Source organism: Kitasatospora sp. NPDC008050, from assembly GCF_042957465.1.
GTDB lineage: Bacteria > Actinomycetota > Actinomycetes > Streptomycetales > Streptomycetaceae > Kitasatospora.
The window spans coordinates 438,660-479,902 of sequence record NZ_JBIBIJ010000006.1 but is presented as its reverse complement, the minus strand read 5'-3'; the positions used below and the strand labels follow the sequence as shown (position 1 = coordinate 479,902).

Annotated in this window: 26 protein-coding genes (1 of these 26 only partly in view); 4 read left to right on the top strand and 22 right to left on the bottom strand. The window is 73.0% G+C overall.

Going from position 1 to position 41,243, the window contains the following annotated elements; translation table 11 throughout:
- Positions 1 to 615: 615 nt before the first annotated feature.
- Entirely contained in the window at positions 616 to 1,881 is a 1,266-nt protein-coding gene (gene tyrS / locus ACFZB9_RS15775) for a tyrosine--tRNA ligase (RefSeq protein WP_391447413.1), read from the bottom strand.
- Between the two features lie 98 nt (positions 1,882 to 1,979).
- Positions 1,980 to 2,645 (bottom strand): DNA-3-methyladenine glycosylase, encoded by a 666-nt coding sequence (locus tag ACFZB9_RS15770; protein WP_391447370.1) that lies wholly within the window; start codon positions 2,643 to 2,645, stop codon positions 1,980 to 1,982.
- 205 nt (positions 2,646 to 2,850) lie between these two features.
- Between ACFZB9_RS15770 and ACFZB9_RS15765 the strand changes: the two genes are divergently transcribed.
- Entirely contained in the window at positions 2,851 to 3,426 is a 576-nt protein-coding gene (locus tag ACFZB9_RS15765; protein WP_391447369.1) for an HNH endonuclease, read from the top strand.
- Positions 3,427 to 3,537: 111 nt separating this feature from the next.
- Here ACFZB9_RS15765 and ACFZB9_RS15760 read toward each other — a convergent pair whose 3' ends face one another.
- From ACFZB9_RS15760 to ACFZB9_RS15735, 6 genes are all read right to left on the bottom strand, one after another.
- The gene (locus ACFZB9_RS15760; RefSeq protein ID WP_391447367.1) at positions 3,538 to 5,511 is read right to left on the bottom strand and encodes a PQQ-binding-like beta-propeller repeat protein; all 1,974 of its coding nucleotides are present in this window, start codon (positions 5,509 to 5,511) and stop codon (positions 3,538 to 3,540) included.
- Positions 5,512 to 5,650: 139 nt separating this feature from the next.
- The gene (locus tag ACFZB9_RS15755; protein ID WP_391447365.1) at positions 5,651 to 5,950 is read right to left on the bottom strand and encodes a 4a-hydroxytetrahydrobiopterin dehydratase; all 300 of its coding nucleotides are present in this window, start codon (positions 5,948 to 5,950) and stop codon (positions 5,651 to 5,653) included.
- A 103-nt stretch (positions 5,951 to 6,053) separates the two neighbouring features.
- A complete protein-coding gene (locus ACFZB9_RS15750) occupies positions 6,054 to 6,812 on the bottom strand; it encodes a sulfite exporter TauE/SafE family protein (protein ID WP_391447364.1) in 759 nt (252 codons plus the stop codon).
- 141 nt (positions 6,813 to 6,953) lie between these two features.
- Complete coding sequence (locus tag ACFZB9_RS15745; protein ID WP_391447362.1) at positions 6,954 to 8,012, bottom strand: SPFH domain-containing protein; 1,059 nt, start codon at positions 8,010 to 8,012, stop codon at positions 6,954 to 6,956.
- A gap of 60 nt (positions 8,013 to 8,072) precedes the next feature.
- Positions 8,073 to 8,495 carry an NfeD family protein gene (locus ACFZB9_RS15740; RefSeq protein WP_391447361.1) on the bottom strand — a complete coding sequence of 141 codons (423 nt, stop codon included), beginning with the start codon at positions 8,493 to 8,495 and terminating at the stop codon, positions 8,073 to 8,075.
- A gap of 184 nt (positions 8,496 to 8,679) precedes the next feature.
- Positions 8,680 to 9,471 (bottom strand): ABC transporter ATP-binding protein, encoded by a 792-nt coding sequence (locus tag ACFZB9_RS15735; protein WP_391447359.1) that lies wholly within the window; start codon positions 9,469 to 9,471, stop codon positions 8,680 to 8,682.
- 288 nt (positions 9,472 to 9,759) lie between these two features.
- On the opposite strand from ACFZB9_RS15735, the gene ACFZB9_RS15730 reads away from it, so the two are divergent.
- A complete protein-coding gene (locus tag ACFZB9_RS15730) occupies positions 9,760 to 10,536 on the top strand; it encodes a hypothetical protein (protein WP_391447411.1) in 777 nt (258 codons plus the stop codon).
- A gap of 48 nt (positions 10,537 to 10,584) precedes the next feature.
- Here ACFZB9_RS15730 and ACFZB9_RS15725 read toward each other — a convergent pair whose 3' ends face one another.
- The 3 genes from ACFZB9_RS15725 to ACFZB9_RS15715 all read right to left on the bottom strand — a co-directional run bounded on the left by ACFZB9_RS15725 (position 10,585) and on the right by ACFZB9_RS15715 (position 15,600).
- Positions 10,585 to 11,232, bottom strand: a complete 648-nt coding sequence (locus ACFZB9_RS15725; protein WP_391447357.1) for a response regulator — start codon at positions 11,230 to 11,232, stop codon at positions 10,585 to 10,587.
- The gene (locus ACFZB9_RS15720) at positions 11,225 to 12,301 is read right to left on the bottom strand and encodes a GAF domain-containing sensor histidine kinase (protein ID WP_391447409.1); all 1,077 of its coding nucleotides are present in this window, start codon (positions 12,299 to 12,301) and stop codon (positions 11,225 to 11,227) included. The genes ACFZB9_RS15725 and ACFZB9_RS15720 overlap by 8 nt, the downstream gene beginning before the upstream one ends.
- A gap of 287 nt (positions 12,302 to 12,588) precedes the next feature.
- The gene (locus tag ACFZB9_RS15715; protein ID WP_391447355.1) at positions 12,589 to 15,600 is read right to left on the bottom strand and encodes a BTAD domain-containing putative transcriptional regulator; all 3,012 of its coding nucleotides are present in this window, start codon (positions 15,598 to 15,600) and stop codon (positions 12,589 to 12,591) included.
- Between the two features lie 278 nt (positions 15,601 to 15,878).
- Between ACFZB9_RS15715 and ACFZB9_RS15710 the strand changes: the two genes are divergently transcribed.
- Positions 15,879 to 19,241, top strand: a complete 3,363-nt coding sequence (locus ACFZB9_RS15710; RefSeq protein WP_391447353.1) for a BTAD domain-containing putative transcriptional regulator — start codon at positions 15,879 to 15,881, stop codon at positions 19,239 to 19,241.
- Positions 19,242 to 19,301: 60 nt separating this feature from the next.
- On the opposite strand, the gene ACFZB9_RS15705 is transcribed toward ACFZB9_RS15710, so the two are convergent.
- Both ACFZB9_RS15705 and ACFZB9_RS15700 read right to left on the bottom strand, forming a co-directional pair.
- Positions 19,302 to 20,012: a sigma-70 family RNA polymerase sigma factor gene (locus tag ACFZB9_RS15705; RefSeq protein WP_391447352.1), complete on the bottom strand. Its 711-nt coding sequence runs from the start codon at positions 20,010 to 20,012 to the stop codon at positions 19,302 to 19,304.
- A gap of 303 nt (positions 20,013 to 20,315) precedes the next feature.
- On the bottom strand, positions 20,316 to 20,624 hold the full coding sequence (locus tag ACFZB9_RS15700) for a hypothetical protein (RefSeq protein WP_391447350.1): 309 nt from the start codon (positions 20,622 to 20,624) through the stop codon (positions 20,316 to 20,318).
- 275 nt (positions 20,625 to 20,899) lie between these two features.
- On the opposite strand from ACFZB9_RS15700, the gene ACFZB9_RS15695 reads away from it, so the two are divergent.
- The gene (locus ACFZB9_RS15695) at positions 20,900 to 22,321 is read left to right on the top strand and encodes a hypothetical protein (protein ID WP_391447348.1); all 1,422 of its coding nucleotides are present in this window, start codon (positions 20,900 to 20,902) and stop codon (positions 22,319 to 22,321) included.
- A 17-nt stretch (positions 22,322 to 22,338) separates the two neighbouring features.
- On the opposite strand, the gene ACFZB9_RS15690 is transcribed toward ACFZB9_RS15695, so the two are convergent.
- The 9 genes from ACFZB9_RS15690 to ACFZB9_RS15650 form a co-directional block, all read right to left on the bottom strand.
- Positions 22,339 to 23,688 (bottom strand): phosphomannomutase/phosphoglucomutase, encoded by a 1,350-nt coding sequence (locus tag ACFZB9_RS15690; protein ID WP_391447346.1) that lies wholly within the window; start codon positions 23,686 to 23,688, stop codon positions 22,339 to 22,341.
- An 82-nt stretch (positions 23,689 to 23,770) separates the two neighbouring features.
- Positions 23,771 to 24,217, bottom strand: a complete 447-nt coding sequence (locus tag ACFZB9_RS15685) for a hypothetical protein (RefSeq protein WP_391447345.1) — start codon at positions 24,215 to 24,217, stop codon at positions 23,771 to 23,773.
- A gap of 358 nt (positions 24,218 to 24,575) precedes the next feature.
- Entirely contained in the window at positions 24,576 to 25,661 is a 1,086-nt protein-coding gene (locus ACFZB9_RS15680; protein WP_391447343.1) for an alpha/beta hydrolase, read from the bottom strand.
- A 221-nt stretch (positions 25,662 to 25,882) separates the two neighbouring features.
- Positions 25,883 to 27,271: a S8 family serine peptidase gene (locus tag ACFZB9_RS15675; RefSeq protein WP_391447342.1), complete on the bottom strand. Its 1,389-nt coding sequence runs from the start codon at positions 27,269 to 27,271 to the stop codon at positions 25,883 to 25,885.
- Positions 27,272 to 27,342: 71 nt separating this feature from the next.
- Positions 27,343 to 30,711, bottom strand: a complete 3,369-nt coding sequence (locus tag ACFZB9_RS15670) for a right-handed parallel beta-helix repeat-containing protein (protein ID WP_391447341.1) — start codon at positions 30,709 to 30,711, stop codon at positions 27,343 to 27,345.
- 72 nt (positions 30,712 to 30,783) lie between these two features.
- The gene (locus ACFZB9_RS15665) at positions 30,784 to 32,436 is read right to left on the bottom strand and encodes a hypothetical protein (RefSeq protein ID WP_391447339.1); all 1,653 of its coding nucleotides are present in this window, start codon (positions 32,434 to 32,436) and stop codon (positions 30,784 to 30,786) included.
- Between the two features lie 158 nt (positions 32,437 to 32,594).
- Positions 32,595 to 33,041, bottom strand: coding sequence for a hypothetical protein (locus ACFZB9_RS15660; protein WP_391447338.1), 447 nt, complete (start codon positions 33,039 to 33,041; stop codon positions 32,595 to 32,597).
- A 108-nt stretch (positions 33,042 to 33,149) separates the two neighbouring features.
- Positions 33,150 to 33,764, bottom strand: coding sequence for a type VII secretion system-associated protein (locus ACFZB9_RS15655; RefSeq protein WP_391447336.1), 615 nt, complete (start codon positions 33,762 to 33,764; stop codon positions 33,150 to 33,152).
- 28 nt (positions 33,765 to 33,792) lie between these two features.
- A protein-coding gene (locus ACFZB9_RS15650) for a protein-glutamine glutaminase family protein (RefSeq protein ID WP_391447334.1) crosses the window boundary here: on the bottom strand, positions 33,793 to 41,243 show its 3' end. 37,732 nt of this gene lie beyond the right edge of the window; only the last 7,451 of its 45,183 coding nucleotides appear in the window; the start codon falls outside the window, past its right edge — the gene reads right to left on this strand; its stop codon occupies positions 33,793 to 33,795.

The following is a 41,243-nucleotide window of genomic DNA, read 5'->3' as shown; positions in this document are numbered from 1 at the left end:
CGCGTCGAGCGGCACGACAACCACCGGAATAGGGTGGCCCCGTGCACTGCGTCCTCGCTAGTGTTTTACTTCAAAAGGAATCTCCAACCCCGATCAGACGATCGAGGCCGGGGATGTCAACATATCTGGCGTTGACTTTTGGCACGCTGTTGAGTTCTCAAGGAACGGACGCTTCCTTTGCAGCCACTTCCGTGGCCCCTCCGGGCGCTTCGTTCTTTCTTCTCTTCCAGCTTATCAGATCGGGCTCAGTGCCTTTTTCCGATTTCCTGGCTGGCCAGGTCCGCCTTTTCTGCGGCGACCGCCACTCTACCGTATTTCCGGACCTGGTCCGGACCATGCTGAATCCCAGAGGAATAAGCGAGGTTTTAAATCGGTAAATCTGATGGTCGCTCCGTGCGGTTCGGGCCGGCCTCTCGGCTGCCCCTTCCGTCCGTCCGGATCAGGCGACTCGGACAACACTAGGCCAGCTGGGCGGTCGCGTCAAACACTGAGGGGCCAGATCTGACCAGATCTGGCCCCTCAGGAGAACAGTCACAGCTCAGCGCTGCTGCATTTCAAGCCACCTGACGCATACTCATGCGCCGCGGGCGTGAGCTTGCGTCAGTTTCGGTTGACTCATGCACCCGTCAGCTCGACCGCGGCGAGGTTCCGCTTTCCGCGACGCAGCACCAGCCAGCGGCCGTGCAGCAGGTCGTCCATGGTCGGCACGGCGTCCTCGTCCGCGACCTTCGCGTTGTTGAGGTAGGCACCGCCCTCCTTCAGCGTCCGGCGGGCGGCCGAGCGGCTGGGGGCCAGGCCGACGGCCACCAGCAGGTCGGCCATCGGGGCCAGCTCGGTGACGGAGGCCTTGGGCACCTCGGCCAGCGCGGAGGTCAGCGTCGCGGGCTCCAACTCGGCGAGGTCGCCCTGGCCGAACAGCGCCTTGGAGGCCGCCACCACACGCTCGTACTGCTCGGCGCCGTGGAGCATGGTGGTCAGCTCCTCGGCCAGGGCCCGCTGGGCGAGCCGGGCGGCCGGGCGCTCGGCGGTCTCCCGCTCCAGCTCCTCGATCTCCTCCTTCGAGCGGAAGCTGAAGATCCGCAGGAAGTTGGAGACATCGCGGTCGTCCGTGTTGAGCCAGAACTGGTAGAAGGCGTACGGCGTGGTCAGCTCCGGGTCGAGCCAGATCGTGCCGGTCTCCGTCTTGCCGAACTTGGTGCCGTCCGCCTTGACGATCAGCGGGGTGGCCAGCGCGTGCGCCGGCTTGCCGTCGGCCTTGCGGATCAGGTCCGTGCCGGCGGTCAGGTTGCCCCACTGGTCGCTGCCACCGGTCTGCAGGGTGCAGCCGTAGCGGCGGTTGAGCTCCAGGTAGTCCATGCCCTGCAGGATCTGGTAGCTGAACTCGGTGTAGCTGATGCCCGCGTCGGAGTTGAGCCGTCGGGCGACGGCCTCCTTGGCGATCATGTTGTTGACCCGGAAGTACTTGCCGATGTCGCGCAGCAGGTTGATCGCGGACAGGCCCGAGGTCCAGTCCAGGTTGTTGACCATGCGGGCCGCGAACGGGCCCTCGAAGTCGAGGAACTTCTCGATCTGGCCGCGCAGCCGGTCCACCCAGGCGGCCACCGTCTCGGGGGCGTTGAGCACCCGCTCGGCGGTCGGCTTGGGGTCACCGATCAGGCCCGTCGCGCCGCCGACCAGGCCCAGCGGCAGGTTTCCGGCCTGCTGGATCCGGCGCATGGTGAGGATCTGCACCAGGTTGCCGAGGTGCAGGCTCGGCGCGGTCGGGTCGAATCCGCAATAGAAGGTGACCGGGCCGTCCGCGAACGCCTTGCGCAATGCGTCCTCGTCGGTGGACAGGGCGATCAGCCCTCGCCACCGCAGCTCGTCGACGATGTCCGTCACGGTCACGCTTCTCCTTGGTCGGGCCGGGCCGCGGCTGGGGGCGGTCCGGGAAAGGAATTCCGTCGGGTTCCAGCCTGTCCGAGACTACGCGGTTCGCGCTAGGCGGTTTTACCCAGTGACCTGCGACGCGGAGTGTGCGCCCGGTAGGGGCTCACGGAGGCCTCGCCCTCGATCCAGAACCGCCAGGGCGTGTCGGCGGCGGTGGAGACCCCGGTGCGCGGGCCGGAACGGATCAGCGCGGCCGGCGGCGGGGTGCCGGGCAGCAGGCGGAAGACCGGGCCCCCGACCACGTCCTCGCCGTTCTGGGTCCGGTCGACGCCGAGCGCCTGGGCCAGCCGGGCCGGGCCCTGGGCGAGGTCGTGGTCGCGGCGGCTGGTGGCCCGGCGGGCCCGGGCCAGCTCCGCTCCCCCGGTCACCTCGCCGGCCCGCAGCAGGACTCCGCCGGGGTGCAGCGCGGGGCCGCAGACCACGTTGAGGCAGAAGTGCATCCCATAGGTGAAGTAGACGTAGGCGTGGCCGGGCGGGCCGAACATCACGGCGTTGCGCGCGGTGGGTCCGCGGAACGCGTGCGAGGCGGGGTCGTCCGGGCCCTGGTAGGCCTCGACCTCGGTCAGCCGCAGCTCGACGGTGCCTTCGGGCAGCGTGCAGCGCAGCCGGCGGCCGAGCAGCTCGGGGGCGACCTCGGTGGAGGGGCGGTCGAAGAAGGCGCGCGGCAACGCGGCAGGCCCGTCCTCTTGGTGCTCGGCGGAGCTGTCGGTAGGCACGGGATCGAGCCTAGCCGGGCCCTCGGACAGTTCGCCGGGCAGCGGCCGAGCGGGGCCGGAGCGGGGACCGGACGACGGCCGGGCGGCGGCAGCGCAGGGGCTGAGCGGGGGCCGAGCGGGGGAAATTCCCTTGTCGGGCAAGGTGCTTGGCGGTCACAGTGGTCGGGTCCGCCGGGGTGGCGGGCGGGCCTGGGAGGTGTCCGGAATGCGCAACACGCTGGTGCTGAACGCGAGCTACGAGCCGATGTCGACGGTGTCCCTGCAGCGTCCGGTGGTGCTGGTACTCCAGGACAAGGCCGTGATCGAGCAGGTCCATCCACTGCGTGTGGTGCGCGCCGCCGGCCTCTCGGTACCGGTACCCCGGGTGATCAGGCTGCGGCGGTACGTCAGAGTGCCGTTCCGACAACGGGCCCCGTGGTCGCGGCGGGGCGTGCTGGTGCGGGACCAGCACCTGTGCGCCTACTGCGGACGCCGGGCGACCACCGTGGACCACGTGCTGCCGAAGTCGCGCGGGGGCGCCGACAGCTGGCTGAACACCGTGGCCGCCTGCGCCGCCGACAACCAGCGCAAGGCCGACCGGACTCCGGAGCAGGCCGGGATGGCACTGCTGCGGCGCCCGTTCGAGCCGACCCCGGAGGCCACGCTGCTGCTGGCTCTGGGCCTGCGGGCCGGCGAGGCCGGGGACTTGGCGCCCTGGCTGCCGCGCGCCGCCCAGCTCGGTACGGCTCAGCGCGGCACGGCTCAGCGCGGCACGCCCCAGCTCGGTGCGGCGTCGCGGTGAGCTGAGCCACCGGCCCGTCGGCCCACCGGCCCCGCGGGGACATGAACGTCCGGTGGTCCGGCCTGCTCAGGGGAGAGGCCGGCCCACCGGATCAGCAGTGGGCTCCCGCGTTCAGCCCTTGGCCTGGAAGGCGGTGGCGATGCCGAAGTTGGCCGAGTGGCCGGGGACGGCGATCACCCGGTCAGCGCCGGTCAGCACCCGCCCGGAGGTGAGCAGCGAGCCGGTGGCGGGCGGGAAGCCGCCGCCGACGGCCTCCTGGCCGGACGACAGGGTGAGGCGGCTCAGATGGGCGGGCTGGTCGGTGCGCTCCTCGGCGGCCAGCACCAGGGTGCCGTTGTCCAGGCCGACGGCCCGCACGGTGCCCTTCTCGCTGACCGCGGTGCGCCACAGCTGCTTGCCGTTGGTGACGTCGTAGGCGACGGCCGAGGTCTGGCCGGCCCCGACCAGCGTGGTGACCATGCTGTGGTCCTGGAAGAAGACGCCGGGCAGCGCGTCGAAGGTGCCGCGGGTGACGTCCAGCCGGCCGCCGCCCGGGTCGCTCACCGGGATGGTGGCGGCCTGGTCACCGTTCGCGTTCCAGGTGAGCACCTTGTCGTCGGTCGGCTGGTCCCCGGTCGTCAGCATCACGGCCGGCTCGGCGGAGAGCACGGTGGCGGTCCTGGGCTGGCTGGGCAGTCCCTTCGACCAGAGCGTCTTGCCGTCGGCGGCGCCCAGCGCGACCACCTGGTCGCCCGGGTTGCTGTCGACGCAGCTGCTGTGCAGCAGGACGGTGGCGCCGGAGGCGCTGCCGGACAGGGTGCAGAACTTGCCCTGGCCGCCGTACTGCCAGGCGTCCTTCCCGTCGGCGGACGCCCAGGCGATGGCCTTGTCGTCGCCGACCGCGACCACCTTGTCATCGGTGACCGCGACCTGGGCCGCGTAGGGGTTCTTGTCGGAGAGCTGCTTGGTCCAGGCGGCCTTGCCGGCCTTGGTGTCCACGGCGGCGAGCTGGGAGCAGGGGCTCTTCGGGTCGGCCTGGCTGTGGAAGAGCACGGCGCCGATGCCGGCCTGGTTGACGGTGGGCGACATGCCGCAGGGGGTGGCGCCGGCGGCGGGGGCGTCCAGGTTCCAGGTGGGCTTGCCGGTCGCCGGGTCGTAGGCGTGCACGCCGCTGCCGTCCGCGCGGACCAGCGCGTTGGCCAGCAGCCAGCTGCCGATCAGGGTGTCGTCGGCGCCGGCCTGGGGGGCGGCGGCGGGCTGGGCGGACCAGATCTTGTTGTGGGCGACGGCGAAGCCGGGGTCGCTGGAGGGGGCGGCGGCGGTGTCGTGGTGCGAACCACCACCGCTGGTGGCGACCACGCCGGCGGTCACCAGGACGCCGAGGGCGACGACGCCGGCGGCGACCCGGATCACCAGGGTCCGGTGACCGGGGGCGCCCTCGGCGTTGAGCACGGAGCCGAGCGCGCCCCGTGCCGCGCCGCGGACGCGGCCGATCAGCGAGCCGTCGGCGGGGTCCTGCGGGTCACCGGCGGCGTCCGGGCCGGTGGCCAGGGTGGGGTCGGCCGGGGCGGGGTCGGCCGGGTCGAGGGGGGTCCGGCCGGGGTCGGCGGACGACTCGGCGGTGGTGGCCTCCGCGGTCCCGTCCGTGCCGGGCCCGGTGGCGAACGGGTCCGCGTAGAGCGGCGGCTCGGTCTGGTAGCCGAACTCCTCGGCCGCCTGGTACTGCTGCTGCTCGGGGATGCCCTGGTGGGCCTCCGGCCACTGCCAGGGCTGCGCGTCGCCGGCGTACTGCTCGCCGGCGTACTGCTCGGCGGCGTACTGCTCAGTGGGGTACTGGCCGGTGGGGTACTGGCCGGGGGCGTACTGCTCACCGGCGTACTGGTCCGGGGCGTACGGCGGCTGCCCGGCGGGGTAGGGCTCGGCCGGATAGGGCTCGGCCGGATAGGGCTGCTGCTCCCCCGGATACGGCTGTGTGCTCCCGTACGGCTGCTGCTGGTGCGGCTCGTTCGGGTACCAGCCCTGCTGGTGGTCGTAGCCGGCGGGATCAGGCCCGCTGCTGTCCTGGGGGTACCCCTGGTCGGCGGCTGGGGGGAAGTCCTGAGCCATGCGTTCCGTCCGTCCCGACTGCGTACAACGACCGACAGCATCTCACGCCGCTCACCCGTACCGACCGTTCGGCGGGCAACTGGGCCCGACAGAACGGTCGGTACGGTCACTGAACCTGCTGGTGCGGTGAATGAACCCGTCAGGTCTGCTGGTTGAACGCCGCATCGATCCTGGCCGCCAGTTGGAGGTCCAGGTCGGTCACGCCGCCCGCGCTGTGCGTGCTGAGGGCGAAGGTGAGTGTGCGCCAGCGGATGTCGATGTCCGGGTGATGGTCCATCTCCTCGGCCGCCTCGGCCACCGCCACCACCACCCGGATCGCGGACGGGAAGTCGGCGGCGTCGGCGGTGCGGGTGATCGCCGGACCCTGCCGCTGCCAGCCCGGCAACCGGGCAAGGCCTGCGGTGATCTCGTCCTCGGTCAGCGGGCGCCTGTTGCTCATCACGTCACTCCGGTCCATCGCTCCAGGTCGGGCGGGCCAGAGTGATGCTAGTGGCTGAGGCCGCGTCAGCCCGGGAGCCGGAGCCGGTCGCTCCTGGCGCGCGTCAGGCCAGCAGGAGCTTGGTGACCGCGGCCAGGCCCACCACCACGATCAGCGCGCGCAGCGCGACCGGCGGCAGCCGGCGGCCGACCTTGGCGCCCACCAGGCCGCCGAGCGCCGAGCCGACCGCGATCAGCAGCGCCGCGAGCCAGTTCATCGAAGCGGTGAACATGAAGAAGACCGCCGCGACCGCGTTGACGATCAGCGCCAGCACGTTCTTGACCGCGTTCATCCGCTGCAGGTCGTCGCGGAGCAGCATGCCCATCAGCGCGAGCATCAGCACGCCCTGCGCGGCGCCGAAGTAGCCGCCGTAGATGCCGGTCAGGAAGATGCCGGCGACCAGCAGCGGGCTGCCGTCCGGGTCGGCGACCTTGCCGCCGCGGGCCGCGACCGCGCGGGCCACCCGGGGCTGGATCACCACCAGCACCAGGGCCAGCAGGATCAGCACCGGGACGATGGCGTCGAAGGCGCCCTTGGGCAGCCGGGTCAGCAGCACGGCGCCGAGCAGTCCGCCGAGCAGCGCGGCCGTGCCCAACCGCAGCAGCCGGCGGCGCTGGTCGGCCAGTTCGCGGCGGTAGCCGATCGCGCCGCTTATCGAGCCGGGCACCAGGCCGAGGGTGTTGGAGACGTTGGCGGTGACCGGGGGCAGCCCGATCGCCAGCAGGACCGGGAACGTGATCAGCGTTCCCGATCCCACGATGACGTTGATGGTGCCCGCGCCGGCTCCGGCCGCGAAGACCGCCAGCCCTTCCCAAGGAGTCATGGACTCGTCCTTACTTCTCGCGTGTCCGCCCCCGGTGGGGTGGCGGCGGTCGCGATCATGCCGGACAGCGGGTCGGGTGCCCAGTGGGTTCCAGAATCAGAGACCGCGGATTCCAGGTTTCACCCCGGTCTCGCTCCGGTGCTACTCGGGGTCGATCTTCGGGTACTCGCGGGGCGGACTGACCCGGGGGCGGGCCGCGCCGGTCTGGTCGGTGTCCACCGGACGCGGTCCGCTGCCGCCGCCGACGCCCGGGCGGCTGCCGTTGCCCTCGGGCGCCGCGACCGGCGGCTTGGTGAGGTCCGGGCCCGCGCCCGGCCCGGCGCCCTGGCCGGTCAGGCCGCCGAACGCGCCGCCCAGGCCCTTGAGCGCGTCGCCGACCTCGCTCGGGATGATCCAGAGCTTGTTGGCGTCGCCCTTGGCCAGCTCGGGCAGGGTCTGCAGGTACTGGTAGGCGAGCAGCTTCTGGTCGGCGTCGCCGTCGTGGATGGCCTCGAAGACGGTGCGGATCGCCGCTGCCTCACCGTCGGCGCGCAGCACGGCGGCCTGCGCCTCACCCTCGGCGCTGAGCACCGCGGCCTGCTTCTCACCCTCGGCCCGCAGGATCGCGGCCTGCCGGGCGCCCTCGGCGGTGAGCACGGCCGCGCGCTTGTCCCGCTCGGCGCGCATCTGCTTCTCCATCGAGTCCTGGATGGAGGTCGGCGGCTCGATCGCCTTCAGCTCGACGCGGTTGACCCGGATGCCCCACTTGCCGGTGGCCTCGTCCAGCACCCCGCGCAGCCCGGCGTTGATCACCTCGCGGGAGGTCAGGGTGGACTCCAGGTCCATCGAGCCGATGATGTTGCGCAGCGTGGTGACGGTGAGCTGCTCGATGGCCTGGATGAAGCTGGCCACCTCGTAGGTCGCCGCGCGGGCGTCGGTCACCTGGTAGTAGATGACGGTGTCGATGTTGACCACCAGGTTGTCCTGGGTGATCACCGGCTGCGGCGGGAACGGCACGACCTGCTCGCGCAGGTCGATCCGGTTGCGGATGGTGTCGATGAACGGCACCACGATGTTGAGGCCGGCGTTGAGGGTGCGGGTGTAGCGGCCGAACCGCTCCACAATCGCCGCGCTCGCCTGCGGGATCACCTGGATCGTCCGGATCAGTGCGATGAACGCCACCACTACCAGAACGATCAGCACGATGAGGACGGGTTCCACAGTGTCTCCCCTGGACATCTCGGACGGGCAACTCGGACGACTGGCAGGCCGGGAGGACCGCTAGTCGACCAGGGCGGTCGCGCCCTGGATTTCCACGACATCCACCTGCTGGCCCGGCTCGTAGACGTGGTCGGGGTGCAGCGCCCGTGCCGACCAGATCTCGCCGTTGAGCTTGATCCGGCCACCGTGCTGATCCACCCGCTCCTGCACCACGGCCCGGGCGCCGGCCAGCGCCTCGATCCCCATCCGGACCCGCGGGCCCCGGTCGAGCTTGCGGTAGGCGATCGGCCGCACCACGGTCAGCATCGCGACCGAGACGACGATGAAGGTCAGGAACTGCCAGACCACCCCGGCCCCCACCCCGGCGGCGATCGCGGCGCCGGCGGCGCCGACCGCGAACAGCCCGAATTCCGGCAGCGCGGTGATCGCCAGCGGTATGCCAAGACCGACGGCGAGCACGAGCCACCACACCCAGCTGTCCACAGGGCCATCCTAGGGAGGAAACGATGTCCGGTGGGTGGGTTCCCGCAGGTGGATGGAGGGAAACCGGTCAGTCCGGGCGACCGGGCCCGCACCTGGTCAACGAAGCGGGCCGGTCCGGCGGTTCGGGCCCGACCGGACCCGCGCCTCGGCCCAGCGGATCAGCCCGGCGCGTCAGCCCGGCGGATCAGCCCAGCGGCAGGCCCTGCGCGGACCAGCGGTCGCCGTGGCGCTCCAGGGTGAGCGGCAGGCCGAAGCAGAGCGAGAGGTTACGGGCCGTCAGCTCGGTGTCGATCGGGCCCGCGGTCAGCACCTTGCCCTGACGGATCATCAGGACGTGGGTGAAGCCGGGGGCGATCTCCTCGACGTGGTGGGTGACCACGGCCATGGCCGGCGCGTAGGAGTCCTGGGCGAGCGCGCCCAGGCGGCGGACCAGGTCCTCGCGGCCGCCCAGGTCCAGGCCGGCGGCCGGCTCGTCGAGCAGCAGCAGCTCGGGGTCGGTCATCAGGCCGCGGGCGATCAGGGTGCGCTTGCGCTCGCCCTCGGAGAGGGTGCCGAAGCTGCGCTGCTCGTAGCCGCCCATGCCGAGCCGGTCGAGCAGCAGCAGGGCGCGCGACTCGTCCACCTTGTCGTAGGTCTCCTGCCAGGTGGCGGTCATGCCGTAGGCGGCGGTGAGCACCGTCTGCAGCACGGTCTGCTCGCGCGGGATGCGGTCCAGCAGCGAGGCGCCGGCCAGGCCGATCCGCTGGCGCAGCTCGAAGACGTCGACCGAGCCGAGCTTCTCGCCGAGCACCGCGACGGTGCCGCTGGTGGGGTGCAGGTAACTGGACGCGACCTGGAGCAGGGTGGTCTTGCCGGCACCGTTGGGGCCCAGGATCACCCAGCGCTCCCCCTCGGCGACCGACCAGGAGACCTGGCTGATCAGCGCACGTCCATCCCGGACCACGGAAACGTCCACCAGCTCCAGCACGTCGCTCATGCCTAACGCCTTCCCCAATACAGATTTTCGGCCGTCCGGGGTCCTGCGCGGCGGGGTGCGGCGCGGCGGGGTCCTCGGGGTGCGGTCCACTCGTGTCGACAAGTCGGTGCGGGCGGGCAGCCTACTCCGCCGACCGGGTAGGCGGGAGGGAGCTGCCGCTCGCACGGCAGCGCGGTTACTCGCACAGCACAGGGCCAACCTACGCCACGCGGGTGGCCGGGTTGTCCGTAGGCTGGCGGGATGCCGCTGACTCCTGCCGAAAACCCGTTCGCCGACCCGTTCGCCGACCTGTTCGCCGAAGCGCGCTCCGCACGGCTGACCGCCTGGGGCAACTCACTGCTGGCCGGCTTCGCGCCGCCCGACCACGTGGTGGAGGAGGTCGTCGGCAAGGACGAGAGACACCGGGTGGTCGGGCTGCCCGGCGACACCGAGGGCGAGCAGCACGCGCTCAGCTGGGCGCTGGGCCGGCTGCGGGTGCTCGGGGTCACCGGGCTGCGCCTGGCGCTGCCCGCCGAGGGGCATCCGCTCGGGCTGACCGGGCCCGCCCCGTTCAACGCCGCGGCGCTGGCGGTGGGCGAGGCGGTGCTGGCGGTCGGCGTACCGCTGGGCCTGGTCCCCGAGATCGAGGTGTACGGGCCGCCCGGCGACCAGGCGGTGACCGTGCTGTGGCGCTGCCACCAGGTACTCCTCGCGCCCCCCGCCGACGTCCCCTCGCTGCACGAGGCCGAGCGGGAGCTGGTGGAGGGGCTGCGCGAGGCGACCGTGCTGCTCTCCCGGCTCGACGTGGCCGGGGCCGGGCCGCAGGCGCTGCGCGCGCTGGAGCAGTACCGGCGGCGCGGGCACAGCCAGCTGCTGGCCCCCGGCTACCCGCCGCGCGCGGTGCGGGTGCTGGAGTCCGCGCGGCAGGTCTCGGCGCTGCTGTCGATCGCTGCCGGCGGCCACGGCGCGGCGGTCAGCGCCGCCGAGATGACGGCGCGGGCGGCGGTGCTGGCGCCGCTGCGGCGGATCGCGCGGCGGGCCCAGGTGGCGGCGTACAACGCGCTGGTGGACGAGCGGGAGAGCTGAGCGGCCCCAGGGCTGCCGCCCCAGCGCTTGCCGACAACGCCTCGGGGCTCACTGCTCGCCGTGGCGGACCGCCCAGAGGGCGGCCTGGGTGCGGTCCGCCAGGTCCAGCTTCATCAGGATGTTGGAGACGTGCGTCTTGACCGTCTTCTCCGACAGGTTGAGGCTGCGGGCGATCTCCCGGTTGGAGCGCCCGTCCGCGATGTGACCGAGCACCTCGCGCTCACGCTCCGTCAGGGTCCCGCCCCGGCCCTGCGGAGCGCGCGGGGCGTCGTCGGCCAGCAGGGTGCCGGCCAGCTCCGGCTGGAGCAGCACGTGCCCGGCGTGCACCGAGCGGATCGCCCCGGCCAGCGCCTCCGGGTCCACGTCCTTGTAGACGTACCCGGCCGCGCCCGCGCGCAGCGCCGGGACCACCGTGCGGTGCTCGGTGAAGCTGGTGACGATCAGCACCCGGGCCGGGTTGCCCTCCGCCTTCAGGCGCTTGAGCGCCTCCAGGCCGTCCACCCCCGGCATCTTGAGGTCCATCAGGACCACGTTCGGCGTGAGCTCCTGGGCCTTCGTCACGCCTTCGGCGCCGTCGGCCGCCTCGCCGACCACCTCGATGTCGTCCTGCACCTCCAGGAAGGTGCGCAGCCCGCGGCGGACCACCTGGTGGTCGTCGACCAGCAGCACGCGGATGGGCGCGTGTCTCTCAGGCACCGGGAACCTCCAGTTCGATGACCGTGCCCCGGCCGACGGCCGAGGTGAGGGTGAGGTGGCCGCCGACGCTCTGCGCGCGGTCGCGCATCGAGACCAGCCCGAGGTGCCGGCCGGCCTGCTGGACCGCGCCGGGGTCGAACCCGCGGCCGTCATCGGTGATCCGCAGCACGGCGCCGCGGGTGGTGGTGCCGCGCAGCGTCACCGCCACCTTGGTCGCATCGGCGTGCCGCAGCGCGTTGTGCAGCGCCTCCTGGGCGATCCGCAGCACCGCCGCCTCCTGCGCGGGCGGCAGGGTGCGCACCCCGCCGTCGGAGCTGAACTCCACGCCGGCGCTGTGCGCACGGTCCAGCACCTGGACCTGGGAGGCGAGGGTGGCCACCAGGCCGTCCTCGTCCAGCGCGGCCGGGCGCAGCTCGACCACCACGGCGCGCAGTTCGTCCGCGGCCTCCGCGGCCAGCCGGGCCACCTCGGCCAGCTCCGCCCTGGCCCGCTCCGGGTCGCGGTCCAGCAGCTTGGCGGCGGCCTTGGCGGTCAGCCGCAGGCTGAACAGCTTCTGCGAGACCGCGTCGTGCAGGTCGTGCGCGATCCGGGCCCGCTCGCCGGCCAGCGTCAGCTCGCGACTGCGTTCGTACAGCCGGGCGTTGGCCAGCGCTATCGAGGCGTGCGCGGCGAGGATGCGCAGCAGCCGCTCGTCGTGGGCGGTGAAGCCGCCCTCCTTGTTGGCCAGGAAGATCGCGCCCAGGATCTCCTCGCCGTCCAGGATCGGCATCCCGAGGAAGTCCGTCATCTCCGGGTGCGCGCCGGGCCAGCCGCCGAACGCCGGGGCCTGGCGGACGTCGGCCAGCCGGGTCGGCCCCATCTCGTGCAGCATGGTGGCGAGCACCCCGTGCTGGCGCGGCAGCGGCCCGATCGCCTTCCACTGCTCGTCGGTCACCCCGTCCACCACGAACTGTGCGAACCCGCCGTGGTCGTCCGGCACCCCCAGCGCGGCGTACTCGGCGCCGAGCAGCGAGCGCGCGGAGGCGGTGATGCGGCGCAGCACCTCGCGCACTTCGAGGTGCGCGCTCATCGCGAGCACGGCGTCGCTGACCGCTTCGAGCCCGTCCAGGCACGCGTCGGCCAGGCACGGGTCGTCGAGCGGGTGCTCACACGGTGGCTGGTGCTTGATCCCCATGCGGCCACCGTACCGCCGGGGCCCGGCCACGGGCGTGGGGCGGTGGGCGGGGCGGGGGTAGGACGAGGGGCTTAGGACGCGGGGTGTAGGGGCGGGGGCTTGGCGGGGGGACGGCCAGCCGTCGGCGGTCGCCGGGGTGGGCACCCGCCGGGGGGCGGTGGGGGCGGTGGGGGCGGTGGGGGTCAGCGGGACGGTTCGGCGGTGCGGTCGGCGAGGTGTTGTTCGGCGAGGGCTTCGGCGGTGCGGCTGAGGGCGTGGAGGAGGGTGGCGAGGAGGGCGTGGGACTGGGACTCGATGCGGAGGTTGCCCTGGGTGCGGCCGAGGGCGAGGGCGTGGCGGGCGGCGGCGAGGGCGGCGTTGTGGCGGCCCAGGGCGTACAGGGCCTCGGCGCGGGTGTGGGTGGCGAGGACGAGCTTGGGGTCCGCGGGGTGGGCGGCGAGGATCTGGACGGCCTCGTCGGCGTGCGGCAGGGCGAGGTCGGGGGTGCCGGCGATCACCAGGGCGTTGGCGAGGTTGTTGAGGGCCTGGGCGAGCAGCCGGTCGTCGGTCAGCTCCCGGGCGCGGGCCACGATGTCGGTCATCAGCGGGATCGCGCGGGCCTGCTGGCCGGCCCGGACCAGGCCGTTGGCCAGCCGGGTGCGGCACTGGTGGCCCAGCACCGGGTCGCCCAGTTCGTCGGCGAGCGCGATGGCCCGGTCCAGGTGGTCGGCGGCGGCGCGGAACTCGCGCTGGTCGATGAGGACCACGGCGAGGTCGGCGTACATCCGCACCAGGGCGGCGGGGTCGGCGCAGGCGCGGGCCGCGCGCAGGCCGGCCTCGGCGGTGCTGCGCCACTCGGGGCGGCTGTGGTTGGCGTTGTAGTACAGCACCCCGGCCTGGTGGGCGAGTTGCCAGGCGGCGGCGGAGCGCTCGTAGTGCTCGGCGCAGAGCACCACGCCGCGCACCGCGCGCTCCTCGCGGCGGAACCAGTCGACGGCCTGGCCCGGGGTGGCCAGCGGCGGCAGGCTGTCGGCGGCCGGCCTGATGCCGGTGGACGGGGAGGTGCCGGTGGACGGGGAGGTGCCGGTGGACGGGGAGGTGCCGGTGGACGGGGAGGTGCCGGTGGACGGCCGCGTGCCGGTGGGCAGCACGCTGCGGGTGTGCAGGCCCGCGCAGGCGGCGGCGGTCGCGGCCAGGTAGTGGCCGATCATCCGGTCCATCGCCGCCAGCCGGTCGTCGCAGGTGAGTTCGGCGGCCAGCTGGGCGCTGTAGAGGCGCACCAGGTCGTGCCGGGCGAACAGGCCGGGTGCGGTCTCCTCGATCAGGTGGGCGGCGTCGAGCTGGGCGAGCACGCCGCGGACCTCGACCGGCGACACGTCGGCAAGCACGGCCGCGGTGTGTGCGTCGATCACCGCGCCCGGGTGCAGCCCGAGCAGGCTGAACATCTGCACCGCCGCGGACGGCAGCGCGCGGCAGGTGAGGTTGAGGGTGGCCGCGACGCCCAGCGCGGTGCGGCCCGCGCTGGAGAGCGAGGCGAGTCTGGCCTGCTCGTCGGAGATCTCCGCCACCAGGTCGCGCAGCGCCCAGCCCGGGCGGGTGGCCAGCCGGGCAGCGGCCAGCCGCAGCGCCAGCGGCAACCGGTCGCAGCGCTCGGCCAGCTCGGCGGCGGCCTGCGGTTCGGCGGCGACCCGGGCCGGTTCCAGCACCCGGGCCAGCAGTTCCAGCGCCTCGGCGGGAGTCAGCACGTCCAGCGACAGCGGGGCGGCGCCCTCCTGGACGAGCAGGTCGCCGAGCCGGCTGCGGCTGGTGATGACGGTGACCGGCCCGCCGTCGGGCTCGGCGCCTTCCGCGGGCGGGTCGGGCAGCAGCGGGGAGAGCTGCTGGTAGGAGCGCGCGTTGTCGAGCACGATCAGCAGCCGACGGCCCGACAGGAGTTCGCGGTAGCGCCGGGACCGGTCCTCCAGCGTGGTGGGCATGGCGCTCTCGGCGACCCCGAGCACCGTCAGGAAGGAGGCCAGCACCTCGGCCGCCTCGCGCGGCTCGGTCTCGTCGAAGCCGCGCAGGTCGGCATAGAGCTGGCCGTCGGGGAAGCGGTGCGCGACCTGGTGGGCCCAGTGCTGGACCAGGCTGGTCTTGCCGACCCCGGCCGGCCCGGTGACCAGGATCGGGCGCCTCTCGCGGCCGGCGGCGATCGCGCCGTCGAGGTGGTCGAGCTCACCGGTCCGGCCGACGAAGCGCCGGTTGGGGCGAGGCAGTTGGGCGGGCGTCAGGCGTGAGCAGGGGACGCTCGCCGGCGCCTCCCGTCGGCTGGTGCCGACGGAGTTGGTGCCGACGGAGTTGGTGCCGTCGAAGCTGGTGGCGAGCCCGGGAGCGAGCCCGGGGGCGGGCCCGGCAGAAGCCGACGGCGGGCCGGTGAGGCGGTCGCCGGTGAGGCGGTCGCGGGCGGCGCGGAGCGCGGGGCCCGGGGCGGTGGACAGCGCGGCCACCACCCGGTCGTACCAGTCCAGCGCCTCCGCCCGGCGCCCGGCCTGATCGAGGCAGGCCAGCAGGTGCACGGCGAGCTGCTCGTGGGTGGGGTGGGCCAGCACGGCCTCGGTGAGTTCGGTGATGAGCTCGGCACCGCGGTCCAGCCGGCGCAGCCCGTCGGCCAGCCGGTCCAGGGCGCGCAGGCGCAGGTCGGCCAGCCGGGGGGCGGTCCGCTCACGCAGCAGGGTGGAGCCGCAGTCGGTCAGGGCCGGGCCGCGCCACAGGTCGAGGGCGGCGCGCAGCAGCGGCAGCGCGGCGTCGGGCTCGCCCTCGACCGGCGGCGCGGCGGCGACCGGGGCGGCGGTGATGCGGGTGGCGGCCGCACGGGAGGCGGCGGGGGCCGCGGTGCCGGGGAGCAGCAGTCCGGCCTCGTCGCAGAGGCGCTCGAAACGCAGCGCGTCCACCTGGTCCGGGTCACCGGCCAGCAGGTAGCCGGCGCCGCGGGTGGCCAGCTCCAGGCGGCCGTCCAGCAGCCGCCGCAGTTCGGCGATGTGGCCCTGCAGCGCGGCCCGGGCGGTCGGCGGCGGGCTGCCGTCCCAGACCAGCTCGATCAGCTGCTCGGTAGGCGTCAGACGGCCGAGCTGGACGGCGAGCGTGGCGAGCAGCGCACGGCGTTTGGGCGCCGTGGGGGTGGCCGTGGCCCCGTCGTCGTACCGGACGGTGACCGCGCCGAGCAGTTCGATCCGCATCCACGCCCCTCGTTCAAGCCTGAGAATTCACACCTGGCAGTTCACGCCTGACTTGCCGCCCCGTCGCCCCGTGCACCGGGCCGGCGGGGCCCGATTCGTCCGAGGATAAGACGTGTCGGGACCGCCGATCCGTTGCAGGGGGGCGGCAATCCTATCCACCCTGCTCCGGGCTCGGGCAGGGGTCCCGGGCGGTCGTCCTGGGCAGGCGAACAGCGTGGATAGACTGCAGTCCAAGATTCGAGCCCGACGGCTTCGGGGTGGGCGACTGTGGGGGACGCATGGGCATCCGGCTCCTCGGTCCGGTAGAGCTGCGGAAGACCCGCGGCGGCGTGCTCGTGCCGCTGTCCGGGTCCCAGCGGCGCGCGGTGCTCGCGCTGCTGGCGCTGCGCCTGGGGCGGGTCGTGGCGGTGGACCACTTCTTCGAGCTGCTCTGGGGCGAGGAGCCGCCGGCCCGGGCCCGGGCCGCGCTGCAGGGGCACATCGCCGCGCTGCGCAAGGTGCTCGCCGACTCCGCGTTCACGCTGCACACCCGCGCGCCCGGCTACCTGCTCATCGGGCCGGCCGAGCTGGTGGACGTGCTGCGCTTCGAGGCGCTGGCCGCCCGGGCCCGGGAGCGTGCGGCGGGTGCCGGGCAGCCCGGGGACGCCGGGGCAGCCGGAGACGCCGGGGCGGGCGGGGACGCCGGGGCAGCCGGATGGCCGGGTGGCGGGGCGAGCGGGCGACTGGGCGGCGGGGCGTCAGGGATCAGGCCGTCAGGGCTCTGGCTGCCAGGGGCGGGCGGACCGGGAGACGGCGGCCGGGCCGCGGACGCCGAGGCGATCGGGCTGCTGGAGCAGGCGCTGGGCCTGTGGACCGGGGCCGCGCTGGCCGACCTGCCCGACACCGAGCTGCGCCGGGCCATGGTGGGGCAGCTGGACGAGGCGCGGACCAGGGTGCTGATCGACTGGGCCGAGCTGCGGCTGCGCCGGGGCACCGGGGCGGCGGCGGTACCGGCGCTGGAACAGAGCGTGCGGGCCGACGGGCTGCGCGAGTCGGTGGTGGCCCTGCTGATCCGCTGTCTGCATCAGGCGGGGCGGCCCTCCGACGCGTTGACGGCCTACCAGCACGCCCGGGAGCTGCTCGACAGCGAGCTGGGCATGCTGCCGGGCGCGGAGCTGCAGGCGGCGTTCGCCCAGGTGGTCGCCGAGGAGTCGGCCGGGCTCGGGGAGGCACGGTACGGGGGCGCCGGGCACGGGGGTGTCACGTACGGGGACGTCGTCCATGGGCGCCCTGCGTACCCGGGGGCCGGGTACCCGAGCACCGAGTACGGGGCCGTCGAGTACGGGGACGTCGCGTACCCAGGCGCCGAATACAGGGACGTCGCGTACGGGGACGGGCCTGAGGACGGACCCTGGGACGGCCCCGGGGACGGCAGACCTGTCGACGCCGGGTACGACGAGCAGGGCGCGGCCGAGTACGGGGCGCCGGCGTGGGCGGATCCCACGCTCCCGACGGTCCCGCTGAGCCCGCTGCTCCCGCCGAGCCCGCTGACGCCGTTGCTCCCGGCGCTGGAGGCCTTGGCCGAGGAGGCCGACCCAGAGCCCGACTCCGTCGAGCCCCCGGCACCCCGCCAACTCCCCCGCCAGCCGGCCGGTTTCGTCGGCCGCAGCCTGGAGTCGCGCTGGCTGGACCGGGAGTGCGGCCCCGAGCGCACCGGTGACGGCCTGGCGCTGGTGGTCGGCCCCGCCGGGGCGGGCAAGAGCGCCACCGTGATCCGCTGGGCGCACCAGGTCGCCGCGGACTTCCCGGACGGCCAGCTCTTCGTCGACCTGCGCGGCTTCGATCCGGCCGGTCCGGCGGATCCGGCCGAGGTGCTCGGCCAGTTCCTGCTCGCCCTGGGCGTCCCGGAGTCCACCATCCCCGAGGACCTGCCCGGCCGCGTCGCGCTCTACCGCGCCCGCACCGGCGCCTGCACCCTGCTGGTCGTGCTGGACAACGCGCGCAGCGCCGAGCACGTGACCGACCTGCTGCCCAGCGGCCCCGACTGCGCCGCCGTGGTCACCAGCCGCAACACGCTGGAGGACCTGGTCGTCACCGAGGGCGCCGCCCTGCTGCGGCTGGAGGCGCTGCCCGGGGGCGACGCGCTGCGGCTGCTCGAACGCGGGCTGACCCCCGGGCGGGTGCACACCGAGGTGGCCGCGGCCGAGCAGCTGATCGAGCTCTGCGACCACCTGCCGCTGGCCCTGCGGATCGCGGCCTCCCGGCTGGCCGCCCGGCCCGACTGGACGATTGCCGATCTGGTGGCCGAACTGGCCGACGAGCGTACCCGGTTGCTCACCCTGGACACCCAGGGAGCGGTCAGTATCCGCACCGCGCTGACCCTGACGTACCGTCATCTCTCGGCCGAGGCAGCCAGGTTGCTCACCGTGCTGGCCGCACACCCGGGCCGGGAGGTGGACACCTTCGCCGGCGCCGCGCTGCTCGGCACCAGCCCGGCCACCGCGCGCGGCGCGCTCGGCGAACTGGCCGCCTACCACCTGCTCACCGAGAGCACCCCGGGCCGCTACAGCCGGCACGACCTGATCCGGCTGTTCGGCATGGAACTCTTCGCCGAGCAGCCCGTCGAGGTCCAACGGCTCAGCTCCGAGCGGCTGCTGGACTACTACGTGGAGGCGTCCCAGCACTGCGGCGACCACCTGGAGCCGAGCCTTGGCCCCTTCGGGGAGCGTTCCCATCCGCCCGCGGCGCTGCCGCGGCCGGCGGATGCCCGCACCGCGCTCGACTGGTTCCGGGCCGAGGAGCCGACGATCCGCGCCCTGGTCGCCGCCGCCGGTGCGGCGGACCCCGAGCGGGCCTGGCGGCTGAGCCTGGCGGCGAGCCCGCTCTACTACGGCGCCAGCCGGCTGATCGACTGGCTGAGCTGCCTGCGCGAAGGGCAGCGGGCCGCCGAGCGGTGCGGCTCCACGGCGGCCGCCGCACTGCTCTGCAGCACCATCGCCAACGCTCTGATCGGCGTCGAACGACCGCAGGAGGCAGCCGAGTTGGCGCGGCAGGCGGTGTCCGGGACGACGCCGGCGGACGGCATCGCGCACACCCGCTCGCAGGTCACCCTGGCGCTGATCACCGCGGCCCTCGGCGACCCGGCCGAGGCCGTGCGGCTGTCGGCCGCCGCGGTCGAGCTGACCAAGGCGGTCTGCTCGCCCGCCCAGCTCTCCTTCGTGCTCGGCTACGCCGCCGCGATCAACCTGATGACCGGCGACGCCGAGGCCGCGCTGCGCGAGTCCCGCGAGTCGCAGCTGCTGCTGACCGGCCACCCGGGCGCCACCATCCACGCCTGGGCGATGCTGACCGAGGCGCAGGCGCTGCAGGCGCTGGGCGCCTCCGAGGACTCCGAACAGGTCTGGTCGCGACTGCTGACCACCTGCCAGGAGGCCGGCTTCCTGCACCTGCACGCCATCTCCGAACAGTCCTACGCCACCTTCCTGTTGGCGCTGGACCGGGAGCGGGAGGCGGCCGAGCACCTGCGCGCGGCCATCCGGCTCTACCGACTGCACGGCCATCTGGCGGGCGCGGTCACCGAGTTGCTCGCGTCGATCGAGCAGACGCTGATCTGCCGGGCGGGCAGCCAGTCGCTGCCCGAACAGCGACTGGAACCCTCCTGACCGACCGGTCACCATGGATCTACTGCTTCTGGGCGCTGTGCTGATGATGCGTCAGGTTCGTCAGGCGGCGGCGCCGGGCCGCACAGCGCCCTTGGCACCCGGCCGGGCGACGACCTTGCCGGTGGGCTTGGCGGTGGGCTTGGTCCGGCTCGTCTGCACCACGGACGGGGCGTACTCGTTCTGCGCCGCCAGCACCGGGCGCAGCGCCCGGATCGCGTAGAAGTTGCGGGACTTGACGGTGCCCGGCGGCACGCCGAGCCGTTCGGCCGCCTCCAGCACCGAGCGGTCCTTCAGGTGCAGCTCGATCAGCACGTCGCGGTGGTGCGGCTGCAGCCGCTCCAGCACCTGCGCGATGTCCCGGGAGGCCAGCACCTGTTCGTAGGGGTCCTCGGCGAGCGGGCGGTCCTCCAGCATCTCGCCGGCCACCTCCTGGGCGCGGGCGGCGGCCATCCGGAAGTGGTCGATGGCGATCCGGCGGGCCACCGTGAACAGCCAGGGCCGGCTGTGCTCGGGTCCGCGGGAGATCGCCTCCGGGTGCTGCCAGGCACGCAGCAGGGTCTCCTGCAGGATGTCCTCGGCCTTGCCGCGGTCACCGTTGGTGACTCGCAGCAGGGCGCGCAGCAGGTAGCCGCCGTGCAGGCGGTACAGCTCGGCGAGGGTCTCCTGGTCGAGGGTGGGGCGCGCGGCGACCGGCGCGGCCGGAACGGCCGGCGAGTCGGCGGGCGGCAGGGCGGCGGGCACGACGGGCGGGGCGACGGGCTGAGTGGACACGCACTACCTCTTGGGTCCGGCGGGGTCTCGAAGCAGGCCGGGCGGGCGGCCTGGGCGAGGCCGGGCGGGGGTCCCCCGGCCTCGCCAGCAGTACGTTGCCGGGGAGCGCCAAGATTGCACCAACGAGGCACCAACGTCGGCGCCAATGCGGGGACGCGGCGGCCTTGGCCGTTACATTGGCGCGCCTTGGCGGTCACATTGGCGCACCTTGGCGGTCACGTTGGCGGTCGCGTTTGGCGGCGGCAGCGGCCTGGGCGGCCGCTCGGGGAAGGCCTCGGGCAAGGCCTCGGGGTGGCCGGCTGCTCAGACCCGGTTGAGCGCCCGGATCAGATGCTGGACCCCGTCCTCCCCGCGTCGTTCGATCAGCACGGCGACCCAGCAGCTCAGCGCGCCCCGGTCGGCCGCCGACCAGTTGGGCGCGGAGGGGTGCTCGTCCACCACCAGCGTCGTCGCCAGTCGCAGCAGGTCGGGCTGCGGGGTGGGGCAGGTCCGCTCATCGGGCCGGCCGAGCTGGGTGATCCGCTGCGTGGTGGCGATCACCTCGGCCGCCGAGGCCTCGGGCACCGGCAGCGCGGGCTGCCCCGGCCGGCTCTCCTGTGGCCGGGAGACCAAGGACGCGATGAGCTGACGTGGTCTCGATGACGACCCGTCTCGGGACATCAGCACCTCCCCCTGTCCCGCCGCGGGACTTCACACCCGCGTGCGGGCCCGACCTGTCGACCTGTCATGGCACCCGGGCTCGAGTGCCATCCAAGAGGGACGGTACCGGGTGGTAGCCCGGTTCAGCAGGCGTATAACGCGCGGTGCGGTGAACCGGCGCGCCCGGAAAAGCCGTTCTCACTGAGTGGATGGGGGTCATGGGACGAACCGGGACAACGGGAGGACACGTGACGGTTCTTTCGGACGGTTTCTCAGGCCTGGCCGGCGGGGCGGGCCTGGCCGGCGGGACCGGCTGGGCGGCCGGGGCCGGCGGGAGCGCGGGCGGGATCGGCGGTGCGGCCGGGGCGGGCCCGGCGGCCATGATCCTGCGGCTGGGGCCGGACGGCGGCGGGCCGGACGCGCCCGACTACACCCCGGCCCGCTGGCCCGAGCCGGTGGCCGTGGTCGCCCGGACGCCGCTGGACCCGCTGGGCACGGTGCTGATCCCGCCGAACCACCGGGCCGTGCTGACCCGCGCACCGGGGGCGGAGCCGGGGGCCGCGCCGCTGCAGCTGCCGATGCCTGCTCCGGTACTCCCTCCCATGCCGGTCCACGCATCCGCGCCGCCGCCCTTCGGTGCGCCTGCGCTCGGTGCCCCTGCACTCGGTGCGCCGGTGCTCGGTGCGCCGGCCGAACCCCCGGGCCGGGTCATCCCGCGCCCGGACCTCTCGCTCGGGCGCGCCGCCGCCCATGAGCTGAGCCCCGAACGGCTGCTGCGGCGCGCCGCGGCCCGTGGCCCGCGCGCCCTGCGGCGGCCCTTCGCGGGCGGCAGCCAGGAGGAGCAGAGGCGCCTGCTGGAGAGTGTCCGCACCCCGCTGCACGGCTGCCACCGGATCGCGGTGCTCGGCCACCCGGCCGGCACCGGGCAGACCACCGTCACCCTGACCCTCGGCACGCTGCTGGCCGCCAACCGCCCGGACCGGGTGATCGCCCTCGACCTCGCGGGGCCGGCGGGCGGCGCGAGGAAAGCGCTGGGTGACCGGGTGCGCCGGGAGACCGCGCGGAGCCTGGGCGACCTGCTCGCGATGCTGCCCTCGCTGAACAGCTATCAGCAGCTGCGCGCCTTCACCTCGCGCGCGGACTGCGGCCTGGAGGTCCTGGCCGAGCTGCCGGACGCGCCGGGGGCCGGCTTCGACGAGTACGGCTACCGGCAGGTGCTGTCGATGCTGAGCAGCCAGTACCCGGTGATCCTCAGCGACACCGGCACCGCGCCGGAGGGCGTGCGTCGGGCGGCGGTCGAACTCGCCGACCAGCTGGTGATCTGCGTGAGCCCGTCCGTGAGTGGCGCCGACGGCGCGACGGGCATCATGGACGGTCTCGTCGCGCAGGGGTACGGGGAGCTGGTCCGCAACAGCGTCACGGTGATCTCCACCGTCCCGGTCACCGACATGGGTCAGGGCCGGCCGCTGCCGGCCCAGGAGCTCGCCGCGCACTTCCGCACCCGCTGCGGCGGCGTGGTGATGATCCCGACGGACGCCCACCTCGCGGCGGGCGGCGAGCTGGACCCGGCCAAGCTCAAGCCCAAGACCCGTCAGGCCTGTCTGGAACTGGCGGCCCTGATCGGCGAGTCCATGGCCCAGCACCGCCCGGCGGACACCGGCCCCTGGTAGGCGCGCGCGAGGCTGGATCACCGGATGCGGGCGAGGACCTCGTCCCGCAGGGCCGCCATGGACCGCTCGTCCGATGCCTCGACGTTCAGCCGCAGCAGGGGTTCGGTGTTGGAGGGGCGGAGGTTGAACCAGCGGCCGTCGCCGAAGTCGGCGGTCAGGCCGTCCAGGCGGTCGCTCGTGACCTGGTCGAGCTTCCGATAAGCAGCCTCGACCTCGTCGAGCGCGCCGGGCACATCCGCGACCTGGGAGTTGATCTCCCCGGAGGCGACGTAGCGGGAGTAGTCGGCGACCAGCTCCGACAGGGGACGGTCCTGCTCACCGAGCGCCGCCAGGACGTGCAGGGCGGTGAGCATGCCGGTGTCGGCGCGCCAGAAGTCGCGGAAGTAGTAGTGCCCGGAGTGCTCGCCACCGAAGACCGCGTCGTGCTCGGCCATCAGGGCCTTCATGAAGGAGTGGCCGACACGGGAACGGACCGGGGCGCCACCGTGCTCACGGATGATCTCCACGGCGGCGGCGCTGGTGATGACGTTGTGGATGATGGCCGAGCCGGGGTCCTTGGCAAGCTCGCGAACCGCGACCAGGCCGACGATCGCCGACGGCGGGACGGCTTCGCCCTTCTCGTCGATGAAGAAGCACCGGTCGGCATCGCCGTCGAAGGCCAGACCGATGTCCGCGCCGACCTCCTTGACCTTGGCCTGGAGGTCGAGGAGGTTCTTCGGCTCCAGCGGATTGGCCTCGTGGTGGGGGAAACTGCCGTCGAGTTCGAAGTAGAGCGGCACCAGGTCGATCGGCAGACCGGCGAACACCGCCGGGACGGTGTGCCCGGCCATGCCGTTCCCGGCGTCGGCGACGACCTTCAGGCGGCGACTGCCGGACAGGTCCACCAGCGAGTTCAGGTGGGCCGCGTACTCGGTGAGCAGCTCGCGCCGGGTGGTGGTGCCGGGCGTCGGCGCCGGGGAGGGGATGTCGTCGGTCTCCAGCCAGGTACGGATCTGGGCCAGGCCGGTGTCCTCGCCGATCGGGGCGGCCCCCTTGCGGCAGAGTTTGATGCCGTTGTCCCGGGCCGGATTGTGACTGGCGGTGATCATCACACCGGGGAGGTCCAGGCTGCCCGAGCAGTAGTACAGGTAGTCGGTCGAGCCGAGTCCGGCGTCGATGACGTCGGCACCGGCGCTGTTGGCCCCGGCCGCGAACGCCTGGGCCAGTGCCGGGGAGGTGGCTCGCATGTCCTGGGCCATGACGATCCGGTCCGCGCCGGTGAGACGGACGAACAGCGCACCGGCCTTGGTGGCGATGTCGGTGTTCAGCTGCTCGGGGACCTGGCCGCGGATGTCGTACGCCTTCACGAGGCGGGAGTAGTCGGGCATGAGGTGCCTTCCTGGGTTGCGAGACCTTGGGAGGAGATTACCGACCGTGGCCGGATCGCCACAGTTCGGGAAGGATGGGGGGTCATTCGGCCGACGGCCCGTTGACGGTCAGCCCGTTGGGCTCACCTTCGGGCAGCACGATGGTGTGGACGGGCAGGTCCGCCAGGGACCGCAGGACCGACGTCACGGCGTCGCCGGGCACCAGGGCGAACAGGCAGCCACCATGCCCGGAGCCGCTGAGCTTGGCACCGAATGCGCCTGCCGCCACGACCAGTTGAGCGCACATGTCGATCAGTTCGGTGGAACAGCGCACCTTGTCCCGCAGGAGTCCGTGGTAGGCGCTGACGAGGAGTCCGACCTCCCGGAAGTCGACCACCGAGGCGGTGAGCACACTGGTCAGTGCGTCGACCGGACGAGGGGCCTCCCGGGAGTACGCGATCATGTCCGGCTCGCGCGCCCGGAATCGGTCGCGCTTGGAGGCGAGGACCGTCCTGGTGGCGCGGCGCTGCCGGGTGTCGACGAGGATCACAGGGACACCGAGGGTGGCCGCCAGGCGCTCACCCGGGTTCGAAGCGGCACTGCGGCGACCACCGATGAGCCGCCCGTCATCCAGTCCAGCGACTCCCCCGCCAGACAGAGCCGCCCGGCGCGGAGGCCGTCACCACCGGGAGCGCCAGGGCGGTCAACGCCGGGTCTCCGGCAGCGGCTGAACACAGGTGCGGCACCTGACCAGGCCGCACCTCGCCTTCCGACGTGACGAGTGGGCCGCGGTCGTGGCCGCCATCGAGTCGGGGGATCCGCGGTTCACGCCCTGACGACCGCAGTGGGAAGGCCCCGGGCCTGGGATTCGAGTCCCAGGGCCGGGGCCTTCCGACGTGTTCGGCCGCTCAGCTGTCGCTCTGCGGGCCGGTGAGGTTCTTGGTGAGCCACTGCAGGGACATCGGGATCAGCTTCTCGAAGTCCGTGGTGAGGTGCTTGCCGCCCGGCTCCTCGTAGTACTCGACGGTGGTCGGGGCGGCGGCGCTGGCGACCCACTTCTTGACCACGCCGACCTCGTAGGCGCTGCCGCCGCCGGCGGTGGCGAGCATCTTGACGTCGGCCTTGCTGGTGGAGATCAGCTTGTCGGGGCTGTTGGCGGCCTGTTCGGCCTCGTGGCCCTTCCAGAGGGTGGAGTCCGCCTTGAAGTCGCCGTCGATCGCCACGGCGGCCTTGAAGAGGTCGGGGTGCTGCATGGCCAGCTTGGCGCCGCAGTCGGCGCCGCTGGAGGCGCCCATCAGGCCCCAGCTGTCGGGGCCCTTGAGGGTGCGGAAGTTGGCGCGCACGAAGTCCGGGATGTCCTGGGACATCCAGGTGCCCATCTTGGGCTGGCCCGGGATGTCGGAGCAGTCCAGGGACTTGTGCTCGTCGCGCGTCAGGTTCTGCACCGGCATGATCATGATGAAGGGGTGCGCCTGCTGCTGCTGGGCGAGTTGGGCATCGGTCTCCTCGATCGGCAGCTGCTTCTCGTCCGTCCAGGTGTTGTAGCCGTTGCTCTGGCCGCCCGCGTAGAGGGTGAGCACGGGGAAGCCGAACTTGGCGTACTTCGGGTCGTTGTACTGCGGCGGCAGCCAGACCCAGACCTGGCCGGAGACGCCGGACTTCTTGCCCGCCAGGGTGGTCACCATGATCGGACCGGCCTTGGTGTCGTGGTCCTTCTTCAGGTCGGCGGCCGGACCGGTCGGCATCACGACCTTGCCGTCCGCCGGCGGCGCGCTGCTCGTCGCGGCGGACGGGGCACCCGGGCTCGCCGGGGCGGCGGCCGGGGCGACCGCCGCCGCGTTGTCGCCAGGCTTGGGGGCGGCGGCCGGTTTGCTGCTGCCGCTACTGCAGGCGGCCAGGGCGGCGGACAGTGCGAGCGCAGTGATACCGGCCAGGACGGCACGGGTGCGGGTGGGCTGCGACGGCGACTGTGGCTGCGGCTGCTGCGGCTGCACGGTGGAACTCTCCGATCGATAGCACGCCCGGTCGGACGGATCCGGGCGATGGCCCCCGGGTGGGGCCGCCGAGGAGGTCGCGAGCAGTGCTCCGGCGGACCGGCGGCGGGCTACCGGGAATGCGCTCCTCCCGACCTCAGGACGGCGCGCCCGCTCCGGATGGAGTGGCGCGCCGTCCTTGAGCTAGGACGCCGTAGCAACCCTGGCAGTTTCCTGGGAGGCTACCCGAATTCGCGCTCCGCGCCGCGCTCGGCCGGTCGCCAGCCGCGGGCGCGGCCGCGGGGGACGACGACGGCGGCCAGCGCGACCAGGGCGATCACGCCGAGGGTGGCCAGCGCCACGGTGACCGCCTGGCTGGGGGCGGCGGAGGCCGGGCGGGCCGGGGGCATGGCGAGCTCGGTGGCCGGGGTGGTGGCGGCCGCGCCGGAGGGGGTGGGGTGCTCCTGGGGCAGCACGGTGGTGACGGCGGCGACCGGGTCGACCGAGCCGTAGCCGAACTGCGGGTCCGGGAGCGCACCGCCCAGGCGGTAGGCGGTGGCCTCCAGGCGGTGGGCGAGCTGGGCCTCGGTCAGGTCGGGCCGGTAGCCGAGCGCGAGGGCCGCGGAGCCCGCCACGAAGGCCGTCGCGAAGCTGGCGCCGGCGCCCGTGTAGTAGCCACCGCCGGCCGGGCCGACGCTCATCACGGCGTCACCCGGTGCGGACAGGTCGACCCGGCCGCCCACCGAGGTGCTGCCCTGCGCGAGCGTGCCGCCCGGGCCGAGGTCGCGGACGGCGAGGACCTCCGGGTAGGCGGCCGGGTAGACCGACGCCGGGGGCGGCGGTGAGGAGCCGTCCGACGGCTGGGGCACCGTGTCGGGCGCCGCCGGGGCCACGATCAGCGCGCCCTTGCCCACCGCGTCGCGCACGGCCGCCGCGAGCGCGTCGTTGCCGCCCGACAGCGTGACGCCCACGTCGATCACCCGGGCGCCCTTGTCACTGGCGGCCCTGATGCCCTTGGCGAGCAGGTCGGCGGTGCTGGCGCCGGTGTTGTCGGTGACGCCGACCGCGAGGATCCGGGCGCGCGGCGCCAGGCCCGCGAAGCCCGTGTCACTGCGGTGGTCGGCGGCGATCAGGCCGGCCAGGAAGCTGCCGTGGCCCACACAGTCGTGCGTCGGGTCGCCGCCGCCGGGGAGCGTGGCGGCGTCGTCGAGCCGGCCGGTCAGCAGCCCGGAGCCGTCGGCCACCCCGGAGCCGAGCACCGCGACGGTGACGCCGGCGCCCTGGTTCAGCTGCCAGGCCTGGTCGGGTCGCAGGAAGGTCTGCGGCCAGGGGGTGGCCTGGGTGTTCTTGGTCGAGGGGGTCAGGCAGGGGGGCGTCTGCCCGTTCTGGGCGGTGAGCAGTTGGGTGACCACGGGCAGGGTGTCGCCCGGAGCGGCGGGCGCGGACCCGGACCCGGACCCGGACCCCCCGGACGCGGACCCGGCCCCGGACGGCGAAGCACCCGGGGTGGCGGGTGCGGAGCCGGGGGTGGTGGGCGAGGTCCCCGGCCCGGTGGCCAGCGCCGAGCCGGCCGGCAGCAGCAGGCCGCCGACCAGCACGGCCACCGTCGCGGCCCGGCGTCCGCGCCGCACGCGGCCCGGCGTTGCGCGGCCCGGCGTTGCGCGTCCAGGCGTTATGCGGCCAGAGCTCGCGCCTCCACGCTTCACGCGAGGCTGCCGATCCGCTGTGCCGGGATGTCCTGCGGCAGCAGCAGGCTCAGCTCGGCCAGGTCCGAGATGTCCAGCTTGGCCAGACGCCCGGCCTGCCGCGTGATCATCGCCTCCAGGGTCTGCCGGGCGAACCGGCCGTTGCCGAAGGTGCGGTCGCGCGCGACGGACTGGAACATCGCCAGGAGCGCGGTGATGGTCTCCGGTGCGCAGTGGTAGCCGGCCTTCTCGGCCTGCAGGCGCACGATGGTGACCAGTTCCTCGTCCGAGTAGTGCGCGAAGGTGATCTCCCGGGAGAACCGGGAGGCCAGGCCGGGGTTGGAGGCCAGGAAGCCCTGCATCTCCTCCTGGTAGCCGGCCACGATCACCACCACCTCGTCGCGGTGGTCCTCCATCAGCTTCATCAGGGTGTCCACGGCCTCCTGGCCGAAGTCGCCGCCGCCGCCCGACCGCGGGGTCAGCGTGTAGGCCTCGTCGATGAAGAGCACGCCGCCGCGGGCCTTGTCGAAGACCTCCTTGGTCAGCTGGGCGGTGTGGCCGATGTAGCGGCCGACCAGGTCGGCGCGGGCCGTCTCGATCAGCTGGCCGGTCGGCAGCACGCCCAGCTCGGCCAGCAGCTCGCCGTAGAGGCGGGCCACCGTGGTCTTGCCGGTGCCGGGCGGGCCGGAGAAGACCACATGGTGGCTGATCTGCGGCGCGGGCAGCCCGGCCTCGACCCGGCGGCGGGTCTGCTGGGTGAGGTTGACCAGGTCCTCGACCTGCTCCTTGGCCTCGCTGAGCCCGACCATGTCGCGCAACTGGTCGAGCAGGCCCGGGCCTTCGGGCTCCTGCTGCTCGCCGTTGGCCCGGGCCAGCGCGGCGGCCGCCAGCTCGCCGACGTCCTCGGGGAGCAGCAGGGCCATGGCGTCGTTGTCGAAGCTGTCCATCACGGCGAGCCGGGAGGCCTGGCGGTCCACCATCTCCTCGAAGACCTTGCGGGCCGCACGCCCGTTGCCGAAGTCGGCGCCGCGCGGGATCGCCTCGAAGTGCAGGGCGAGCGCCTCGCGGGTGCCCTCGGCCAGTTCGTAGCCGTGGCTGGTGGCCGCCATCTCCACGATGGTGGCCAGCTCCTCCACGCTGTAGTTCTCGAACTCGATGGTGCGGCTGAACCGGGAGGCCAGACCCGGGTTGGAGGCCAGGAACTCCAGGATCTCCTCCTGGTAGCCGGCCACGATCACCACCAGGTCGTCGCGGTGGTCCTCCATCAGCTTGACCAGGGTGTCGATCGCCTCCCGGCCGAAGTCGGGGCCGGTGCCGCCGTTGGAGCCGGCCGACAGGGTGTACGCCTCGTCGATGAAGAGCACCCCGCCGAACGCCTCCTTGACCACCTCGGTGGTCTTCAGCGCGGTGCCACCGATGATCGAGGCGACCAGGTCGGCGCGGGCCACCTCGACCAGGTGGCCGCTGCGCAGCACGCCCAGCTCGGCCAGGATCGCGCCGTAGAGGCGGGCCACCGTGGTCTTACCGGTACCGGGCGGGCCGGCGAAGACCAGGTGGCGGCTCATCGGCAGGGCCGGCATGCCGGCCTGCTCGCGGCGCTTGGCCAGCTTGTTGAGGTTGACCAGGGTCGCGACCTGCTCCTTGACGCCCTCCAGGCCGACCAGGGTCTGCAGCACGGCCTGCGGTCCGCGCACCTCGGCGGTGGCGGCCTGCCGGCTCTGCTCCCCCGAGGGGTCGTCGCTCCCGCCCGTGCCACCGCCGGCGCCCGGGGCGGCCGTGGCGGTGCCGTGCGCGTCCGGCGAGCGGTTGTCGCGGCTGTCCAGGTTCTCCACCGCGAGCCGCTCGCTCGGCTCGCTCTGGCGCAGCCCGGCGCCCTGGTTCTCGGCGACCAGGCAGTCGGTGAGCCGGACCGCCTCGGTGGTCTCCACCCGGGCGCCGTCCACCGTGTTGTCGGTCAGCCGGCAGTCCGTCAGGGTGGCCCGGGAACCGGACTGCAGGTGCAGGCCGTGCCGGCGGTTGGCCCGCAGCCGGCACCTGGTCGCCGTCAGGTCGCCGCCGCGCTCGACGCTGACGCCGTCGTAGGAGTTGTCCGCGCTCTCGCAGTCGCGCAGGGTGGCGATCCCGTCGTCGCCGATCGCGATGCCGCTGGCGCCGCTGCCGCGCACGGTGCTGCTGCCGAGGTAGGTGTTGCCGCCCTCGGCGATCCACACGCCCGCCTGCCCCGCGTCGAGCACGCTGGCGTCCTCCAGCCGGCCGCGCCCGTCGCGCAGCACGGCCACGCCGTGGCCGCTCGCGCCGTTCACCACGATGCGGCGCAGCAGCGGGTTGGCGCCCTCGCGCACCACGATCCCGTTGCCCGTGGCGTCGTGCACCTCCAGGCGGTCGCACTCGGCGCTGCTCTCCCCGGTCAGCTCGACGCCGTCGGCGCCGCTGTCGCGCACCACGACGCGCACCAGCGAGGGGCCGGCCGACTCGCCGACGTGGATGCCGACCTGGGCGGGGGCGGTCACCTCGCAGTCCTCGAAGGTGCCCCGGGCGCGGCCGGCGATGTGCAGGCCGTGGCCCTGGGTGCGCACCGCGCGGCAGCGGCGCAGCAGCGGGTCGGTGCCGTTGGCCAGCGCGATGCCGTGGCCGCGCACGCCGGTCACGGTGACCTCCTCCAGCACCACCTGGGCGGCGGAGCTGATGTAGACGCCCAGCGCGCTGTCCCGGATCTCGGTGCGCAGCAGGCGCGTGGTGCTGTTCTCCTCCAGCGCCACGGCCGGCTTGTCGGTGGCCGAGATCTCGCAGTCCTCGATCACCCCGCGGGACTCGCCGTTGGCGCAGATGCCGTTGCCGCGCGCGTCGCGCAGCACGCAGCGCCGCACGGTGGGGTTGGCCCGCTCGCCGATCACCAGGGCGGAGGTGCCCAGGTGCTCGATCACGCTGTCCTCGATCACGCTGGTGCCGGTGGAGGTCTCCACCAGGCCCGCGCCGGCGGTGTTGACCACCCGGCAGCCGCGCATCGCCAGCGAGCCCTCCTGGCGGGTGAGCACGGCCGTCCACGAGTTGCCGATCACCTCGCAGTCCTGCAGCGCGAGTTGGCCGCGCGGCACGTCCACCGCGGGCAGGTCGTCGTCCTGTCCGTGCAGCACCAGGCCGGTCAGCTGCACCGCCTCGGCGACCACCTGGAGCACCGCCCCGCGCTTGGGGCTGATCCGCACGCTGCCGCGCACGTCCTCGGCGGTGATGGTCACCACCTTGGTGATCACCAGGTTCTCCTCGTACCGGCCGGGGCGCACCGAGATCACCGCCCCGCTGCGGGCGGCCTGCAAGGCTTCGCCGATCGTGCGGTAGGAGCCGGACTCCCGCTGCTCCGCGCAGACCGTCAGCACCGGGCGCGACATTGCCAGGGATTCCCTTCGTTGGTGGTGAGCGGTGCCCTGGGGCAGGCACCGCTCAGGACATGCGGGGACTGCTCAGGAGGTGCAGGTGGCCCGGATCGCGTTGGCGGCGTGGTGGGCGTAGGTCTTGGTGCTGCCCGACCAGTCCTGGCCCCGGCTGTGCATGGTCACCGAGATCTGGCCGTTGTAGGGGAACTTGCCCTCGTCCACCCACTGGCCCTGGTTGTTGACCTGGCTGATCGAGAACGAGCCGACCCCACCGCCGCTGTTGTTGACCGTGTAGTAGGTCGGGTTGCCGCCGACCTGCTGCACGTTGCCGCTGGCCGGAATGTAGACGGCCACATCGCAGCTGCTGAAGGAGCCCGAGGGGGTGAAGGTCCAGCTGACCCAGTTGTCGCCGTCGTCCTTGTTCGCGTCGCCGGACATCGGCATCGACCAGTACTGGCCGCCGAGGACTCCGCATCCGTCGCCGCCCCAGCCGCCGGCGTACTTGTTCCAGCCCTGGTTCCCCGAGCTGTTCCAGCCGTGCTGGACGATGGTGCCGCCACCGGTGCAGTTCGGGCCGATCACGTCGACCACCGGGGCGGGCGCGGGCGGCGGGACGGCAGGGCCGGGGCCCACCGGGGGCTTGGGCTGGGTGCTGGTCGGGGGGGCCGGCTGCTGGGGCGCGGGCTGCTGCGGGGCGCTGCCACCACCGCTGGAGCTGCCGCCACCGCCACTCGTGCCGCCACCGCCACCGCCCGTGCCACCACCGGAGCCGCCCGAACCACTACCGGAGCCACCGCCGGAGGCCGAACCGCCACCGGAACCACCGCCGGAGGTCGAACCACCACCGGTCTGGCCGGCCGGGTGACCCCCGCCCGACGAACCGTTCGAACCGGTCGGGCTGCTCGAAGCGTTCGAGCCGTTCGAGGCACCCTGGCTGGGCGAGGACGAGCCCGGGTCGGGGGAGTTGGACGCGGGCGAGCCGGCGGCGGACGGGCTGGGCGAGGACGAGCCGGAGGCACCGCCCGTGGCACCGTTCGCGTCGAAACCCGGGACGAAGCCGTTGCCGCCCCCGTTGCCGCCCTGCTGGCTGTACCCCATCGGGGCGCTGCCCTGGTTCGGCCCGTGCGGGGGCTTGTTGCCGCCGAGCTGGGTGAGCCCCAGCGGCACACCGACCAGCACCAGGCCCACCGCGATGGCGGCGGCGATCATCGGCTTGGAGATCCGGCCCGGCTTGGGCTCGTTCTCGGGCTCGGCCGGTTCGGCACCCGCGGCGAGGTCAGCGGCGGCCTCGACCTGGGGGACGGCCTTGCCGGCGACGGAGGCCGCGACCGCCCCTGCCGCACCGGACGCACCGACGGCGGAGGCGGCCTTCGCGGCGGCGGTGGCCTTCGCGGCGGCAGAGGTGGCGGGCACAGCCGGTGCGGCGCTCGCCGAGGCCTTCTTCGCGTCGGCGTCCGGCTTGGCAGCGGCCTTGGGATCAGCCTTGGGATCGGCCTTGGGATCGGCCTTGGGATCAGCGCTCGCCTTGGTCTCGGCTGCAGGCTCGATCCTGCCCGGGCCGGGTACCCGCGGCACGGTGGCGGCGGGCGCGACCTCGGGCACGGCGCCGATCACGGCCGACGCCGCGGACACGGGCGGCTCCTCGACCGCCCCGGGCACCGCCGGCGCCTTCTGCTTCTGCGGCTCCGGGGCCGCAGCGGGAGGCGCCGCCTCGGCCTCCTCCTCGAAAGCCCAGCTCACCGCCGGAAGCTGGTACCCACGCGCCGGCTGCTCCCCAGAGCCGCGCTTTTCCTCGCCCACCGTCGTCCCCTGCCTTCGACAACACTCCTGCCCATGTGACGGACGGCGGGGTGGGCGGGGTTCAGCGCATCTGCTGCCCGATGTTTACCGCCCCCGGTCTACTGCCCCACGTTCCAGACCGGCTCGTTCTCCTCGGAGGGCGGGGTGAGGATGAACGCGACGGCCTGCTCCAGCACCTCGGGCGCCGGCTCGGCGCGCCGCACGTCCGCCTGCGCCCGGATGTGCGCGAGCAGACCGGGCTCGGGGGCCAGCCCGTACTCGTCGAGGTAGTAGGCGATGGTGTCGGTCCAGATCCACTCGCCGTCGGTGCGGAAGCTCATCGGCACCACGCCGCGGCGCTCGGGGTCCAGCACGTCGTCCATCAGCATCGGGGTCATCAGCACGTGCGGCCCCGACCGCAGGTAGTCGGCCACCGCCGCACGCTCGGGCCCGTCCGCGAGCCGCAGGTGGTCCTCGTCGAAGGCGGGCCCGGTGACCGGGTCCACCTTGTCGAACACCGCCGCGAGCTGGAACCCGCCCACCGTCGCCTCCGCTGCCTCCGCCATGCTGACCGCTCCTTCGTGCTCGATTGTCCGCCACTTCGACCGACGGCCCGCGACTCCGACCGGGTTCACCGGCCGGCCACCGGGGCCGGGCCGGGCCGGGCGGCTGATTCAGCCGAACGGACGGAGCGGGTGCTCCGACCCGCCCGTCCGCGCCCGCTCGTCCAAGAAGTCCCACAGGGTTGCCGGTTCCAGCCGGATGGCGGCCGGGGCCCCGGGATTGACCATGATCCCATGGCCTGCGGGGAGCAGGTCCATCACTTCGCCGGCGCCGAGCACCACATGGTCCGGGGTGCCGGCGTCCGCCAGCAGCGACGGCGCGGAGAACACGATCACCGCCGCTCCCCCGTCCGGCAGTTCGAAACCCCCGACAGTGCCGTACTCGTCCAGCAGCACGGCGACCCGCGCCGAGGCCAGCGCGCGGTAGATCTCCTCGGGCGGTCCGTACCCGGTCGCGGAGAGCTGGACGGCCGCGTCGACCGGGTCTGCCGGCGCGGGCCACTCGTGGGCGAGGGGCGAGGACCGGTACTCCTCGTTCGGCGCGAACTCCTCGATGCCACCGTCCGCACCCGCGCGCCACTGGCCGACCACAGCCCAGGACGGCGGCAGCCCCTCGCCCTGCCAGGTCGGGTCGACCAGCCCGATCCACTGCCCGGGGGCCAGTCGGGCGGCGGCCCGGATGTGGTCGGGCACCGACTCCGGGTCGAGCTCCTCGGGCACGGTCACAGCGGTCCTCCTTGTCGGCCGGTCCGGATCACTCGTAGTCCTCGTCGTCGTAGTCGTCGTCGCTGTACGGGTCCGGCGGCTCCACCCTGCCGTACACGGTCCACTGGTGCTGCGGCAGCACCGTCTCCTCGCCCTCGTCCAGCGGCAGGTCCAGCGGGATCCGCGGCGGGATGATCCTGGTCGGCGTCCAACGCACGCCACTCGGGAGCAGCAGTTCGAGCTCGTCCGGGCTCTGGGAGAGCTCCGACAGCAGCACCGCCCGGGTGCCTTCCGGCACCAGCAGGTGCACCCGCATCAGCCGCCCGCCGAAGGCCCCGTGCATCTGGCTGCGAACCGACACCGAGACATAGGTGGGCTCCTCGACGGTCTCGTCCACCCGCAGGTCCCGCGGGTGTCGCCCGAACCCGAAGTACGGCGCACCCCTGCTGACCAGGAGGTCCTCCGTCACGAAGCACTGCGAGATGGCATCGTCGATGTGCTCGATGTGCCCCGCGATCTGCTGCCCGTTCGGCATCTGACCGAGATCGAAGCCGGGGTCCTGGGCGAGCATGCGACGGGCGGCCTTGATCTCGAAGTACGAGACCTGATCGGCCACCTCACCGTCCCCCGACTCGCTCGCACCCGTGTAGAGCACCAGGGAGTCCCGCTGCTCCGCCAACTCGGCGACGGTGCCCTTCATCTCGTGCAGACCCGTCCGCCAGGCCTCGTCACGCGCCGCCCGCAGATGATCCGGCCCGAACAGCTCCAGGTCCGCGTAGCGCATCCGGAACTCGTGCGGCAGCGAGTTGAACTGATGCTCCGTCAACTCGAATCCATGCTGGAAGAACGCCTCGGCGGCCTGATGCGGCGCCATACCCTGCCAGCTCGCCGGGTCGAGCAGGTGCGGCGGGGTCGCACTGTTGTCCGTCTCCCAGCCCGGGTGCTCCTCGGCGCCGGTGTCGGCACTGGGGTTCAGAGCGCTCAGGATGTCGTCGGCGGTGAGCTGCTGGAACGCGGGCGTGAGCTGCTCCTCCTGCTGCGCCAGGTACTCCTGGTACGACAGGTACGCCTGATGTGCCTGGTACTCCTGGTGTGCCAACTCCTCCTGCTGTGCCAGGTACTCCTGGTAGTACTGACCGTCCTGCTGGTAGTGCTGCCCCTCCTGGTACTGCTGATGGTCCTGGTACTCCAGGTTCTCCTGGTAGTACTGACCGTCCTGCTGGTAGTGCTGACCCTCCTGGTAGTACTGACCGTCCTGCTGGTAGAGCTGCCCCTCCTGGTAGTACTGACCGTCCTGCTGGTAGAGCTGCCCCTCCTGGTAGTACTGACCGTCCTGGTCGTACTGACCCTCCTGGTGTGTGGGCTCCTCCTGGTGCTCGGGGTCCTGGTGCACCCAGTCCAGGAGCTGGGTCCCCCGGTGCTCGGGCCAGTAGCCCACGTTCGGAATGAAGTCGACCTCGGTCTCGTAGCGGCCGGTATCCGGGTTCAGCGTGGTTTCGCGCACCAACTCGACGCCCACGATGTAGCGCCCGTCGATCCCACCGGGGAACGCGACCTCCTCCTCCGCCTGACCGAGGGGCGAGTTCTCGAAGGTCGCCCGGACGTCGATGCCGCCGGGTGCATCGATCAGATAGCGGTACGTCCTGCCCCATCCGTCGTTCTGGTAGGTGGCCGAGCGCGTGGTACTCACGAAGATCGACGGCGAGTTGGAGTTCTTGTAGTCCTCCAGATCCGGGTACTGGTGATCCGCCAGCGGAACGAATCCGGTCCCGAAGACCTCCCAGTAGTCCTGGGAAGGCCGCGCCCGCTCCCAGCGGAACAGCAGGCTTGTGTCACGGCGCCACATCAACTGGTTCTCCTGCTGGGACTCCAGCAGCCTGTCCCGGTCGACCGCGACGACTGCTGCACCGGTGCCGTCCGGCGGCATGTCCTCGTGGACATCGACCAGGCCCGGCTCCGGCACGAAACCCCACCGCAGGTCCTCTGTACTGGCCAGCCTCACGTTCCGCGCTTCGAACGTCGCCGCGACCGCTGGGAACAACTGGACCGGGGGCTGCTCCTCGTACTCCCCCTGCTCCTCGTACCCCTCGTACCCCTCGTGCTCCTCGTGCTCCCCCTGCTCCTCGACCGAGCCGTCGCCGCTGCCGGCGCTGCCAACGCTGTGGTCGCTGTCGCTGTCACTGTCACTGTCGTCGTCGCTGCCGCTGGTCCATCCGCTGTTGTCCAGCGCGCGCGTCCCGGGCTGCGGATCGGCGGGGTGCGGGACGGTGCCATCGGTGCCCGCCGAAGCGTCGACGGGCAGTTCCTCGCCCACCGCGACGCCCTGGTGCTCCGGGTGGAACGTGCGGAACGCGCCGTCCGCTTCGCCCGGGGCCGGATTCACGTACAGGGTCGGGGCCGACGAACCGTCGGCGCTCTCCCGGGTGACACCGGCGGGACCCGTCGGGGCGTGCACCGGCAGGCCGGTCTCCTTGGCCACCGCTCCGGCCTGCTCGGCCGACTCGCAGCTGAGCAGGACGATCGACGCCGGCTTGCCCTGCGCCGCAGCCGTCCGCAGCGCGTCGACGCTGGGCCGGCGCCGCAGCAGGCCACCGAACGCGGTGCCGCTGACGGCCCGCACGGTGCTCCCGTCGGTCAGCGGGAGGTCGAACCCGTGGCGATTGGCGTGCCCGGCATAGAAGTAGGCGTGCCCCGGGTCCCACGGCACCGGCCGGAACTCCCCGGCCGGCCGGCCCTCACCGTCCCGGCGGGCGAACGACGCGAACTCGCCCAACCGGCGGTAGCTGCTCTCCCGCACCGCCCAGTCGCCGTCGTGGAACGCCGCCCGCCCACTCGCCCCGCCGTTGGCGTCGGTGATCGGCCGGAGGTGGATCTGCTCGTCGGCGACGATCCGCCCGTCCGGCAAGTGCACACCATCGGTCGGACCGGCAGGGTCCTTGGCCGGCGCCTCAGGATGCCGAGGTGTCGGCGCGGTGTTGTCCGTCTCCTCGGGAGCGATCTCCCGTGCCTTGAGCTTCACGAACGGCAGGTCGCCGGCCGTCCTTTCCGGCTTGCCCTCGGTGATCTCCAGCTGGGTACCGGGGAGGAAGAGGATCTCCTCCTCCTCCAGGTGTGAGGAGAAGACCGAGATGTCGCGCCCCATGGCGCCGGTAGCGTCCACCTCCAGCAGGAGCGGGTACTGGAAGCTCCTGGTGTACTTCTCCGTGAAGGTCAGCGCCTTGTCCCGGTTGGCGCTGAAGCTCGCGAACTTCCCGTACTTCAGGCTGGAACCGCCGTACGTGCGCCCGATCCGCCGACCGACCGAGGTCAGCGGGTTCCCCAGTGACCAGTCACCGCGGTAGACCGGTCCGGTCACCGGCGGCAACTGCCGCAGCGCGTCCAGCAGCATGTGGCTGTGCATCGCCATCTCGCTCTGGATCTCGGCCAACCGATCGGCGGGCAGCGCGATGGCGATGTGCCACGGGTTGGCGCGCGAGGTCAGGAGTCCGGACAGCTCCGGGGCCTGCTCGATCGACCGCGGCAGGGCGAACTCCGGATCGGCGTAGCGCCTGGCCAGCAGGCCTTGGATCTGCGCCCGGAGCGCCACCGCGGGAACGGCGCCGCGGTGCTCCAGCAGCACGTTGATCAGCGAGTAGGCCGGACCCGTGTAGGTGTACAGCGCCACGAAGTGCGCCTGGCTGAGGCGGTCGGTCACCTCCTTCACGTTCCCGATGCCGTTGCGTGCCATCCAGTCCTGGTAGACCTTGACGCCCGGCGCGGGGGCCGGCTCGGTCATCTCGAGCATCTCCCGGCGGTTCTCCGTCTCGGTGATGACCGCTTCGTCGACCTCCCGCGAGGTGCTGAGCCACTCCTGGTAGAGACGCTCGTGCGGCAGGCCGCTGGTCAGGGCCTCCGGCGCGGGGTGCGCGGGCGGCTGCGCGACTGTTCCCGGCTCCTCCAACAGCTCCGCCGGGGGACGCAGTTCCGACAGCGGGATCCCCGGCAGCTTCCGGTACAGCTCGGCCCCGTCGGCATACCCGTGGTCCGCCTCGGGGAACGCACCGGCGAGCCGCATCCCCGCCACCACCTCGTGCAGCGAGTGCTCGCCGCCCGGCAGCAGCCAGCCGTACAGGGCCTTCGCGAACTGGTCGTGGTTGTCCAGGCCGAGCCGTGTGTAGGCGTGCACGGCCTGCGCCGCCGCGCGGGACACCCCGGCGACCGTCCTGATGCCGCGGCCGGCGAGGTCCGCGTGCCAGGCGGCGTCGGGCTCCGGCAGGTCGACGGAGAGCGCGTGCGCCGGGTCGCCGGCGGCCAGGGTGTGGAAGGCCTCCAACACCTCGTGCAGGCTCCCGCCGTTGACGAGCTCGGTCAGCCCCTCGGCTCCCGTGGCCTCACCGAGTCGGCGCAGTGCCGCGCGGCTCTCCTCGATCACCCGGGGGTCACCGGCCGTCCAGGTGCCGAGCTGGGTCTCGAAATCGCTCGTGTGCCGCGGGTATTCGGGCTTGCCGAAGATCGCCGGCTGCACCACCTCGTTCCCCGCCCCGAACTTGACCGCCCCGGGCATGGGGTCGCGGATCGCGGCGACCGCCGGCGGCTGCTCGAAGTGTGCCGGCAGGGTGTCCGCCCCGAGCGTAGCGCCCAGCTCCGTCCTGACCGGGCCCCCGGTCGAGCCCTCGGCCGGGCGGCTGAGCTTGATCCACTTCCCGCCCGACACGATCGCGGGCTTCCCGTCCGCGGTGAGTCCGACCGTGGCGGAGACGATCAGATGCCCGGCGCCCGAGGGTGCGCTCACGCCCAGCGCGGGTTGCTTCGGGGCGAACCAGACCACGCCCTCCGGTACATAGGCATCGGCGGTCACGCCCTCGGCCCAGAGGTGTGTCATGACCTCCTCGATGTAGCCGGCCGGCAGGTCGCAGGCGACGAAGCGCAGCGGCTTGACGCCGTCCCAGAGATCGTCCCGGCGCAGCTCCAGGATCCGCTCGGCCAGGCGCTTGGCCGAGACCGGGTAGGGGCCGCCCAGCGTGACCCGACCGTTCAGGGTGTGCATCGCCAGGGTCTGGTACTCGTCGGCGTGCGGCAGGCGGTCCAGCGCGGCCATGGCATTCAGGTGCTCGACCGGGTCGGTGTGGTGCCTGCCGATCCAGAACACCCGGCGCCAGGCCGTGACCACCTGATCGGGTGTCACCCGATGGCCGTGCACCTTGAGCTCGTCGACCAGCCGGACCAGCCGGTGCAGTTGCTGCGGGTCGGTGACGGTCGGGGCGGTCGGACCGTCCAGGTCGCGGACGTACCGCTCCAGGTCGGCCCGGGTCACCTCCTGCTCGTGCGGCAGCTTCAGCGCGGCCCGGACCACGTCGACGGCGCGCCGCATCCGGCTCAGGTTGGTCAGCGTCAGGTGCTGCGGGCCGCCGTGCAGGTCGGCGGCGAGCTTGGCCGCCTGCCAGGCGTTCTGGACGGCAGGCGCAAGGCCCGCGCCGAGGTGTTCGGAGAGCGGGCGGGCATGGTCGGCGCCGATGACCTGGGCCAGCGGCCAGAGGTCGTCCTTGGTCCGCAGCTCCTTGATGTTCGAAAGACGGGCCAGGGCCCGGTTGAGCCCCTGCTCCTCAGGGGTGCTGTGGGGGAACGGCGGCACGAACGCGGGCTCCGTCAGGTCGATCTGCTCGACGTCGTGGAGTTGCCCGGCGTACGGCCTTTCCTCGATGCCGCGCCGGGTCACGTTCAGCTTGGTTCCCGGCTTGAGCAGGACCTCCCTCTCACCCCCGAAGACCGAGAACGGTGCGACGTCCCGCCCGCCGCCGGCACCCGTCAGCTCGATCCTCTTCAGCACCGGGTGGGAGAGGAGGGAGGAGCTGTCCGCACCGGCGAACCCCAACGCCGTGTCCATCTCCCTGCTGCTGCTTGCGAACTGGTTCACCCGGCTCCGCCGGGAGCCCAGCGCCGAGTTGATCCGGGTGACCTCCTTGCTCAACGGGCCCAGCGCCCGCTCGCCGCGCCAGAGCTCCGCGGTGACGGGGGGCAGCTTGTCCAGGGCCTCCTCGATCAGGTCGCGGTGGACCAGGACCTCCTTCAGGATCCCGGGCAGGATCAACTCCACCGCCTGGAGCTGCTGGGCGCGCAGCCGAAGGAGCGCGGCCGGGCCCATGGTGGTCGTGTCCCAGTTCAGCAGCATGGCGTACCCAGGGTGCTGGCTCAGGATCGGCGGCAGGGCTCCGGAGTCGATCAGCATCGAGATGATCTGAGTCCTCAGCGCGAGGCTCTGGGCCCCTCCTTCGGCGCGGATCACCGCGTTGATCAACGGGAAGGCCGGCCCGGTGTACACCGCCAGGGCCTCCGAGTGCGCGATGGTCAGCTGCTCCAGCATGTCGTCGGCGTCCACGCCGTTCTCGATGACCCACCGCTCGGCCAGTGTCCGCTCTTCGAGGGTCCCCAGCGCGGGGTTGCGGAAGACCTCGCGCAGATGCAGCGCCGCGGCCCGACCGCTGGGGCCCGGCTCACCGAGACCGCCACCGGTCGCCCGGTCGGCGTGGATCAGGGCGTGGTAGGCCGCCTCGTGCGGCAGCATGCCGTTCTCGCCCGCGTTGGCGCGGATCGACTCCTGGGTGAGGCCGGGGATGTGCTGGTACATCAGCGCGGCGTCCTTGAGCGCCTGCTTCGGCATCGGCGGCAGCAGGTCCAGCAGTTGCGCGCCCTTGAGGATCTCGTAGAGCGAGTGGTCGCCGAGCGGCAGCATCCAGCCGAACAGGGCGAGCAGCATGTCGCCGTGCTCGATGCCCGGGACCTTCAGCAGCTGGAACGCGTTCAGCATCTTGGCCGTGGTGGCCGAGATGCCGGCGACGACCAGCATGCCCTTCTCGTCGTGCACCGCCTGGTACCAGGCGGACTTCTCGTTGGGCCGGAAGTAGTCCTTGCCGCCGAGCCAGTGGACCACGGTCTCGGCGCCGGAGACCTGGACGCCCCGCTGTCGCTGGTAGTCGATCTCCCGCACGGAGAGCGGCATGCCCTGGCCGTGGTAGTACTGGACGGTCCTCGTGGCCGGGGCGGGGTCGCGGTCCTCCTCGGGAAGCCGGGAGCGGCTCTGGAGGCTGTTCACATACGTGACCCCGCGCTTGAGCCACTCCGGGGACTGCTTGATCACGTTGCCGGTGCCGAACACGTCGTAGGCGAACATGGTGGCCTGCCCGGGCGCGACCGTGTTGAGCACCTCCTTCAGCAGCTGGCGCGGGGTGCCGTTCAGGAAGTCGGCCTGCTGGCGCAGTTCGGCCAGGTTGAGCCCCATGCTGCGGGCCTTCTCCTCGGCCCGGGCCTCGTCATCGTCCAGGAGATTCTTCAGGACCTGCTTCAGGTTCAGGTTCGAGTCGCTGAAGTAGGCCCCGTTGAACAGCGCGGTCATCAGCTCACGGGTCGAGCCGGTGTTGATCATCTCCTCGAACTGGGCCAGCGTCAGGTTGGTGCCGACCTGTCCGGCGGAGCTCGGGTCGTCCTTCATGAAGGCCTTGGCGACCTCGAGGACCTCCTGCGGCG

Excerpts from the sequence above, each read along its gene's own strand:
- ACFZB9_RS15670 (WP_391447341.1), bottom strand. The coding sequence starts at position 30,711 with ATGTCGCGCCCGGTGCTGACGGTCTGCGCGGAGCAGCGGGAGTCCGGC.
- ACFZB9_RS15755 (WP_391447365.1), bottom strand. The coding sequence starts at position 5,950 with ATGAGCAACAGGCGCCCGCTGACCGAGGACGAGATCACCGCAGGCCTT.
- ACFZB9_RS15660 (WP_391447338.1), bottom strand. The coding sequence starts at position 33,041 with ATGGCGGAGGCAGCGGAGGCGACGGTGGGCGGGTTCCAGCTCGCGGCG.
- ACFZB9_RS15710 (WP_391447353.1), top strand. The coding sequence starts at position 15,879 with ATGGGCATCCGGCTCCTCGGTCCGGTAGAGCTGCGGAAGACCCGCGGC.
- ACFZB9_RS15735 (WP_391447359.1), bottom strand. The coding sequence starts at position 9,471 with ATGAGCGACGTGCTGGAGCTGGTGGACGTTTCCGTGGTCCGGGATGGA.
- ACFZB9_RS15750 (WP_391447364.1), bottom strand. The coding sequence starts at position 6,812 with ATGACTCCTTGGGAAGGGCTGGCGGTCTTCGCGGCCGGAGCCGGCGCG.
- ACFZB9_RS15720 (WP_391447409.1), bottom strand. The coding sequence starts at position 12,301 with ATGAGCGCGCACCTCGAAGTGCGCGAGGTGCTGCGCCGCATCACCGCC.
- ACFZB9_RS15690 (WP_391447346.1), bottom strand. The coding sequence starts at position 23,688 with ATGCCCGACTACTCCCGCCTCGTGAAGGCGTACGACATCCGCGGCCAG.
- ACFZB9_RS15760 (WP_391447367.1), bottom strand. The coding sequence starts at position 5,511 with ATGGCTCAGGACTTCCCCCCAGCCGCCGACCAGGGGTACCCCCAGGAC.
- ACFZB9_RS15715 (WP_391447355.1), bottom strand. The coding sequence starts at position 15,600 with ATGCGGATCGAACTGCTCGGCGCGGTCACCGTCCGGTACGACGACGGG.
- ACFZB9_RS15765 (WP_391447369.1), top strand. The coding sequence starts at position 2,851 with ATGCGCAACACGCTGGTGCTGAACGCGAGCTACGAGCCGATGTCGACG.